The organism is Flavobacterium sp., assembly GCF_025352015.1.
In the GTDB taxonomy this organism is placed as follows: Bacteria; Bacteroidota; Bacteroidia; order Flavobacteriales; family Flavobacteriaceae; genus Flavobacterium.
Window position 1 is genome coordinate 1 of record NZ_JANXUG010000003.1, and the last position, 44,043, is coordinate 44,043.

Consider the following 44,043-nt stretch of genomic DNA (forward strand, 5'->3'; position numbering starts at 1 on the left):
TTGTACAGAGCTCCTCTCTGCGTCTGCCAGTTAAAACACTTAAAATGAAGGCGTGTTTTAGCCATCTTGCGTGTTCTATAATAAAGCCTTCCCCTTTGGGAGCGTTGATATATGTTTTCGGGTCTTCTATCATTTCCAACAACATTAAAAATGTTTTTAGCATTAAAGATTTAGAGAATCTCTCAGGTATTAAAGCTCATACTATCAGAATTTGGGAGAAAAGATATAGTGTTCTTGAACCAATGAGAACAGGGACTAATATTCGATTGTATGATTTGGAGAGTCTTCAAAAATTATTAAACATCACTTTGCTCCACAATCATGGTTACAAGATCTCTAGTATCTCAAAACTCTCCAATGAAAGAATTCCTGAACTAGTCAATGAGATTATATCAGATAAAAGCGTTAAACATCATGCTATAAGTTCATTCAAAATGGCTATGATGAATTTTGATCATACCTTGTTTTTTAACACTTACAATAAGCTACTCGCTGAAAAATCGTTTAGAGATGTATTTTACGAAGTATTCATCCCTCTAATCGAAGAAATTGGGTTATTGTGGCAAGCTGGGACAGTTTCTCCCGCGCATGAACATTTTATTTCATACCTTATTAAACAAAAGCTTTTGAACAATACTGAAATTGTTCAAACAAAAGAACCAATTTATAAAGAAAAAATCTTTGTTTTATACCTTCCAATGAATGAAATTCATGAATTAGGGTTAATGTATCTTAATTATGAAATTTTAAATCATGGTTATAAAAGTATTTATCTTGGTGAAAGCCTTCCAATTGACAGTTTGAAGGATATGAAGAAATATTTTAACAATATTACTTACATTTGTTATACAACCGTTGAGCCTGACAAAGAGAATATTAATAAATATATAAAAGAAATTAGTGAGGAAATATTAGATGAAACAGCCAGTTTATGGCTCATTGGAAGAATGACTGAAAATATTGATGCTAGGCTACTTTCGGAAAAAATCACAACATTTAAAAACATAAAAGAATTAGTTGACAGCATAATAACATAACTGTTAGTTACTGTTTCGCTTTTTGTACTTTTATTGCACATTATGAACAAAGAAATTAAAATAATTGGTTCCGGTTTTTCATCACTAGCAGCTGCATGCTATCTTGCTAAAGAAGGACACAACGTTACTGTTTACGAGAAAAATTCTTCCATTGGTGGACGAGCACGTCAACTAAAAAAAGAAGGTTTTATATTTGATATTGGTCCAACTTGGTATTGGATGCCTGATGTTTTTGAACGATTCTTTGCTGATTTTAACAAAAAACCTTCGGATTATTATGATCTGATAAAACTTGCTCCTGCCTATCAGGTTTATTTTGGTGTAAACGATTTTGTTACTATTGCAGACAATTTACCTCAAATAATCGAAACTTTTGAAAACATTGAAAAAGGTAGCGGTAAAAAGTTAGCGGCATTTATGAAAGAAGCACAAAGTAATTATGATATTGCTATAAAAGATTTGGTTTATCGTCCTGGTATATCTCCTTTAGAACTAATTACGCTTGAAACTGCTAAAAAAGTTGATCAGTTTTTTGGAAACATTTCGAAAAATATTCGAAAAAAATTTAATAACCCTAAATTAATCCAAATACTCGAATTTCCCGTACTTTTTCTTGGTGCAAAACCTTCGGACACACCATCATTTTATAGTTTTATGAATTTTGCTGATTTTGGTTTGGGAACTTGGCATCCAAAAAATGGAATGTACAGCGTTATCTTGGCTATGGAAAAATTAGCTGTAGAACTCGGCGTTAAAATACATACCAATTCAAACATAGAAAAAATAACAGTTGAAAACGGTAACGCTAATGCTATAATAGTAAATGGTGAAAGTATAAAAGGAGATGTTATTTTAAGTGGCGCCGATTATCATCACAGTGAGAGTTTATTAAATCAAGAGTATCGTGGCTATTCAGAAAAGTATTGGGAGAATAGAACTTTCGCACCTTCTTCTCTATTATTTTATGTAGGTTTTGATAAAAAAATTAAAAATGTAGAGCATCATTCTTTATTTTTTGATGTAGATTTTGATGTTCATGCGCGGGACATTTATGACAGTCCAAAATGGCCTGACGAACCTCTTTTTTATGCTAGTTTCCCATCTAAAACAGATAGCAATGCAGCACCTGAAGGTAAGGAAGCTGGAATATTTTTGATACCTTTAGCTCCAGGATTGGAAGATACTCCACAAATAAGAGAAGAATTTTTTGAAAAAATAATATCTCGTTTTGAAAAACTGACACAACAATCAGTGAAAGATTTCATAATTTTTAAAGAATCTTTTTGTGTAAACGATTTTATAAAAGATTACAATTCCTATAAAGGAAACGCTTATGGCTTGGCAAATACATTATTACAAACAGCTTTTTTAAGACCTAAATTGAAAAGTAAAAAAGTCGACAATTTATATTTTACAGGGCAATTAACTGTTCCTGGTCCGGGAGTTCCTCCTGCTTTAATTTCAGGAAAATTAGTTGCTGAACTTATCCAAAAAAATTATTAATTTTACAAAACATTATGAAATCTATTTTTGATACCATATCCTTTGATTGTAGCAGAAATGTTACCAAATCCTATAGCACATCGTTTTCTGCTGCTGTAAAAATGCTTGCTCCAAGCATACGTCAGGATATTTATAATATTTATGGATTTGTTCGTTTTGCAGATGAAATTGTAGATACTTTTCATGACTACAACAAAACATTACTTTTTGACATGTTTGAAAACGATTTAACAGCTGCTTTAGAAAATAAAATCAGTTTGAACCCGATTTTAAATTCTTTTCAGCATACGGTTCATAAATATACAATTCCACAAACCATGATTGACGCTTTTATGAAAAGCATGAAATTAGATTTGTATAAAACAGATTATAAATCATTTGAAGAATATAACGAATATATTTATGGCTCTGCCGATGTAGTAGGACTTATGTGCTTGAAAGTTTTTGTGAATGGCGATGACCAAAAATTCCAAGAGTTAGAACATTCAGCAATGAGACTTGGTTCAGCATTTCAAAAAGTAAATTTCCTTCGCGATTTAAAAGCTGATTACGAAGATTTGAATAGAACTTATTTCCCAAATACAGATTTATCAAGACTGGATGAATATTCTAAAAACGAGATTATTAAAGAAATTGAAGCCGATTTTAGAGTTGGTTTTGAAGGTATTTTACAACTTCCTATTGAAGCTAAATTTGGCGTTTATACAGCCTTTGTTTATTACAAAAAGTTGTTGTCAAAATTAAAAAAGACACCTTCATTAGAAATCAAAAATACTAGAATTCGTGTTCCTGATTATCAAAAATTTGTACTTTTGGCGAAGTGTTATGTTAATTATAGATTGAATTTATTATAAATATTATGTACCTACAAATTATTGTTTTTGTTATTACTTTTTTCATCATGGAATTTATGGCATGGTTTAGTCATAAATACATTATGCATGGCTTTTTGTGGAACCTTCATGCGGACCATCACAAGAAAGATCACGATTCTTGGTTTGAACGTAATGATGCTTTTTTTATTTTTTATGCCGTGGTAAGTATTGGCTGCTTTCTACTTTGGCAAAAAGGTATTTTCGATTTAGGCATTGCCGTTGGACTGGGAATTTTTACCTATGGTTTGGCATATTTCATGGTGCACGATATTTTTATTCATCAACGATTTAAGATATTCAGAAATGCAGATAATCGTTATGCGAAAGCGGTTCGGCGAGCACATAAGATTCATCACAAACACATTGGTAAAGAAAAAGGTGAATGTTTTGGGATGCTCGTAGTTCCATTAAAATATTTTAAAAAATAAGAAAAGTACCGAAATATCTTCGGGACTTTTCTTATTAAATTAACTAACCTCTCCTCCAATATTATTGTTTTATCAGATCTTGCAATGGTTTTAATTGTTCCAAATTGATATTAGAACTTTTTAATAAGGAAATCATGTTCATAATATTATTAGGATTCATGTCTTTCCCAAGAATTCTAACCACTGCAAATCCGGTTTCTTTCTTTTTTGCAAAAAGCACGAACTCATTGATGTGATTTTCATCTCCTACAAAACTTACTGAAGCGTCATCTTTTCCTGAACCTATTTTCATCAGTTCTTGATACTTTTTATTCTTTAAAATTGCGGTTACTTTTTGACTTTCAACATCGTAGTTTACTTTATTATTTTTATCTAATTTGAATGCCAAAATATTCATTTTGCTAAATGATTCCAATGCTGTTTTTTGGTCTGCTGTAAGTTGCATTTTATCAGTATTAATGAATGTTGACGCAAGATCTAGCTCAATAAAATCCTTCTTATTTGAGTTGTCAACAAAATACTTTTGAAGTGTAGGTTCACCGGTGCAACTCATCATTAATAGTGAAGCAAAAATAGTGGTTAGAAAAAATACTATTCACATATTTTTATTTTTTGCCTTTTGAGGCTTTTTTCAACTCATCACCTCCAGGTAATTTCATTTTGTCCGTTAAAATGGAGAGTTCATTCAAATCAAAATCGCCAATCAATGACATCAAAACTGTTTCTTCATTTCCTGAACCTTGCACAAACATCATTAATTCCTTGATTTGCGAATCTGTGCTTCCAGATTTTACAAATATTTTGACACTTTTTCCTTTTTCGTTGACTTTCATTAACTCCTCAAGCGATGCAGATTTAATATATTTATCTGAAACCGCCTTCATTTCATCTGCTTTCTTGTCGCTTTTTGTAACAAAAACGCGCAAATTATCAAGCTTTTTAATCAAGTTTACATATTGCTGTGTCGCTTTATCTTCTACTTTCATTTTACTCAAAAGCAAAAACATTTTTTTGTTGACCACCACTGAAGTTATGCCGTCTTGATCTTCAAATTTATCGAAGATTGTTTGTGCAAAAAAGGTATTTGCATTTAATACTACTACTAAACATAAAATTAATTTTCTCATGATTTCTGATTTTTATTATTTAAAAATTTTGTTTTTGGATTGTTCATATTCGTTTATATAATTCATACTTCCGATGCCTTTATTTACATGTTCAGAAATCATAGCCAACGCTTTTTGTGTTTCTCTGAAAGCTATTTCGGGATCATTAATAGTTCCAGTATCAACTGATTTTTGATGCTGATAATTATTGAAAGTAAACACACTCACGCCAAGTAAAACTGTAACAGATGCAACAGATGATAACCAAATTAGGCGTTTACTTTTGTTAGCTTTCAAAGGTAAAGTTGACAAAAACCTCTCTTTTTTTGCTTGAACAACATACTTAAATATTGGTTTGTATTCTTCTAGTTGAGGAGCAACATTTGAAGAAGCAAAATAATCTTTCAATTCCTTTTCTTCAGCAATACTGGTGGCTGCCTCAAAGTATTTTTCTACTAATTTTTCTATTCTATCCAATGCCATGATGATGTGTTTTTATCATTTTTTCTCTAATTACTTTTCTTGCTCTTGATAATGCAGTTCGAATGGCCTGCTCTTTCATCTCTAAAATTTTACTAATCTCTTCAAACTCCATTTCTTCAATATCTCGCATTTGAACTATTAGCTTTTGGAGTTCGGGCAAATCATTTATTATTTTTTCAACCCAATTCCAAGTGTCGTTATCTTCTACTTTTTGTTGTAAACTAGCTTCTCTATCGGTGAAATTATTATGAACAATGGTCATGTTACTGGCGCGTTTCGATTTTAACTGATCTAAACAATAATTTTTAGTCATCGTAATCGCCATAGCTTCTATACTCTTATATTCGTACAAATTTTCATTTCTATTCCACAATTTTAATAGTACCTCTTGAGTTGCATCTTCGGCTTCTTCAGTGCTTACAAGCAATCGTTTTGCCATTCGAAAAAGTCTATCCTTAAACGGATTTACCAGATGCATAAACTCATTTTGGTTCATCAAAAACGTATTTGATTGGTTGGTATAGGGTCAAGACGAATGCTAATTTTATTTGTTACAAACAAAACTACATTATCACTGTAAACTTCGTAAATTTACATTTATTAAAATAAAAAGCTGTTATGAAAAAAATTGCTATCTCCTTGTCATTACTATTATTGTTTGTAGTTCCTATTGGTTGCACCGATATAAATGACAATGCCGTTCCGAGTAGTGTTGAAATTAAAGATTTTGTTTGGAAAGGAATGAATTTATACTATTTATGGCAAGCAGATGTTCCGGATTTAGCCGATACTCGATTTGCAAATCAAACGGAGCTTAACACTTTTCTGGAGACATTTGTAACACCAATAGATTTGTTCAATCATCTTCGTGTATCTATAACAATAGACAGGTTTAGTGTTATTTTTAGCGATTATTCTTTACTAGAAGGAATTCTATCTGGAAATACACTCAATAATGGTATGGATTATGGATTAAAATTTAAAGATGCTACGCAAACATCCGTTTATGGATGGGTACGCTATATAATTCCCAATTCAGATGCAGCAACTAAATCTATTCAGCGTGGAAATATTTTTTATGCCATTAATGGAACGCCACTAACTAAAGACAATTATAGAACCCTTTTGGCTAATACTACATACACCATTAACCTTGCCGATTATGATAATGGAAATATTACTCCAAATGGACAATCAATAACGCTTACTAAAACGAATATTTCTGAAAACCCAATATTTATTAATACTGTAATCCATCAAGGAACGCACAATATTGGCTATTTGATGTACAACGGTTTTTATCCCAGCTATGACGACCAATTAAATACTGTGTTTGGAAATTTTGTTGCACAAAATGTAACTGATTTGGTATTAGATTTACGTTATGATTCGGGCGGTTCAATCAATTCGGCAACCAAATTGGCTAGCATGATTACAGGACAGTTTCCCGGACAATTATTTGCTAAACAACAATGGAATGCAAAAGCTCAAGCTTATTTTCTATCAAACAATCCAGGATCTCTAGAAAATAAATTTATTGCGAGTTTGAACGGATTACATCTCAACAAAGTATATATTTTAACTACAAAGGCAACTGCATCTGCAAGCGAATTGGTCGTAAACTGTTTAAAACCATACATACAAGTTGTTCAAATTGGCGATTTAACGACTGGCAAAAATGTTGGATCCATAACTTTGTATGATTCGCCAACTTTTTCCAAAACCAACGTGAATCCCAATCATAAATACGCCATGCAACCCATTGTACTTAAAATTGTAAACAAAGATAATTTTGGCGATTATGCAGCCGGGATTTCACCGACTATCTCATTGCCCGAAAATTTGAACAGTCTAGGTATTTTGGGTAATACCGATGAACCTTTACTAAATGCCGCCATTAATCGCATCATTTCCAGCGGCAAAATGACACCTCAAGTACCAAGTGTTTTTGAACGGGATTTTACCGATGCTAAATCGTTAAATCCTTTACAAAGTGAAATGTATCTTGATAATAAATAGGTTTAACTTTTTGGAATGTTTTATATATTTGTGTAATGTTCGCAAATCAAGCATTACACGTAACAATCCTAAACATAAACGCAACAAAATCGTAATAAAATAACTGCCTTGAATATAGGAAGTTGCCAGTTTTTGAAAGCGTGCGCATTGCCTTTTGGTGCTTTTCCTGAACCGTTTGTAGCACCATTAGTTCCTGTTCTGTCACTAGGAGTGCCTGAATTTGCATATTGACCTAATGAGCACACTACAACTACCAAAGCTATGAATAGTAATAAGCCTGTACGAATGTTGAATAAAGTTTTCATAATGAGTTATTTAAATTATTATAAATGTACCTCCTTATAAACTCAAAATTATTATAACCTAATGAGTTAATGTTGTACATTTCTAACCAAATAAGCGGCGGCGAAAAAATATCGTTTAAAAACAACTAACAAAACAATGGATGAAAAAATAGTGTTTTCTGAAAAACAACACTTTAAACAATGGTGGCTTTGGTTGCTACTGCTCGTATTAAATGGAATATTTGTTTACGGGATTTATCAACAAATTATTTTAAAAAAACCATTTGGTACCAATCCAGCAAGTGACACTGCATTGTATATTGGATTTTTGATACTGTTTTTCTTGACCATTTTGTTTAGATTTTTTAAACTTCAAACTACGATTAAAAATGATGGCATCTATGTTCGGTTTTTTCCAATACAAATAACGTATCGAAAATATACTTGGGACAAGCTATACAAAATTTATGTCCGTCAATACAGCCCAATAACAGAATATGGCGGTTGGGGAATCCGATATGGTTTATTTGGAAATGGAAAAGCTTTAAATGTTTCTGGAAACCAAGGACTGCAACTAACAACTACCGATAATTCAAAAATATTGATAGGTACTAATAAACCAGCATTACTGAAAGAAGTTTTAACTAAAATAGAACAATACAAACCTTGAAATTTAAAAGGCTAACTTTTCAGCTAGCCTTTTTTTTATTGCTTATAAAACAATATTCAACCCCACTTTAAAATTCCTTCCTCTGGTAGAATAACCAATATTTTCGACAAATTCTTCATTAAAAATATTTGTTGCTGCTCCAAAAACAGTCAATCGGTTTTTGATTAATTCATACTTCAACGTGGCATTAAACAATCTGTACGCATCAAGTTTTACAAACTGCGCTGGATAACCAAAAGCATCTATTCTAGAACTTAAATATTGATAATTAATTCCTGCAAAAAAACGATTAGTAAACTGATAATTCATCGCCGCATTCACTTTATGTTTTGGATTTAACCTTTGCAACGGTTCATCTAACTCATTAAAAGTATAATTGGCGTTCATAGATAATCTTGAGGTAACCGCCAGTAAAATTGATGTTTCAATCCCTTTCGCTTTGTTTTTCCCTTCAATATTGAAATACACAAAATTGGCATCAACATCAATAGCATTTTTTTCATTTCTTAAAAAAGCAACTGTATTTAAAGTAACTTTTTTAGACCAAAGTTGTATTTCAAAACCAGCTTCGACGGTGCTATTTTCTTCTGGTTCTAAATGAATATTTCCCGAATAAGCATCATACAATTGATACAAACTTGGCGTGATATAAGCAGTAGAATAAGAGGCTAATAATCTAATTGGATTTTTTTTACCAAACGTATAAGACGGATTAAAATTATATACCGCGTGACTGTTATAAACACTATGATTGTTTATTCGCACGCCCACATTTAAGTTAAAACCAAAAGCAGAATTGTAGACCACCGTTGTGTAGGGATCAACTATAGCAAACTTGGCATTTTTATGGTCTATAGTGCTAAATTCAGAATCAAAATTCATTTCACTAAACTGGTATTGTGTTCCCAACAATGCAAAAAATTGTTTCGAGAAATTGAATTTATTAAATGCATCTACATTTATATTTTTGGATTTATATTCAAATTCAGAATTAAAAACAAATAAATTGCGTTTACTGCTGGAAGCACCCGAATTGATTACAAATTCTCCTTTACTGTATTTGTATTTTGATGAAAATCCTGCTCTAAATTGCTCTGTTTTTCCTTGATTAAACAAATTATCAGAAGATGAAACTCCGTTATAAGAATCATCGAAAGCATTTTTTAATCGGTCATAATTTCCAAAAAAATCAACACGCAACTTTGAAGTTAACGCAACGCCAATTTTTTGATTGACAGCAATTCTTGAAAAACGGTCGTTTTCATAATTTTCACCTTTTGCTTCGGACATTCCATTGGTTTCAGTACTGTTCAAACTGGTCAAATAATCTACTTTTAAATATTTTCCATTAAATGACAAACCTTGATTAAAATCTTGACCGTTGTATTTGTGATTATCGGCGGTATTATTCGACCCAATATTTACATACGCATTTCCTCGAAGAACTTTGTTGGAAGCTTTTTTCAAGGTAATTGTAATCACTCCAGTTGCCGCTCCAGTTCCGTAGAGTGTGCTGGAGGCACCTTTCATAATTTCAATACTTTCCACCTGGTCGACGGGTAATAATCTTAAATCATATTCCATCGAAATTCCTGATGCATCGGTCACAGGAATTCCATCTATTACAATTAAAACCTGTCGATTTCTTCCTCCTCGAATGTAGTAGCCCAGGTTTTTCCCATTAGCCGATTGGTTTCCGTTGATTTCAACTCCTGCGACCTGAGATAAAACTGTAGCTAAGCTTTGCCCTGATTTTTTGGCTAAATCTACAGAAGTGATTACTTCGATAACTTTTCCTGATTTTTCCTTGCTTTGTGCAAATTTGGTGTCGGAAATTACCAATTCATCCAATGGATTCACTCTCGTAGAATCCTTAACTTGAGCATACGCACAAGTGTTTAACAGTGCCAAAATAGCAACTGCTTTTACTGTTTTTTTCATTTTAAAAATTTAAAATACAATCAATAAACTTAAAATCTTTGTAATTCTCCATTTTAGCTCTGTGAGGCTCTTTGAAACAAAAAATCACAGAAATACACGAAGGAGCTCAAAGATGCACAGAGAGATAAATACGTTAATTTTAAACAAATTGATTAATTACAATTGTGGGAGAAAAGCATAGAATTTACCCATACCCAAACCTTTTTTCCCGAAAGTTTGTTACTCTGATGAATGAGGCAGGTCTCCTGGCTTGCGTCTTGTTGTTGACCTTCTCATCCCGAAATTGGGACAATGGTTTTTGTAGATAACAACAAGCTTAATAGCTTACAGTTGCGGGAACAGCTTTGGTATTTATCCAAATTCCCTTTTAATGCGATTTTGAAAAACTAAAATCGCAACCTTAATTCGGGTGCAAATGTAACATAGAAAATTGATTTAAAATGAAAATATTTTCTTAGCTTTACATAAGTTTCTAAATTCATGATTATGAAAAAGTTATTGCTGATTTTATTAGTTTCAAATTTTATGTTTGCCCAACAACCAGATATTGAGATTCGTCTGGTAAATGAAAACATTGGGCATCCAAATTATATAAACACCTCCCAGGCAAGCAATTCAAATGATGCTGGATTGAATGCGATTTTGCAAGCTTACAATGTTACTAGTTATCTTAACAAATATGCACATCCCTATTATCCTTACATGAATAGAATGATTAGTGTATACGGTACCTATCCACCACAATTTATTGCAGATTTATTAGCCTATTCAAGTGTTATAGAGTCTGTGCATATTTCTGATTGGGGTTCTTTTAGTGATGCAGTAAGACTTCAGTTAATAGATTCAAATATTGGCGCTCCTGCTGGTTTTAATGGAAATATTGTTACTACTAACGATGCTGATTTAAGTCTTATTTTTCAGAATTTTAGTGTGTTTTATTATGCGCAAACTTATCCTTCATCAACAGTAAATAACACGTTGCGATATTATGATGTTGTTTGCAACTGCGATAAGAATCTTTTGAAAATTGCTTTGAATAATTACACTTCGGTAATTGAAACTACAGAAAATGTAACTGCTGGTTTTCTACTTTCCAATCATCAATTTACAAAACCAAAAACTATTATTTCACCTAATCCATTTTCATACAATTTTGATATTCAAACAGAGCAAACCATTTCTGATTATTCGATAATTGATATCACAGGAAAAACCATAGTTTCAACTTCATCAAAATCGGATTTAGACAATCAATCTTCACAGTTGAGTGCCGGAATTTACATCCTTAATCTCAATTTTGACAGTGGGCAGATAGCCAATTATAAATTGGTAAAAAAATAAAAATTATTTTTTAGGGGTTTACCTATAACTTTGCAACACTTGCAAACAAGCTATATGAAATCTATCAAACCAAAAATTTTATTGCCGTTTATTCTGCTTTTTATTTTAAGCTGCAAAAACGAAAGCAAATCAGAAACAGCCATCATTTCCGAGAACAGCGTTCATTATGCCAAAGGTTTTTCGATTCAAAACTACGATGGATATTCGGTGGTAACCGTTAAAAATCCGTGGCCAAAAGCAACCAAAACCTATACTTACATTCTTAAAGAAAAGGATGGAATTGTGCCTGACAATCTGAAACAAAACCTGATTATACCAATTCCTATAGAAACAATAGTCGTTACCTCAACAACACATATTCCATCATTGGAAATGCTTGATGAAGTCACTACTTTGGTTGGTTTTCCGCATGCCGATTATATTTCTTCAGAAAAAGTAAGAGCGCGAATTGACGCCGGCAATGTAAAAGAACTGGGGAACAATCATGATTTAAATACCGAAATCATTCTCAGTTTGCAACCTAATGTTATTATTGGCTATGGCATTGACAACAAAAATCCAACGTTGGATAATCTGCAGAAAAGCGGATTAAAAGTAATGCTCAATGGCGACTGGAACGAGGAAACTGCGTTGGGAAAAGCCGAATGGATCAAGTTTTTCGGAGCACTTTATGGCAAACAAAAAGAAGCTGACGAAATCTTTACCACAATTGAAAAAGACTATTTAAATACTATTGAAGTTGCAAAAAGAGCCATTGCTACGCCCACAATTCTGGCGGGTGATATGTATGAAGACCGATGGTATTTACCAAAAGGAACAAGTTGGGGAAGTCTGCTTCTCAAACAGGCAAATGGTAATTATTTATGGCAGGAAACCAGTGGAACAGGCAGTTTGTCCTTGTCGTTTGAAACCGTTTTTGAAAAAGCAAAAACCGCAGATATCTGGATTACTTCCGGTCAGTTTTCGACTTTAAAAGAAATGACGGATATGAATCCACATTACGCTGAATTTGACGCTTTCAGAAACAAAAATGTATATTCTTTCAGCAGAAAAAAAGGAAAAACAGGTGGTATTCTTTATTATGAATTAGCGCCAAACCGTCCAGATATTGTGTTAAAGGATATCGTCAAGATTTTGCATCCCGAATTGTTACCGGGTTATGAACCTTTTTTCTTTGAGAAGTTAAAATAGTGAAGAACAGAAATACCATATTGTTTTCGGGTTTATCAATGCTTTTACTAGTGACCTTACTGATGAACATTTCAATGGGTCAGGTTGCCATTCCGATGAAGGATGTTTTCAGAAGTTTATTTGGCAGTCATGCTTCAAAAGAAACGTGGGAGTATATTATCATTAATTTTCGCTTACCGAAAGCTATCACGGCGATTCTCGTTGGCATCGGGCTTTCCATTTCGGGCTTGTTGATGCAAACCTTATTCAGGAATCCATTAGCCGGGCCTTATGTGCTTGGATTGAGTTCGGGTTCAAGTTTAGGCGTTGCTTTTGTTATACTTGGGGCTGGGTTTTTACCGGCTATTTTTTCGCAGTTTTTATTGTCGTCTTACGGAATAATTTTGGCTTCTTGCATTGGGAGTTTGATGGTGTTGCTGATGATTTTAATAGTCTCACAACGCTTGCGCGACACGATGTCAATATTAATCGTGGGATTGATGTTTAGTAGTTTTACCAGTGCTATCGTTAGTGTGTTTACGTACTTTAGTTCGGCGGAGCAATTGCAGAAATATACGTTTTGGTCTATGGGAAGCATCGGAAATTTATCGTGGCAGAATATTTCCATTTTAAGCATTTGTATACTACTTGGATTAGTGTTCAGCCTGCTTTCCTTAAAATCTTTGGATGCGTTACTACTTGGCGAAAACTATGCAAAAAGCATGGGATTGAATATCAAAAAAGCGCGATATTGTATCATATTCGCTACCAGTATTTTGGCGGGAAGCATAACTGCATTTGCTGGACCAATTGCCTTTGTTGGGTTAGCGGTTCCGCATTTGGGAAAGTTGTTATTTCAAACGAGTAATCATAAAATTTTGTTTTTTGCAACACTGCTTATTGGTTCGATTATAATGTTACTTTGTGATACGATTTCACAAATGCCTGGTTTTGATTTTACCTTACCCATCAATGCCATAACATCAATTATTGGTGCTCCAATAGTGATTTGGTTAATTGTCAGAAAGAAAAGTATCCAGTAATGAATTCAAATAAAATCATACTTTCCACTTCAGATTTATCCATTGGATACCAATCCAAAAAGGAAAAACATATCATTGCTAAAAACCTCAACCTGACTTTTGTGGAAGGAAAATTAATTTCATTAGTTGGTGGAAATGGTATTGGAAAATCAACTTTATTACGAACTGTAACTGGAATTCAAAAACCGCTAGCCGGAACTGTTACGCTGAACGAAAAAGATATTCATCAATACGAAGCTTTAGTTTTGGCACAAAATTTAAGTTTGGTTTTAACCGAAAAATTGCCACCAAGCAATTTGACGGTTTTTGAACTAATAGCTTTAGGAAGACAACCTTACACTAATTGGCTGGGGAAACTTTCGGACGATGATTTTCAGAAAATTAATCAGGCAGTTGCACTGACGCGCACTGAACATTTACTTGACAAAAAACATTATGAAATTAGTGACGGACAATTACAAATTGTTTTAATCGCCAGAGCATTGGCTCAAAACACGCCATTAATCATACTGGATGAACCAACAACACATTTAGATTTACAACATAAAGTATCAGTTTTTAAACTGTTGAAAAAGCTATCACAGGAAACCAATAAATGCATACTATTTTCAACCCACGATATTGATTTAGCAATCCAACTTTCGGATGAAATGATAGTGATGACCGAAAATAATGTGTTTCAGGATCAGCCTTGTAATTTGATTTCTAAAAGTGTTTTTAATACGCTGTTCAACGATGATTCTATAACTTTTGATGGCTTAAAAGGGAAGTTTGTGCTTTTTAATTCTGAAATCAAAAATCGTTAATCTTTCACCCTAATCTGTCTTTTAGCTTCACCAACTACAAACGCAACCGAATTGGCAATATTATAACTTCGAATCAAATTAGACATCGGAATCGTTATGTGATTGTCAAATTGTGCTAAAAATTCCTGACTTAAACCAACACTTTCTTTTCCAAAAACCAACCAATCTCCATCCTTAAAATTGGTTTCATATATTGATTTTGTGGCATGCGAACTCATCAAGAAAACTCTTGATTTATCTTTAATTTCAGTCATCCATTCCGCAACATTTTGATATTGATGCCAATCGAGATGCACCCAATAATCTAAACCGGAACGTTTTAAATTAGCGTCGGTAATTTTGAAACCAAACGGATGAATTAAATGCAAACGGCTTTCGGTGCCAACACAAAGACGACCAATATTTCCAGTGTTGTTTGGGATTTCGGGTTCTACTAAAACAATGTTGAGCATGTTAGTTAATTCGGTTATTTGGTTATTTGGTTATTTGTAAAAAAGCTGGAAACTTCGAGAACTTCACCAGCTTTCAGGTTTTGCAAATGTATGTCGCCTACTCGAATTCTTACTAATCGCAAAGTGGGAAATCCTACTGCAGCTGTCATTTTTCTGACTTGTCTAAATTTACCTTCGGTTACCGTTATCGAAACCCAAGAAGTTAGTCCATGACGTTCTTCTCTAATTTTTTTACCTTTTGCTATGCATTCTGGAAGTGCTACAATAAGTTTGGCTTCACATTTTTTGGTAGTATAACGAATACCTTTGAAACCAATTTCGACACCATTTTTTAAGTACATCACAGCCTCTTGGTTAATAATCCCGTCCACTTGAGCGTAATATTCCTTTTCGACCGATTTGCTTCTTATCATTTCACTCATCTTTCCGTCAGTGGTAAGCAAAAGCAATCCTTCGGAATCTTCATCTAATCGACCAATTGCCATAGTGCCTTCGGGAAAATTGTATAACGCGCCGAGTAATTTTTTAGGTCGTTTTTTTTCGTAAATAAATTGGCTTAAATAACCGTGTGGCTTGTGTAAAAGAAAGTGATGCTGCATGAATTATATTTGATACAAAAATACATTTTTAGAATAGTGAATTTCAATTTATTGCTTATTTTTACCAAAATCATCTACAATTTATGGCAAATTTTTTATACATCATTCTAGCCTTTACCATTGCTTTGACCATCGGAATATTTATTGGAAAAATACTTTTTGTAGCGAATTCGAAATCAGAAAAAGCTTCGTTGGAAGAAAAAATAAACGGTTTGTTACAACAAATTGACCAACTGAAAAATCAAATCCATCAAACGGCACAAGAACGAGAAAACATTCGAGCCGAGAAAGAATCGTTGGCAATTCAATTATCTAAAAAGGAAACTGATTTTGAAAATCTTTGGGAACGCAATCAAGAACAAAAAAACGAAGTTGAAAAATTACAAGAAAAATTTACCAAAGAATTTGAAAATTTGGCCAACAAAATTCTTGAAGAAAAAACCAATAAATTTACCGAACAAAACAAAGAAAATCTTAAGAACATTCTAACTCCGTTACAAGATAAAATTCAATTATTTGAAAAGAAAGTCGAAGACACTCATAAAGAAAGTATCGATTATCACGCAGCATTACGCCAGCAAATTTTAGGATTACGCGAAATGAATGAACAAATGAGCAAGGAAACGCTGAACCTAACAAAAGCATTGAAAGGTGACAGTAAAATGCAAGGCAATTGGGGCGAATTGATATTGGAAAGAGTTTTAGAGAAATCAGGATTAGAAAAAGGTCGCGAATACGAAGTACAGCAAAGTTTTATAACCGAAGAAGGTAACCGCGTTTTTCCAGATGTAGTGATTAATTTACCTGACGGAAAGAAAATGATAGTCGATTCTAAAGTTACTTTGACCGCGTACGAACGTTATATAAATGCAGAAGACGACACCGAAAAAGCACAACATTTAAAAGAACATGTTATGGCGTTGAAGCGCCATGTAGACCAATTGAGCGCAAAGAATTATCAGGATTTGTATCACATGGAAAGTCCCGATTTTGTGCTGCTGTTTATACCGATTGAATCTGCCTTTGCCTTGGCGTTGAACGAAGATAATTCGTTATACAACAAAGCCTTTGAAAAAAATATTGTGATTGTTACCCCCTCCACTTTACTAGCTACATTAAGAACTATTGACAGTATGTGGACGAATCAAAAACAGCAAGAAAACGCTTTAGAAATTGCGCGACAAGCGGGAGCTTTGTATGATAAATTTGAGGGCTTTGTGGGTGATTTGGTGAAAATCGGTAAAAAAATGGACGAAGCCAAAGTAGAATATCAAGGTGCTATGAACAAGCTAGTGGACGGTAAAGGAAATTTGGTAAACAGCGTCGAAAAACTTAAAAAAATGGGAGCTAAAGCCAAGAAATCTTTACCCGAAAATATTTTAATAAGATCAGAAAAAGATGAGTGAGTTCTTCAAAACCGTAAAATCATCAAAAATCACAATATCCGAATTGATGTTGCCGTCGCATACAAACTTTAGCGGCAAAATTCATGGTGGTTATATCTTATCTTTGCTTGATCAAATTGCCTTTGCCTGCGCTTCTAAATTCTCGGGGCATTATTGCGTAACGGCTTCCGTTGATACTGTATATTTTTTAAATCCGATTGAAGTTGGAGAACTCGTAACCATGAAAGCCAGTGTGAATTATGTAGGTAAAAGTTCGATGATTATTGGCATTCGAGTAGAGTCCGAAAATATTCAGAATGGGAAAGTAAAACATTGTAATTCGAGTTATTTTACCATGGTTGCTAAAGACGAAAACGAAAAAAGTGTCTTGGTTCCGGGTTTAATACTTTCCAATGACCAGGAAATAAAACGATTTTGTAATTGTATTAAACAAATAAGTTTAAAAAAAGAGCGCAATCAACACGAAGAAATTTTTGATTATAAATCGGAAACTTCATTGGAAAATCTAAAGTCCTATCGGATTAAACTAGAAAATTTTTAGACTTTGATTACAATATTCTTATTAAAATTAAATATTTTTTAGACTAATCTCATAAATGCTACGAGTTTAGGATTTTTTTGTTATTTTTGAAAGACATTTTAAAAATTATATGAAAAAACATTACTTCGCAATCCTTTGCATAATGCTCATCACCATTATTATTATTTCTTGTTCTAAAGAAGATAAATATGTCGCAGTTTCGCCTGTTACGGTAGATATGACCCAAGTTCCTTATCCAAAATTATCGGATTATAAGTTTTTTGAAGGCGATATAAAATTACTCAAGCCATCATTAAATGTTATTCCTTATGAGCCGGCAAGTAGTCTTTTTACAGACTATGCTTTGAAAAAAAGATTTATTTGGATGCCAAGTGGTGTAAAAGCAACGCTTTCTGCAGACAATAAAGTTCTCATTTTCCCTGTTGGCACTGTGTTAATAAAAACTTTTTATTACAATACTATTCAGCCGAACAACACCACAAAGATTATCGAAACTAGGTTGATGATTCGCCAAGCAGACCGTTGGTATTTTTATGAATATATTTGGAACGATGCTCAAACCGATGCTGATTTATTTTCGGGAAGTGATTTTGAAAATGGAAGCTCTCAATCTTTTTCATTCAAAAAACCTAATAACGAAGTTATTGCTGAAAACTACAGAATTCCATCAGAACCCGAGTGTTATGCCTGTCATAAAATAAATGAAGTGCGGACACCTATTGGTCTTAAACCTCAAAATTTGAACTGGAATTATACGTACACCGAAGGAAGTAAAAATCAGTTGCAAAAATTGGTTGAGCAAGGTTATCTAGAAAGTTATCCTACCTCAATTGTTTCTACCGTTGATTATCATGATACTACCAAATCGTTGGATTTAAGAGTTCGATCCTATGTTGACGCCAATTGTTCGCATTGCCACCAAAATCAAGGTCGGTGTGATTATCGTGCATTGCGATTTGCTTTTAGCGAAACTGTTAATCCCGCTAATTTAGGTATTTGTGTAGCCGCTGATGAACCTATAAATTCTACCTTAATAAAATTAGTAAGTCCGGGAAATTTTACCAAATCAATTTTGCATTATCGAGTAAACTCTACTGATGAAAGTGAAAGAATGCCTTTATTAGGTAGAACCGTCATTCATGATGAAGGCGTCGCACTAATAGAAGAATGGATAAACTCTTTAACACAAACTTGCAACTAAAAAACTAAATTAAACACTAATGAAAAAAACTTTAACCATCTTATCTTTTTTTACAATATCAATGGCATTTTCGCAATCTAATTGTATTACCGCTGTGACTGTTGCCTTAAATTCTACAACCACAGCGCCAGCATATACCACCGAAACGGGAACTACTCCAACGCAACTATGTAATTTATCTGGTGGTGTGGGAACCAAAGGAAAATGGTATAAATTCACGGCTACTCAAAACATTAATGTAACTGTTACTACCCTCCTAGCTCAAAATAATAATACAGACACCAGACTTATTATTTATTCTGGTGACTGCGGTGCACTGGTTTGCATTGGTTCAAATGATGATTACAATTCAACATATTCTTCTCAAATTACTTTTCCTGCTACAACAGGTACAACCTACACCATTGCTTTTGACAACAGATACAGTTCTAATGGATTTGATTTCAAAGTAATGGAAGCTGTACCGCCAGCGCCAGATCGATTATCCTTTACTTCTACTCCTGTAGCAGGAATAACTGGAGGATACAACAATTGTATTGTAGATATGAATGGCGATTATAAAGATGATATTGTTTCAGCCATTGATGCAACACATTTAGCCATTTCTTATCAGCAAGCTGGAGGCACTTTTTTGACCACTACTTTTACAGTTCCAAACACCACTGTTTTACCCTCATGGAGTATTGCTGCTGGTGATTATGACAATAATGGTTTTAACGATTTAATCTACGGTTCAGGAAGTGGTGTTGTTTTTCTAAAAGCAAATAGTGATGGAACTGGCTATACAACTGACAGAAAAACTCAAAGTTATTTGGTACAACGTACCAATTTTGTAGATATTAATAATGATGGAAAATTAGATGCATTTGCTTGCGATGATAATGCTCCCAACAGGTATTATATGAATGATGGTACTAATATGAATCATACACAAGGCGGTATCGGTGACTTTCCAACTGGAGGAAATTATGCTGGAAACTGGACTGATTATGATAATGATGGCGATGTAGATATGGTTCTTGCAAAATGTGGTCAAGGAGGTTCTGGAGTTGGAGGAAACATTGACCAATTGTTAAGAAATAATGGTAACGGCACCTTTACAGATGTAGCTGCTGCAGCAAATATGGCTGCTCCTGAACAAAGTTGGTCCTGTGCAGTTGGTGATTTTAATAATGACGGTTGGATGGATGTTATTGAAGGTATCAATTCTTCCTCTGATGGTCGAACCAATGTTAAAAGAAATAATGGTGACGGAACCTTTACAAGTGTAAGTGTTGGTTCTGGATATGATACCGACCTAACCATGGGTAGAGAATATGTAGCAGAAGATTTTGATAATGATGGTTTTTTAGATGTATTAAGTTCAGGCAACAACATTATGTTCGGTGATGGTCAATTTCATTTTACACCCAATCCAAATGTATATCCTATATCAAACGTTGATAGACCCATTGGTGATTTGAATAATGATGGGTTTTTAGACATTCAAAATGGTACTAACATATTGTTTAATAACGGGAATTCTAATCATTGGATAAATGTAAATCTTCATGGCATTCAAAGCAATCGAAATGGTATTGGAGCCCGAATAGAATTATATGGCGCTTGGGGAAAACAAATTAGAGATGTACAAAGTGGCACAGGATTTCAAAACATGAGTTCGATTACTGCTCATTTTGGAATTGGACAACAAACAGCCATTACTCAAGTAATTATCAAATGGCCATCAGGTGTTGTGGATACCATTGCTAATCCCGCAAGCAATCAGTCATTGCTAGTTGTTGAAGGTTCTACTCTGGGCATAAACAGTTTTGTCAATAGCAACTTTAGTCTGTATCCTGTACCCGCAAAAAAAATCCTTAGTATTGCATCAGAAAATCTTACTTTCAAGAGTGCAACTGTTTTTGATTTGACTGGCAAAATGGTTTTATCACCAAGTATTGAATCGTCTTCTATTACCGTTGAACCCCTTTTAAAAGGGATTTATCTCTTGTTATTGGTTGACCAAAACAATAAAAATTATACCCAAAAATTCATCAAAGAATAAGCTGAAACTACATTGTAAACGAGTTCCATTTTTTTATAAAATAGAGCTCTTTTTGTTTATTGCATTTGCAAAACCTACCACACATAAAATAAAGTTAAATGCTGTATAGTAAAAAAATACTATTCCTACAATAAAGTTAAATGCTATATACTATAAAAATACTATGCCATAAATAAAGTTAAATGCTATGTAGTAAAAAAATACTATATATAAAAAAACTACAATCTTAAAAAGGTTGTAGTTTTTTTGCTTAACAGAAAAAAAAAATTACTTGAGTAAATACGAGCAGTAAACTCGCAGTAGCCTAGTTACAGTTACTACTTTCACCAGCTGGGGTAATTATTATTTTAGATTTGTTTTGATAACAATATACTCACGTACACATCGCTACGGTCTTTTTCTTAAAAAACTCTCAACAGATTAAATCCAAAAAATACATTTCCTGTTCTCCAATCACCAGTAGTATTGCCAAGAAATCCTGCTTCATGAATACCTTGAGAACTGCTGAAATGCATTTGAAATACATGTCCACCCGTTTCTAAATCAACACCTATAGAAAGTGGATTTTTGTAGGGCGAAGTGCTTGATCTATTCAAATGGGCTGCATAATCAATATTTACTGACCAGCGTTTAGCAAACTTGTATCGTCCTCCCATACCGATGGCGTACTGACTGTTGGCTTGGTTATCATCAATTACAAAATTTTCATGAAAAAAAGTGGGTGCCAGTTCTAATGACAAATTCTTATTTACTTTTCTGGAAACTAGTATTTGAGCAACATAAATTAATCGATCAACAAATTTCAGTTGTGGATAATTGCTTTCTTTCAAAGTATTGTTGATTGCCAAACTTGTAAATCCTGCTATTGCAACTGGAAAACCGTTTTTAATTTGAGGCTGTAGCAAGTATTTACCAGCAAAATCGTAGGCCAATTCGCTTCTGGCTGCACTTACTGAAAACCAATCTGCCACTCCGTACAAAAATTTTAATTGTGAAACGGCATTATCAAGCCCGTAACCGCCTTCAAATCCGTCTTTAATAGAACTAAATCTGTGGGCAACTATAAAATAAAAATCTCCTTTGGATGCCAACTTGGTAGACTCGATATTTACAATTTTCAATCCTTTGAATGCCGATTCTACAATACTTTTTTTGGCTGATGCCGTATCTATCTCTTTGAGCAAATCTTCTTGGGCAAAAAGTGACATTGGAATTAACAATAACAAAATAATTTTTTTCATGGTTTAGTGTTTTAATTTTTATTGTTTTACAGTGCATTGATCCATTTGAATTTCCTCGAGTAAATCGTCATATCCTACTAATCTTCCTTTTAAAGCTATGAAACTTTTTAGTTTTAAATTATTAGGCACATCTTTTGTAAACCTAGCAATTAATTTTTCGTCAACGGTAATTATTTTACTAGGCAAATCTATGTTGGTAATTTTACCGTATATTTCGATAGTTTTGTCTAAATACTTTTTGTTTGCCAAACTATCGTTTTGTTTGAAAGAAGTATAAACGTTTTGAACAGAAACAGAATAGGAAACATTTTCGGTTGCAATGTCACGATGACTTTTGTACATGTAGTTATAAACAATGACAACCAAAGTAAAGAGAATAACGGCAGCAATGAGTACTTTATTTTTCATATAGTTAATTTTTTTGATTACAAATTTAATTATTTATTGATAAGTCGAAACGTGTACAAACTATATTATATATTTTTGAAAAAAAAAGTAAAATGAAAAAAGTAAAATTAACCATGTTTTTAATGCCTCTTCTAATCTTTCAATACGGATGTACAAATAACTCTTCATCAGACTTACTTGGTGCTTCAGGAAACGGTCCTATTACTTACACACAAACTACAAAAGCAATAATTGATAATAATTGTGTATCATGCCATGCAACGGTTCCCGTAAATGGTGCGCCAATGTCTTTGACAACATACGTGTTAGTAAAGGATGCGGTTTTAAACAGAGGATTATTAGATAGAATATCGAGACCACAAGGCGCGCAAGGTATGATGCCTAATGGCGGCACAAGATTACCACAACCTACAATAAATAAAGTTTTTCAATGGGCTCAAAATAACTTGCCCGAATAAATAATAAATTATGAAAAAGAAATTAGTAAGTCTGTTCATCGTCATTAGTTTAGGTGGTTTTGCCCAAACCAAAATGATTACCAAAACCGGAAAATTAACCTTTGAAGCATCGGTTCCTACTTTTGAAGAAGTAAAAGCTAAAAACGAATCGGTGACGTGTATTCTAAACGCAACTACTGGCGAGATTGCAAGTTTGGCGTTACTAAAAGCGTTCAAGTTTAAAGTTGCCTTAATGGAAGAGCATTTCAACGAAAATTATGTAGAAAGTGATGCCTATCCAAAAGCAACTTTCAAAGGTAAAATTGATAATTTTGATATTTCTAAATTAAGCGCAACTGCCAAAGAATACACCATCAGAGGAAAGATGGAAATGCACGGAAAAACGAAAGATATTACCCTAATTGCAAGCATCAAAAAATCGGCAGAAGGTGTTGAAATTGATTCTAACTTTAACCTAAACACTGACGATTATGGAATTGCTATTCCCAGTATTGTCAGCAAAAAACTCTCTAAAAAGGTAGCCGTAAAATTAGAAGTGAAGTTAAAATAAGTTTTAAAACTCAATTTTTATAGCTTTACTTTTTCAAACAAATTTAATTTGTCTAGGTGAAGCACCGTCTTGTTTTGAGTACCATTTCGTGAGAACATGGGTAAAAATTTGGCTCCAAAAACTATTTCGTCAAACGAATAAGAAGCTCGTTTAACTACTGTCGTACTAAACATGTCATCAAAAACCTTGAGAAACACTAGGAATTCACCTTGAATAGTTTCATAATCTTCTTGGGTTAAATTATATAACGGGCTATTTTCCATGATGGGATGCACTAATGTCCAACTCAAATTGAGTGCATTTATTTTTGATAATTCCAAATCTAGTGTATAAAATTTGTTTACCAAAATACCATTTTCCTCTAATTTCATTCCAAGAGTTATTTTGGCTTCAGCATCAGTCAAATTGGTGTTTTTAAAAGGCGAAAGTCGCAACATTAATGCCGTTCCATTTTGAAAAGGAGCAATCAAAGCATTGTTTGAAAATTTAATATGCGCTTTGGGTTTGCTAAATCTTCCATAAAATAACCCTGTTGCAATAGCAAAACTCAACAATCCAAATAAAGCTTCTACAGCGGCTACAAAACTGGTGGCAAATCCAGTGGGGCTGATATGACCATACCCGACCGTCGTAAAAGTTTGAATGCTAAAGAAAAAGGCTTCGCCAAATTTATCTAGTCCCGTAACGGCTGTCAATCCGTTTAAATGCTCAACGCCAACAGCATAATATAAACTTGCAAAAATAAAATTGACCAAAAAATAAAATAAAACGATAATTACTAAAAATTTCCAACGCGGAATATTAAGCATGGTATGATACCAACTGATGCTTTCAAAAAATCCTATCCCAGTTTTTTTTACATTCGCATTCCCATTTTTCGTGATAAATCGACCACCATAACTAGAGGCATTTGTCCCAAAACCTGTGTTAGCATCAGATTTTGCTTTACTGTTTATTTTTTTAAGTAACTTCATTAGTTGTTTTTTAAATTGATTTTTCCATCACATAATCGTCCATTACATAACCATTTCCAATATCGATAACTTCTTCAAAGCTAATATCAAAACCAATTCTTTCGTAAAAACGAATGGCTATATTTTTTTTATTTACATTCAAAATCAATGCTTTTTGATGACGTTGTTTGGCTTCATTGGCAATAAAATCTATTAGTTCTTTTCCGATGCCTTTACCTTGTTGATTGGGCAAAATATAAATATTATGAATTTTTGTTTTAGGCTTTTTACTGTGATTGAATTCATAAGAAGCAAAACCCAAAATCGTTTCGTCTTCTTTTGCCAAAATAAAACGATGCTTTTTAGTGTTAGCCTTCAGTTGTAAAGACGAGATGCTATACATCATTTCCATCATATAATCCAACTGTTCCTTACTCAAAATCGCACCATAAGCAATGGGCCAAACTTCTTTAGCAATAGCTCTGATACTGGTGAAATTTTCGTCGGTGTTGTTTTGTATTGCAATCATTTAGTTCTGGATTTCCAGTTATGTTCATAAATAGAAATCCAATCTTCTACTGAAATTTTGGTTGCCAATTCACCAATAAATTCAAACGGAATATCATCCATCTTTTTAAATCGAATACAACCTTTTCCAATATCAATTTTGGTTTTAACATGTTTTGGATATTCGGCAACAAACCAATCTGTCAAATTTTTATCGCCATAAATTCCCATATGATACAAGGCAACAAAGTTCTTTTGAGAAGCAAGATTAATAAACGGCAACGGCAATTTTGTGTTACAATGATATCCAGTTGGATAAATTGAATGTGGCACAATATAACCCAACATTCCGTAACCTATGACTTCTTCAAAGCCTTTGGGCAAATTATCTTTAATGGCATTTCGAAGTTTTAGGAAGGCTTCTTTTCTATCTTCTGGTAATTCGGCTAAATATTGTTCTGGAGTTGTGGCTTTTGATTGCATCGTTTTATGTTTTGTATTCAAAAATAGAAATAATTTTAATAGATTTACATATTGATTTTATAACAATTTCTTATGTCCAGAAGTCCTTTAAGAAAAGACAAAACTTGTCTGAATTGTAATTACGTTGTAGAAAACAGATTTTGTCCCAATTGTGGACAAGAAAACACCGATACCCGAAAGACTTTTCATCATTTATTTATCCATTTTTTTGAAGATTTAACACATTACGAAAATGCCTTTTGGAAAACTATAAAAAATTTATTTCTTAAACCTGCTTCGCTCACTAAAGAATACCTTTCGGGCAAACGCCTTTCTTATTTGGCACCGGTAAGATTGTATATTTTCATCAGCTTTGTGACTTTTTTTATCATTGCTATTTTCCCGACTAATGAAGATGAATTGCTTAAACTAAACCAAACCACAATTAAGACAGATGACAATGGAAAAGTCATAGAAAGTGCTACAACACCCAAAAAGAAAATAAAATTATCTGAATATATAAAAGCCGATGAGGAAGCACAAAAAAAGAGGCATCTTACCAATGAACAACAAAATGAAGGTTTTTTGAATTTTGGTTATAAAAATGTGAAAGAGTTGGATTCATTACAAAAGTATGGTCCAGCAAAGGATAAACTAAATGATTTTGAATATACAATAGTCAAAAAAACCTTAATTGTAAAAGCCAAAAACTCCAAAGAAGAAATGATTGAGAAATTTTTGGAAGAAGCACAGCACAATTTTCCTAAAGTATTATTTATCTATATGCCGCTGTTTGCTTTAACACTATGGCTTTTTCATAATAAAAAACGGTGGTATTATTTTGATCATGGTATTTTCACACTGCATTATTTTTCTTTTCTGCTGATTTCCGTATTGATGATTTTCTTTTTCAAAAAAATAATGGGTTGTTTTACCGAAAATTCTTTTACTGATTTCATTACCAGTGCTGGTAAAACTATTGGCTATATTTGGATGTTCTATTATTTTTTTCCTGCACATCATCGTTTTTATGGTGAAACCCGAACCATTTCGTTCCTCAAAAGCATCACTATGTTTTTCATCAATGTTATTTTAATGGGCATCTTACTTTCATTATTTATCATTTACACCTTTATCGATATCCATTAAAAAATCATGAATAAAAAAACAATCCCCTTATTACTGTTTACTTTTTTATTTTTAAGCTGCTCAACTCAAAGAGTAATTGTACAAAAAAATGAATCTCTATCAGAAGATTTAAAAAATATATCAATCGAAAGTTTGAAAACTAATTTAACTGCTATAGCTTCCGACGAAATGGAAGGTAGAGATACTGGATCCGAAGGTCAAAAAAAAGCTGGACGTTATATTATCGATTTCTACAAAAAACATGGCGTTGGTTTCCCAAAAGGAGCTACAAATTATTACCAAAATATTCCTGCGACCTACTTAAATGCCAATTACAATGAAAACTTGAAAGATTCAGAGAACATTTGGGCTTTTATAGAAGGTTCAGAAAAGCCAGAAGAAATTGTGGTTATTTCAGCTCATTATGATCATGTTGGAATAAAAAATGGAAAAATTTATAATGGTGCCGATGATGACGGTTCAGGCACGGTAGCTATTATGGAAATTGCCGCCGCTTTTCAAAAAGCAAAAGAAGATGGTCATGGTCCTAAACGCTCCATTTTAATTCTCCACATGACCGGCGAAGAACACGGTTTGCATGGCTCGCGATATTATTCTGAAAATCCTTTGTTTCCCTTGGCAAATACGGTTGCCGATGTAAATATTGATATGATTGGTCGTCGCGATGATTTTCACAAAGAAAATAACAACTATGTGTATTTGATTGGTTCCGATTATTTGTCAACAGACTTACATACTGTATGCGAGGAGGTCAATAAAAAATATAATTTTTTAACCATAGATTATAAATACAATGACAAAAGTGATCCAAACCATTTTTATTATCGTTCTGACCATTACAATTTTGCTAAAAATGGTATTCCTGTAGTTTTTATTTTCAACGGGACCCATGCTGATTATCATCAACCTAGCGATAAAGTTGGTAAAATAGAATTTGATGCGCTAACGCAAAGAGCCAAATATGCTTTTGCAATTGCTTGGGAAATTGCCAACAGAAAAGATAAATTGGTGGTAGATAAAACAGATGGTAAATAGTTTCTAAAACAAAAAAAGTCCTGATGTTTCAGGACTTTTTAATTAAGGGTGGATGACCGGGTTCGAACCGGCGACTTCCGGCACCACAAACCAGCGCTCTAACCAGCTGAGCTACAACCACCATTTTTAACGATTGCAAATATATTATATTTCTTTTCGTTTGCCAAGAAAAAAATTAAAAACTTAAAGCAAATCACTCAAACTATTGACCGCCAAATATCTTTCGACTGTGAAACCTTCTGCATGGTCTACACCTACTAATCGTCCAAAATCTTGCGAACGATAATGAATGCTTTCCAAAAAGTTTTTAGTAGCAATTGGCGTACTTGGCTCATTGGAATTTTCAGAATAAAATTGCGAACTGTAGGCGAAGATTGCAGCTGTTTTTTGGTCTAAAAAACCAGTAATATCTACAACAAAATCGGGTTCAATGTTTTCCCACTGAATATAATGATACACCACTTTTGGCCGCCATACTTCTTGCTGCTTTTCATCTAAAACGGTTTCAATTTTTCGCAAACCTGATAAAAAACAAGCGTCAGAAACCAGTTTGCTGCCTTTTTCGTGATCAATATGTCTGTCATGAATGGCATTGCAGAGCACAATTTCGGGCTGGTATTTTCGAATCATTTGAATAATTCTCAACTGATGTGCTTCATCGTTTACAAAAAATCCATCGCGCATATTTAGATTTTCACGCATAGATATTCCGAGTATTTGAGCCGCTAATCTGGATTCAGAATCTCGAATTTCAACTGATCCACGCGTTCCCAGTTCGCCGCGAGTCAAATCGATGATACCAACTTTTTTTCCTAACGAAATTTCTTTGGCAATCGTACCGCTACAACCTAATTCTACATCATCCGGATGCGCGCCAAACGCAACTATGTCTAATTTCATATACTTTTTTATTTGTTATTAAATACCAAAAATATCTGTTTATAAAATCTTTTTCATCGTCATCGATTTGTTGACAGTTTCCTTGTACTCATCTTCAGCAATACTATCTTTAGTTATACCGCAACCCATGAAAAGCTGCGCTTTGTCTTTTATGATTTTCATACAGCGCAAATTAACAAACAAATCAATCTGCATAGTTTTAAAAGTAACTAAATCAATATTAAATTCACCTAAAAATCCTGAATAATATTCTCTGTTATACCGTTCATTCTTCAAAATAAATTCTTTTGCAGTTTCTTTTGGCAATCCACAAACTGCGGCTGTGGGATGCAAAGCGGTAATGACTTTTTTTAACGTTTTCCTCGATTTTAATGTAGCCGAAATATCTGTTTTAATATGTAACAAATTACCTGCTTGAACAGCATAAGGACTAGAAATTGTAATTTCTTTGACCAAATCTTTTAAACTTTCTACTATAAAATCGGTAACCAACTGTTGCTCCTCTGCTTCTTTATCTCGCCAAACAACTGGAATGGCATTGTTTGCCAATTGGGTTCCTGCTAGGGCAACCGTTTTAATTGTGTTACCCTGAACTTTCAAAAATTGTTCTGGTGTGGCACCAATCCAAGTGCCAATTTTTGGATGAAAAAAACAATAGTTAAAAGCATTGGAATACAGCGCAATCATTTTTTTTATCGATGTTTCAATATCAAAATCCAAAATGGGAATTTCTTCTTTTCTTGATAAAACTACTTTTTGAAACTGATTGTCCTTAATGACTTCGACTGCTTTGGCGACTAATTCTTCAAAGGAGTCTTTTCCTGTTGAAATTATATGTTTTGATATATGCTTTTCAAAAAAGTACTCTTTCGTAACAAACTTTTCAACATACACGTCGCAATGCTCTAAAGGAATAAATGGAATTTTATCGGTATCAAAAGAAGCAAAAACAAAACCTTTTTCTTCAAAATTTTCTAAAAAATAAAGATGGTCATTTTTTTGAAAAAGCCCAACAATGTTTTCAGAATTTGGTTTGCAGAACAACACAAAAGGCGATTTCTGTTCCTGCTGGATTTTAACTTTAAGAAATAAATCGGTCATTTGCGTCGGGATAAAATCATATTTGTCAGCTTGCAGACCGATATTAGTCTATCGTCTTCATCTACGATTTTTATTTCCCAAAGATGAATACTTGCGCCTTTATGAATAATTTTGGCGGTGCAAAAAACAGTTCCTTCGCGTGTACTTCGTACATGATTGGCTGAAATTTCTATACCGCGAACTTCTTGTTTTTCGGCATTGATGAATAAGAAAGAAGCAGCACTCCCTACACTTTCTGCCAAAGCAACTGTTGCGCCGCCGTGAAGCAAACCTACTGGTTGATGTACTCTGGAATTAACAGGCATTTTTGCTGTTAAAAAATCATCGCCGGCATCTATATATTCAATTTCTAGGGTTTCCATTAAGGTATTTTTGCACCAATCGTTGCACAATTGTAGCATTTTTTCTTTATCAAATGACATCGCTTTTTTGTGTAAAAATAGTATTTATTTGGCATTAGAAAAACAAAACAAGGCTACGTTTTATCCATCAATTACAATAAAACCATTTTTTTTACGTTTATGATATTGATTTATTCAATGTACTAATTATACAATTAACACATTTTCTAATTTTCAAATTAATACTTACATTTACCAAAATTCATACACTAAATGCGTAAACTTATTATTCTGTTTTTTGTTGGTTTAGCCATTACCGTTAGTTCGTGTCGCCAAGACTTTGTATTTCAAGCTAGCAAAGGTGCTTTAACATTTTCAAGAGATACCATTTATTTAGATACCGTTTTTACCAATATTGGTTCAAGCACTTACACTTTGAAAGTTTATAATAAAAGTAATACTGACATTAAAATCCCAACGATAAAACTAGGCAAAGGCGCTACATCAAAGTATAGAATGACGGTTGACGGAATGACGGGCGAAAACAACAAAATTTTTCACGATGTAGAACTTCTGGCTAAAGATAGTATGTATATTTTTATAGAAACTACAGCGGGAATAACTGATGCCAACCCTTCAAATTTTTTATATACCGACCAAATTCAGTTTGATAGCGGTGCTAATTTCCAAAAAGTAGAACTCGTGACTTTAATTCAGGATGCTTATTTTGTATTCCCCAATAAAACAAATGGTGTTGTCGAATCCATTCCGATAGGTTTTAACACCGATGGAACAGTTTTACAAACCAATGGTCGAAACTTGAGCGATAATCATCCAGACAATGGCAATGAATATTTGTTTAAAACAGACAAACCCTATGTCATTTATGGTTATGCGAGCGTTCCTAATACAAAAACATTGACAATTTCAAAAGGGGCACGAGTTCATTTTCATGCAGATTCTGGTTTAGTAATCCAACAAGGCGGAACGTTGCACATCGAGGGAGAAACATCAACCACACCAGCATTAGAAAACGAAGTCATCTTTGAAGGTGACCGATTAGAACCCGATTTTGAGGACATTCCAGGACAATGGGGAACCGTTTATTTAAGACAAGGAAGTGGAACAAATAATCATAAAATTAAGAATTTAACCCTTAAAAATGCTGTCATTGGTTTATTAGTCGAAAATAATGTTGGAAGCGCCATGACGATTGAAAATACGCAAATTTATAATTGTTCAAATTATGGGCTTTTTTCTGTTAACGGCAGCATCGTGGGGAAAAATACAGTTATAAATAGTTGTGGTCAATTTTGTTTAGCAGCAGTCCTTGGTGGTAATTATAATTTTAAGCATTGCACCTTTAATAACAATTGGAGCAGTTCAAAACAATTGGCGGTTTATGTTTCAGATTATCTCAAAGATGCTTTGCCAGTTGATAATTTACCTTTAATTCAAGCCAATTTCACAAATTGTATTATCTATGGTTCTAATAGCAACGAAATTATTTTAGAAAAAAAAGGAACATTATTTAACAGTACGTTCCAAAATTGTTTAGTTAAAATTAATGTTTCACCAAGTTCAGTAAGCGTTGCAAATCCTTTGCTATATGATGCCATTAGATTAGAGCAAAATGGTAATAAAATTAATCAAAATCCAGATTTTTTAAATGTCAATAAAAACAAACTCATTATTGGAGCTGTTTCCGCTGCAAATGGGTTCGGAATTGACGCTGGCGTTCCTCTCGATATTTTAGGAATACAGCGAACATTGCCAAATATAGATTTAGGAGCTTATCAACACATTACTTTTCCGTCAAATTAATTTTAAAAAGCCGTTTTTAGGTTTCATATTTTTACCCTAAATTTGTCGCAACTACTAACGGGCGAGTTGCGACTTGTCTATAACATCACAACACAATGATTCATTTCTTCGGCAACGAAAGTTCGACCGTTTTTGCTGTACAAACACAAAACGAGATGTCGGCAGAAACTATCTCAAAACTAAATTGGTTATTTAATGCTGAACTTGTTTCAGAAACTCATCAACTAAAATCTCATTCTCAAACAAACAAACCCAAATCCGTCCTGACGGATTTTTTTATTGGACCTCGTGCCGCTATGATAACGCCATGGAGCACCAATGCTTTAGAAATCACCTATAATATGGGCATTGAAGGCATCATCAGAATTGAAATATTCCAAAAAGTTACAGCTGATTTTACCGATTTTGACCCAATGCTTTCGCAAAAATATAACGAGTTACATCAGGATATTTTCACGATTAACATCAAACCCGAACCCATTCTAGAAATCAGTGATATTGCAGCTTATAACAAACAGGAAGGTTTGGCATTAAGCGAGGAAGAAGTTGTTTATTTAGAAAATCTTTCCAAAAAACTAAATAGAAAACTCACCGATTCAGAAGTTTTTGGTTTCTCACAAGTAAATTCAGAACACTGTCGTCATAAAATCTTCAACGGAACATTTGTAATCGATGGCATTGAAAAAAAAATGTCTTTATTCAAAATGATAAAGCAAACTTCAGAACGCAATCCGAATGATATTGTTTCTGCTTATAAAGACAATGTGGCTTTTATCAAAGGCCCAAAAGTGACACAATTCGCCCCAAAAACGGGTGACAAAGCTGATTTTTATCAGGAAAAGGAATTCAATTCTGTAATTTCGATAAAAGCCGAAACGCATAATTTTCCAACTACAGTTGAACCTTTTAACGGCGCTGCAACAGGTTCGGGTGGTGAAATTCGTGACCGTCTCGCTGGAGGTCAAGGTTCGTTACCATTGGCCGGAACAGCGGTTTATATGACATCCTATTCGAGATTAACAGAAAATAGACCATGGGAAAAAGGAATGACCGAAAGAAAATGGTTATACCAAACACCGATGGATATTTTGATAAAAGCCTCGAATGGCGCTTCCGATTTTGGAAATAAATTCGGCCAACCTTTAATTACGGGTTCAGTTCTAACCTTCGAACATGAAGAAAATAACAGAAAGTTAGGTTTTGATAAAGTGATTATGCTGGCAGGTGGAATTGGTTACGGAAAAGAGGAACAAGCCAAAAAAAATATCCCAAAAAAAGGCGATAAAATCGTAGTTCTTGGTGGTGAAAATTACAGAATCGGAATGGGCGGTGCGGCAGTTTCGTCAGCTGATACAGGAGTTTTTGGTTCTGGAATTGAGCTCAATTCGATTCAACGTTCTAATCCCGAAATGCAAAAACGAGTTGCCAATGCCATTAGAGTGATGGTTGAAAGTGCTGTAAATCCGATTGTTTCCATTCACGATCATGGTGCGGGTGGACATTTGAATTGCCTTTCGGAATTGGTGGAAGAAACGGGTGGTTTAATCGATTTGGATAAATTGCCTGTTGGCGACCCAACTTTATCTGCCAAAGAAATTATCGGTAATGAATCACAAGAACGAATGGGATTGATTATTGGAAAAGACGATATCGAAATGTTGCGTAAAATTGCGAATCGCGAGCGTGTGCCGATGTATGAAGTTGGCGAAGTAACGGATAACCATCGTTTTACTTTTGAAAGCAAATCAACTGGCGCCAAACCTATGGATTTTGCTTTGGAAGACATGTTTGGAAGTTCTCCAAAAGTAATCATGACCGATACCAATTCGCAAATAAAGTATTCAGAATTAAATTACAATCAGGATAAAATTGAACACTATTTAGAACAAGTGTTGCAGCTTGAAGCGGTGGCTTGTAAAGATTGGTTGACCAATAAAGTGGATCGTTGTGTAGGAGGAAAAGTAGCCAAACAGCAATGCGTTGGTCCCTTACAATTGCCTTTGAACAATGTTGGCGTCATGGCTTTAGATTTTCAGGGAAAAGAAGGCATTGCAACCTCTATCGGACATGCGCCAATTTCTGGTTTACTAAATCCATCTTCAGGTTCGAGGAATGCTATCGGTGAAGCACTATCAAATATTATTTTTGCACCGCTAAAAGACGGATTAAAAAGCGTTTCGCTTTCTGCCAACTGGATGTGGGCATGCAAAAACGAAGGTGAAGATGCAAGATTATACGAGGCGGTCAAAGCCTGTTCTGATTTCGCTATCGAACTGGGAATCAATATTCCAACTGGGAAAGATTCCTTATCAATGAAACAAAAATATCCAAATAACGAAGTAATCGCACCGGGAACGGTTATTATTTCAGCAGCTGGAAATTGTTCTAATATTACGAAAGTTGTTGAGCCCGTTTTGCAGAAAAACGGTGGTTCCATTTATTATATCAATTTGTCGCAGGACGAATTTAAATTGGGAGGAAGTTCGTTTGCCCAAGTTCAAAGTAAAGTTGGAAATGAAACGCCAACGATTAAAAATGCTGCTTTCTTTGCAAGAGCATTCAATGCAGTTCAGGATTTAATCAAAGAAAGACAAATTGTTGCAGGGCATGACATTGGAAGTGGCGGTTTGATTACAACGCTTTTAGAAATGTGTTTTGCCGATGTAAATCTGGGATCTAAAATCGATTTCGCGCCATTTGTTGAAAAAGACTTAATAAAAATTTTATTTTCTGAAAATATTGGTGTGGTACTTCAAGCAAAAGACGATGCTATATTTGAAAAAGGATTAAACGGAATTGAATTCTTCAAAATCGGAAACGTTGTCGAATCAGATAAATTAACCATTAACAATTCACCATTCACCATTCACCATTACAGAAACCTTTGGTTCAAAACCTCTTTCCTACTCGACCAAAAACAAACCAAAAATAATAAAGCCCAAGAACGTTTTGACAACTATTCGAATCAAAAATTGGAATATAATTTCCCGGAAAACTTTAACGGAAAAAGACCTGAAATTGACAACTCATTCCCAAAGCCAAAAGCTGCCATCATTCGTGAAAAGGGGAGTAACTCCGAGCGCGAAATGGCCAATGCAATGTTTTTAGCTGGTTTTGATGTGAAGGATATTCACATGACCGATTTGATTTCGGGAAGAGAAAATTTAGAAGATATTCAGTTTATTGGCGCCGTTGGTGGTTTTTCCAATTCAGATGTTTTAGGTTCCGCCAAAGGTTGGGCAGGAGCTTTTAAATACAACGAAAAAGCCAACACCGCTTTGAAGAACTTTTTCAAAAGAAAAGACACACTTTCTGTTGGAATTTGTAACGGATGTCAATTGTTCATGGAATTAGAATTAATAAATCCAGAACATAAAGTCCACGGAAAAATGCTTCATAACGACAGCCTAAAACACGAAAGCATTTTCACGTCGGTAAAAGTGCAAGAAAACAATTCGGTTATGCTAAAAAAATTAGCAGGAACAATACTTGGTGTATGGGTTTCACATGGAGAAGGTAAATTTAATTTACCCGAAACTGAAAATCAATACAATATTGTAGCAAAATATGGCTATGAAAGTTATCCTGCCAACCCAAATGGTTCCGATTATAATACGGCGATGCTGTGTGATACAACTGGCAGGCATTTAGTCATGATGCCTCACATTGAGCGTTCCACATTTCCATGGAATTGGGCATACTATCCAACCCATAAAAAAGATGAAGTTTCCCCTTGGATTGATGCGTTTGTCAATGCGAGGTTATGGGTAGAAAATTTTAAAAATTAAAAAAATGAAATCAAAAAATGTACTCTTTGTAGTTTTACTACTTTTTGCAATAAATAGTTTCGCACAAACTAAAATCGAAGCCAAAGACGGTATTCATTACCTCACCAATACAATTGGCTATCCTATAACGGGCACGTATTTATTTGAAAATGCTGAACCAATTGTTGTATTAAATGCTAACGGTACTGGTTTTTATCAGTTACATGAACAGCAAAAAAAAGCCGTGATTTGGGGAATAGAATGTAATGCATTGGGAGAACCAAAATTCAAAAAAGGTTTTGACTATGCGGCGTACTCGCTCTGGTATCAATATTCAAATTCAGAGGTCGATACTGATAAAAAATGGAATACGGTAGAATTTAGCATTCATTTCAATACTTTAAAAATGTATATTCAGGGAGAACGAATAAAAGATTATACCGAGACTCTAGAAAAATAGCATTTGCATTATCGCTTAAATACTTTTATCCTGGTTTTAATTGGATTAACTGCTTTAATTTACTAATAATAAAAAATTATTTTTTCAAATAGGTGGTGATGCATGATAGTAATGCAAGGACACAAAAACGCTTTGCTATCAACTATAATATCCAAGATTTAAACATAAATTGTCGGAGAAAGAATGTTTTATTATGAATCTTTTATACACCGCGATAATTCGCGATACTTGACAGTTAACAAATTCGTAAATAAAAACGGCTCACAAATGTGAGCCGTTTTTTAAATTTAAATAGGAAAGAATTAGTTACTTTATTGCATTGATTTTATCGGAAACCTCTTTTTCTGTTCCCTCAAATACTTGAACACTTTCCAATGAACTTTTTGTAACTGTGTAAGTCCCTCTTACTTTCCCATTGGGCAAATCTTCTATTTTTGCTTTTTTTGAATAAGTGGTTCTACTATCATTTTTTTCGCAACAGTCCATTTTGCTGTCGGCTATAAATTTACCATCAGCACCATAATGAGAAAGACAAGCTTGTTTTTCTTCTGGATTACATTTAAGGCGATCGCACATTTTAGCGCACTCATCTTTAGTCATTGTAGCACATTTACTTAAGTCGCATTTACCCATCATATCACTTTCACATGAATCGTATCCTTTTTTGAAATCTTTTACGAATTTATCTTGTCCACCTTCGTGACCAGCACCCAAGATTGGAGCGATTACCAATCCAATCAAACATGTTAATTTAATTAAAATATTCATTGAGGGTCCAGAAGTATCTTTGAAAGGATCTCCAACAGTATCCCCAGTTACAGCTGCCTTATGAGCATCAGAACCTTTGTATGTCATTTCACCATTAATCAAAACTCCAGCTTCGAAAGATTTTTTAGCATTATCCCAAGCACCACCAGCATTGTTTTGGAAAACAGCCCAAAGCACTCCTGAAACAGTAACTCCAGCCATATAACCACCTAACATTTCGGCAATTAATTGGTTGTTATCGCCATAAACTAATTTCCCTAAAAGCACAATAGCTATTGGGAAACCTATAGTCATAATACCAGGCAACATCATTTCCCGTAACGCTGCTTTTGTAGAAATATCAACACATTTTGCATATTCTGGTTTTCCGGTTCCTTCCATAATTCCTGGAATTTCTTTGAACTGACGACGTACTTCGTATACCATATCCATTGCTGCTTTTCCAACAGAGTTCATTGCTAATGCAGAAAATACAACTGGAATCATTCCACCCACAAACAACATTGCTAGAACTGGTGCTTTGAAAATATTTATTCCATCAATTCCTGTAAAGGTTACATAAGCGGCAAATAATGCTAACGATGTTAATGCTGCAGAAGCAATTGCAAAACCTTTTCCTGTTGCAGCAGTAGTATTACCCACAGAATCTAAGATGTCAGTACGTGTACGAACTTCTTTTGGTAATTCACTCATTTCGGCAATTCCACCTGCGTTGTCCGAGATTGGTCCGAACGCGTCGATGGCTAGTTGCATTGCAGTAGTTGCCATCATTGCTGAAGCTGCTAATGCCACACCATAAAATCCTGCAAAAGCATACGATGCCCAAATAGCACCAGCAAATAATAAAACCGTTGGGAAGGTAGAAATCATTCCGGTGGCTAAACCAGCGATTACATTGGTTCCTGCACCCGTAGAAGATTTTTGTACAATTGCTAAAACTGGTTTAGTACCCAAACCTGTGTAATATTCAGTAACTGATGAGATGGTTGCTCCAACAACTAATCCTACGATTGTAGCGTAAAATACTCTCATCGAAGAAATATCTTTTAATCCTTCGCCAAAGAAACTCATCTTCATAGTTTCAGGTAACATGAATTTCACTAAAACGTAACAAGCAATTGCTGTTAATGCAATAGAAATCCAGTTTCCAATGTTTAATGCTTTTTGAACTTGAGCTTCTTTATCATTATCATCGGATATTTTTACAACCATTGTACCAATAATAGAGAATAAAATTCCGAAACCAGCGATTGCCATTGGTAATAAAATAGGGCCAATTCCGCCAAATGCATCAGCAATTTTTCCACCCATATCTTTAATAACATAGTTTCCAAGAACCATCGCAGCAAGAACTGTTGCCACATAAGAACCGAATAAATCGGCACCCATTCCTGCAACGTCACCTACATTATCTCCAACGTTATCTGCAATTGTAGCCGGATTACGAGGGTCATCTTCAGGGATTCCAGCTTCTACTTTACCCACTAAATCAGCACCAACATCGGCAGCTTTTGTGTAAATTCCACCACCAACACGAGCAAACAAAGCTATAGATTCGGCTCCAAGAGAAAAACCAGCCAAGGTTTCTAAAACTACGGTCATGTCTTTTGTAGTAGTCCAAACACCGCCCATAAATTTTTGAAATAATATAATGAAGAATCCTGTCAAACCTAGAACTGCTAAACCAGCAACTCCTAATCCCATTACGGTTCCTCCGCCAAAGGACACTTTCAGTGCTTGTGGCAAACTAGTACGTGCGGCTTGTGTGGTTCTTACATTGGTTTTAGTGGCGATTTTCATCCCCATATTTCCGGCTAAAGCAGAAAAGAAAGCACCAAAAATAAAGGCAACCACAATTAATAAATGTGTTTTTACACCCGGTAAAAAGGTAATCCCTGCTAACACCACACTTGCAATAACAACAAACACGGCTAACAATCTGTATTCTGCTTTTAGGAAAGCCAAAGCACCCTCGTAAATGTAATCTGAAATCTCTTTCATCTTACCGTCGCCAGCGTCTTGTTTTAAAACCCAACTTCTTTTGATTGCCATAAAAGCCAATCCTATTAATGCCATAATTATTGGCACATAAATCATGTATGATTCCATAAATATAATTTTGTTATAAATTTTATCGGTCGCAAAAGTAACAAAACTTTAACAAATAAAAACAATATAAGTTACGAATGTTTGAATCGGTGTTAAACCGATGGATTTCGGTTTCTTTTCTCTAAATAATGATGCCAAAACATAAAAGTAGCCATTGTTCTGTAGGGTTTCCAGTTTTCAGAAAGTGCCACCATTTCTTCTTTGGTATGAACATCAAAAAGCTCCTTAATAGTATTTACAATAGCAATATCGCCAAGCGGAATAATATCGGGCGATTGCAAGGAAAACATCAAATACACATCGTTGGTCCAATTGCCAATTCCTTTGATTTTTATGAGTTCGCTCCTAACCTCGTCAGCAGATTTTTCAACTAAACTTTCCAAATTCACTTCTTTTGAAACTGCATTAGCCAAAGTTTTTAGGTAACTCATTTTTTGTCGGCTCACGCCGCAACTTTTCAAATCTTCGTCAGGACATTGGATAATATTTTTGGGAGAAATGGTTCCAAGAAGTGTTTTTATTTTTAAAAAACAGGCTTGCGCCGAATGGATAGAAACTTGTTGCTCGAGAATTAATATACACAAAGTTTCAAATCCTTGTGGTCGTGATGGAATAAAAGGATTACCATAGATTTCATGCAAATTTTTGAAAACTTCTTCTCTTTTTGTCAGGCATAAAATAGCTTCTTTCATAGATTTATAATTAAGAAACTGAAATGAATTCTATTAAAAGTAAAATCCAAATGATCCTTTGATTGTAAAGTCATTTGTTCCTGGAATATCTCGATAATTTCCGCGCCACGCTGCATCAAGCCTGAAGACTTTGAAAATATTACCAATTCCTGCAGTGTATTCCCAATAAGGTTTTTCTGGAGCTTTGTACAATAATCCAGAAGCATTTATTAATTTATTTTGGTCTGAAACGGTTCCGTAAACACTTTTTACACCAACTATTTCTCTCAAGTTTAATTTTCTTAAAAACGGAATTCGAGCTAGTATTTTTCCATTAAAATTATGTTCCCATTGAAAAGTCGCATATTGATCGGTTACGAACTCATAAAAATTAAGATTATTAAACGTATTATTAATTATAAAGAGCGTTTGATTTCCTGGCACGACACTTAACAAACCTAACGGAATTTGACCGTATGTTTTTCCTAGTTCGATAGTGAAATCAGAACGTCCAAGAGCGCCAATGATAACTGGCTGTTTATAATAAAATTGAATTTTATGGTAATTAAAATCACTATTGATAAATCCCTTGAAACCTTGACTATAATTTACATAAAAACGACTAAACGGCGCATCTATATTCCGTCTTTCGACACCAAAACCAACGGTTTTTCTTTTGGGAGTATATTCTACTTGTAAATTTAGTTCAGATTGCGTCACCTTACTTTTTGTATTGGTAAGTGTGGCATCTGTAAAATAATCGAGTTTGAAGGTTTTTGAGGCCGATTCTAAAGTTCTATAGGAAAAACCTAGCTGGAACATCAAGTTTTTGAATGGTTCAACTTCTACAGCCAGAGTACTCAAATTGATGTTGGTGAGTTTGCCATTTGAACCTGTAGAAAAAAGTCCAGACGATGCAAAACTTCTGCCCAAAACATCGTTGGTAGTGGTTAAACTTGCGCCAATTTGTTCTACATCTCTACGATTTCCTCCAGATATGATGATTCTGTTTTTTTTGTCAATCATCCATTTCCCCGAAACACCATATTTAACTTTATTGTCTTTGAATCCATAAGCGGTATATCCTTGCAATCGCCACAGGTCATTAGGCCCAAAATAAGTTCTTCCGCCAGCTCGAAGACGCAAACCTTCTACCACGTTGCTTCCGATGGTAGAAAATATTGGCCCGTAATCAAAATGTCCAAATTGATAATAACCGCTTCCTAATAGCGATACTAAACTATACACTTGTTTAAAACGCTTAACGGTTTTAAGCGTGTCAATCATTTTATATATTTTCTTTTCGTCTTTATTTAGTTTTTCAAATCGGTTTTCTTCCCAATATTCATCTGTTCTATTATACACCTCATTGTCGATAAAATTTACTTCATTCTTAAAAAATTTATCTGGTTTTTTTTCATCAAACTTGAAATTTCTATACAGCGTAGTTCGTTTTCCGTATACTCCTTTTGACTCTTCTTTTTTTCTCAATGCAAAATCAGACATTATATAATCTCGGGTAGGTAAAAATACCGAATCGTTTAAAACATCAAATTCTTGTTCTAGGTAAATATCTTTCACCCAGTTGATATTGGCGCTTTTTGTAATGGCCATATTAATTTTTTTGATGGCAAATGTGGTATCATTTACCCAAAAATCACCTTTGAAGGTAAGCTCATTTTTTCGTCTTGGATAAAACACAATATTGTAACATACTTTTTTGTCAATAATAGCCGTATCTGCCAAAACATAATTGTAAACATCGATTCCTGTTCGTGATAACGGACTAGTGAAACTCTTGTCAAAAAAGTATAAGTAGTTGTCATATATATCAAAATCATTGTATAAATCTTTGATAAACATGTTCACACCATCGCCGTTTCCTAAACCTGAATTTTTATTTGCTTTTAGAATTTCTTTGGTTTTTTTTGTTTGATTATCTCCATAAACATCTGACAAAGATTCGTTTATAAAAATAGGCAAATAGGTTTTCCCAGTAACTTTAGACGTATCGATGTTCTTGAAAACAAACTCCATTCCTTTGAAAATTTTATTTTTCATAAAAGCACTATCAATAGTGTTCATATCAAATTCTACTTTTTCGTATTTTTCAAATTGGTATTGTTTGAACATTTTTAAGCCGTTCTTTCTTCGCCGTTCCCAAATTTTTCTCAATATATCGAGCGCTGGATTATTCTTTTTAGATGTTTTGCCCGCATAAATTTTAATTTCTTTTAAAGTGTTTCCCTCCGTTAGTATAATTTTGAAATCATAATTTACCAGTTTCGGTAACTTCACAACTTTATCGGGAAAACCAACAAAAGACACCACCAACTCGGTGTAATTATCAGGCGATTCAATGTAAAATCTGCCATCTTCATTAGAAACCACACCTGTGCTTGAACCCTTAAAAACAATATTTGCAAAAGGGATGGGTTGCTTGGAATTATCTAAAACAATACCACTAACTTTGGTTTGAGCAAAGCAGTTGTTAGATAAAAAAACAAGCAGAATACTTAACGTTAAAATCTTTTTCATAGCAAAAAAAACTTCATCGAATTTTGTAGGATGAAGTTTCAAATATAGTTGTTTTAGTTATAATGTCAAATGTCTTAAAGGATGTGTATTTCGCTTTACTTTTTAAATTTTGATCTTTATACTTATTTGTATGTTACTTTTTTAACTGCTTTTATAACATCTTCTGCATTGGGCAACCACTCTTTCAAAAGTGTTGGAGAGTATGGCGCAGGTGTGTCAGCGGTGGTAATTCTTTGAACTGGCGCATCAAGATAATCAAAGGCTTTTTCTTGAACCATATAGGTAATTTCAGAAGCCACACTAGCGAATGGCCAAGCTTCTTCAAGTACTACAAGTCTGTTTGTTTTTTTTACGGAATTGATTATTGTTTCGTAATCCATTGGTCTAACGGTTCTCAGGTCAATGATTTCGCAGGAGATTCCTTCTTTGGATAATGCCTCGGCAGCGATAAATGCTTCTTTAATAATTTTTCCAAAAGATACAATTGTTACGTCTGTTCCTTCTCTTTTAATATCAGCAACACCAAGTGGAATAGTGTATTCTTCCTCTGGAACTTCGCCCTTGTCCCCATACATTTGCTCCGACTCCATGAAAATAACTGGATCGTTATCGCGAATAGCAGCTTTTAATAAACCTTTCGCATCATAAACTGTTGATGGAACTACTACTTTTAAACCAGGCGTATTGGCAAACCAATTTTCAAAAGCTTGAGAATGTGTGGCTCCAAGTTGTCCTGCTGAAGCTGTTGGTCCCCGAAAAACCATTGGCATTGGGAACTGTCCAGCCGACATTTGACGCATTTTAGCAGCGTTATTTATAATTTGGTCAATTCCAACTAATGAGAAATTAAAAGTCATGTATTCTACAATAGGACGGCAGCCATTCATAGCTGAACCTACTGCAATTCCGGCAAAACCAAGCTCTGCAATTGGTGTATCAATTACCCTTTTTGGTCCAAATTCGTCAAGCATTCCTTTTGAAGCTTTGTAAGCACCATTATATTCGGCTACTTCTTCTCCCATTAAATACACCGTTTCATCTCGACGCATTTCTTCACTCATCGCTTCACAAATGGCTTCTCTAAATTGTATTGTTCTCATATAATTTACTTTGTATCAATTTTGGATAGCAAAAGTAAAAAAAGAAAATAGAATATAGACTATAGAGAATAGTAAATAGTTATTAAGAAAGGTATGTTATTAAAATCTTAAATACTGCTGCATTTTTTTTTGGTTTTTCATTGACTTTTATCGTTGTCTAGTAAATGTGTTTGTAATTTTAGATTTTGAATTGTTTATCCATTATCTTCTCCTAAATCATTGTGATTGTCACCACTAATGCTGTAGCCATTATTCTCTTCATCTTCACTTCCTATATCATATTGATTGTCATCTAATTCAGAAACTGGAATGTCTAAATCTGCACCCGATTTATCCTGATTAAAGTTTTTCTCATTAAACTTTCAATCATTGCTATTGGAGGTTTTTGTTTTGTAAATGTCTTCAGGATCAATTTCGGTTTCTTCCTTTTCTTTGTTATAAATAGCTTCGCTTGCTGGATAAATTTGGTAATCCGGATAAGTTTTATCGGAATTATCTACAAGTTTGTTCTTTGGCATGTTGTTTTTGTCGCCCATGATTTTTTTTTAATTAGTTTTTTGAGGCGTTCATTTATTTACTTATTATAATATCTTGATATAAAACTCTTTGAGTATTCATCATTCTGTTAATTAGTAGGTCAAAAATATTTTCCTTGTAAATTGACCGATTAATTCGATAACTAAATTCATCTAAATACTTTTGAATATGTTCTTTATGAACCCAAGAAAATGTACTTCTTAACCAAGATT

General features: G+C 34.0%; 42 protein-coding genes, 1 tRNA gene, 1 pseudogene and 1 riboswitch. Of the genes and pseudogenes, 21 read left to right on the forward strand and 23 right to left on the reverse strand.

Annotated features, from left to right (window positions below; genetic code table 11):
- The first annotated feature begins 44 nt into the window (after positions 1-44).
- From Q0Q96_RS00185 to Q0Q96_RS00200, 4 genes are read left to right on the forward strand one after another with little or no spacing between them, the layout of a single operon-like run.
- A complete protein-coding gene (locus tag Q0Q96_RS00185) occupies positions 45-1,037 on the forward strand; it encodes a MerR family transcriptional regulator (RefSeq protein ID WP_366068680.1) in 993 nt (330 codons plus the stop codon).
- Positions 1,038-1,079: 42 nt separating this feature from the next.
- The gene (locus Q0Q96_RS00190; protein WP_293870084.1) at positions 1,080-2,540 is read left to right on the forward strand and encodes an oleate hydratase; all 1,461 of its coding nucleotides are present in this window, start codon (positions 1,080-1,082) and stop codon (positions 2,538-2,540) included.
- Positions 2,541-2,554: 14 nt separating this feature from the next.
- Positions 2,555-3,394, forward strand: a complete 840-nt coding sequence (locus Q0Q96_RS00195; RefSeq protein ID WP_293870086.1) for a phytoene/squalene synthase family protein — start codon at positions 2,555-2,557, stop codon at positions 3,392-3,394.
- Between the two features lie 5 nt (positions 3,395-3,399).
- Positions 3,400-3,843: a sterol desaturase family protein gene (locus Q0Q96_RS00200; RefSeq protein ID WP_293870088.1), complete on the forward strand. Its 444-nt coding sequence runs from the start codon at positions 3,400-3,402 to the stop codon at positions 3,841-3,843.
- Between the two features lie 61 nt (positions 3,844-3,904).
- On the opposite strand, the gene Q0Q96_RS00205 is transcribed toward Q0Q96_RS00200, so the two are convergent.
- Genes Q0Q96_RS00205 through Q0Q96_RS00220 form a run of 4 tightly spaced genes read right to left on the reverse strand, consistent with a single transcriptional unit; the run spans position 3,905 to position 5,928 of the window.
- The gene (locus tag Q0Q96_RS00205) at positions 3,905-4,399 is read right to left on the reverse strand and encodes a DUF4252 domain-containing protein (RefSeq protein ID WP_293870090.1); all 495 of its coding nucleotides are present in this window, start codon (positions 4,397-4,399) and stop codon (positions 3,905-3,907) included.
- Positions 4,400-4,448: 49 nt separating this feature from the next.
- Positions 4,449-4,970 carry a DUF4252 domain-containing protein gene (locus Q0Q96_RS00210; RefSeq protein ID WP_293870092.1) on the reverse strand — a complete coding sequence of 174 codons (522 nt, stop codon included), beginning with the start codon at positions 4,968-4,970 and terminating at the stop codon, positions 4,449-4,451.
- Between the two features lie 15 nt (positions 4,971-4,985).
- A complete protein-coding gene (locus Q0Q96_RS00215; protein WP_293870094.1) occupies positions 4,986-5,432 on the reverse strand; it encodes a hypothetical protein in 447 nt (148 codons plus the stop codon).
- Positions 5,419-5,928, reverse strand: a complete 510-nt coding sequence (locus tag Q0Q96_RS00220) for a sigma-70 family RNA polymerase sigma factor (protein WP_293870096.1) — start codon at positions 5,926-5,928, stop codon at positions 5,419-5,421. The genes Q0Q96_RS00215 and Q0Q96_RS00220 overlap by 14 nt, the downstream gene beginning before the upstream one ends.
- A gap of 122 nt (positions 5,929-6,050) precedes the next feature.
- Here Q0Q96_RS00220 and Q0Q96_RS00225 point away from each other — a divergent pair, with 122 nt between their 5' ends.
- Positions 6,051-7,451: a S41 family peptidase gene (locus tag Q0Q96_RS00225; protein WP_293870098.1), complete on the forward strand. Its 1,401-nt coding sequence runs from the start codon at positions 6,051-6,053 to the stop codon at positions 7,449-7,451.
- A gap of 68 nt (positions 7,452-7,519) precedes the next feature.
- On the opposite strand, the gene Q0Q96_RS00230 is transcribed toward Q0Q96_RS00225, so the two are convergent.
- The gene (locus Q0Q96_RS00230) at positions 7,520-7,756 is read right to left on the reverse strand and encodes a hypothetical protein (RefSeq protein WP_293870100.1); all 237 of its coding nucleotides are present in this window, start codon (positions 7,754-7,756) and stop codon (positions 7,520-7,522) included.
- 136 nt (positions 7,757-7,892) lie between these two features.
- Between Q0Q96_RS00230 and Q0Q96_RS00235 the strand changes: the two genes are divergently transcribed.
- Positions 7,893-8,405 carry a hypothetical protein gene (locus Q0Q96_RS00235; RefSeq protein ID WP_293870102.1) on the forward strand — a complete coding sequence of 171 codons (513 nt, stop codon included), beginning with the start codon at positions 7,893-7,895 and terminating at the stop codon, positions 8,403-8,405.
- Between the two features lie 42 nt (positions 8,406-8,447).
- On the opposite strand, the gene Q0Q96_RS00240 is transcribed toward Q0Q96_RS00235, so the two are convergent.
- Positions 8,448-10,346: a TonB-dependent receptor plug domain-containing protein gene (locus Q0Q96_RS00240; RefSeq protein WP_293870104.1), complete on the reverse strand. Its 1,899-nt coding sequence runs from the start codon at positions 10,344-10,346 to the stop codon at positions 8,448-8,450.
- A gap of 217 nt (positions 10,347-10,563) precedes the next feature.
- Positions 10,564-10,764, reverse strand: a riboswitch (cobalamin riboswitch).
- A gap of 68 nt (positions 10,765-10,832) precedes the next feature.
- Between Q0Q96_RS00240 and Q0Q96_RS00245 the strand changes: the two genes are divergently transcribed.
- Genes Q0Q96_RS00245 through Q0Q96_RS00260 form a run of 4 tightly spaced genes read left to right on the forward strand, consistent with a single transcriptional unit; the run spans position 10,833 to position 14,706 of the window.
- Positions 10,833-11,687, forward strand: coding sequence for a T9SS type A sorting domain-containing protein (locus Q0Q96_RS00245; protein WP_293870106.1), 855 nt, complete (start codon positions 10,833-10,835; stop codon positions 11,685-11,687).
- Positions 11,688-11,741: 54 nt separating this feature from the next.
- Complete coding sequence (locus Q0Q96_RS00250; protein WP_293870108.1) at positions 11,742-12,878, forward strand: ABC transporter substrate-binding protein; 1,137 nt, start codon at positions 11,742-11,744, stop codon at positions 12,876-12,878.
- A gap of 38 nt (positions 12,879-12,916) precedes the next feature.
- Entirely contained in the window at positions 12,917-13,900 is a 984-nt protein-coding gene (locus tag Q0Q96_RS00255) for an iron ABC transporter permease (protein WP_293870165.1), read from the forward strand.
- The gene (locus tag Q0Q96_RS00260; protein WP_293870110.1) at positions 13,900-14,706 is read left to right on the forward strand and encodes an ABC transporter ATP-binding protein; all 807 of its coding nucleotides are present in this window, start codon (positions 13,900-13,902) and stop codon (positions 14,704-14,706) included. Before Q0Q96_RS00255 ends, Q0Q96_RS00260 begins: the two co-directional genes overlap by 1 nt.
- On the opposite strand, the gene Q0Q96_RS00265 is transcribed toward Q0Q96_RS00260, so the two are convergent.
- Entirely contained in the window at positions 14,703-15,158 is a 456-nt protein-coding gene (locus Q0Q96_RS00265) for a tRNA (cytidine(34)-2'-O)-methyltransferase (protein ID WP_293870112.1), read from the reverse strand. The two genes, Q0Q96_RS00260 and Q0Q96_RS00265, sit on opposite strands and share 4 nt — an antisense overlap.
- 14 nt (positions 15,159-15,172) lie before the next feature.
- Positions 15,173-15,757 (reverse strand): pseudouridine synthase, encoded by a 585-nt coding sequence (locus tag Q0Q96_RS00270; RefSeq protein ID WP_293870114.1) that lies wholly within the window; start codon positions 15,755-15,757, stop codon positions 15,173-15,175.
- An 83-nt stretch (positions 15,758-15,840) separates the two neighbouring features.
- Between Q0Q96_RS00270 and rmuC the strand changes: the two genes are divergently transcribed.
- The 4 genes from rmuC to Q0Q96_RS00290 all read left to right on the forward strand — a co-directional run bounded on the left by rmuC (position 15,841) and on the right by Q0Q96_RS00290 (position 20,952).
- Positions 15,841-17,163: a DNA recombination protein RmuC gene (rmuC, locus tag Q0Q96_RS00275; RefSeq protein ID WP_293870116.1), complete on the forward strand. Its 1,323-nt coding sequence runs from the start codon at positions 15,841-15,843 to the stop codon at positions 17,161-17,163.
- Entirely contained in the window at positions 17,156-17,704 is a 549-nt protein-coding gene (locus Q0Q96_RS00280) for an acyl-CoA thioesterase (protein WP_293870118.1), read from the forward strand. Before rmuC ends, Q0Q96_RS00280 begins: the two co-directional genes overlap by 8 nt.
- 109 nt (positions 17,705-17,813) lie before the next feature.
- A complete protein-coding gene (locus Q0Q96_RS00285; protein WP_293870120.1) occupies positions 17,814-18,905 on the forward strand; it encodes a hypothetical protein in 1,092 nt (363 codons plus the stop codon).
- Between the two features lie 19 nt (positions 18,906-18,924).
- Positions 18,925-20,952, forward strand: a complete 2,028-nt coding sequence (locus Q0Q96_RS00290) for a CRTAC1 family protein (RefSeq protein WP_293870122.1) — start codon at positions 18,925-18,927, stop codon at positions 20,950-20,952.
- A gap of 401 nt (positions 20,953-21,353) precedes the next feature.
- Here Q0Q96_RS00290 and Q0Q96_RS00295 read toward each other — a convergent pair whose 3' ends face one another.
- The gene (locus Q0Q96_RS00295) at positions 21,354-22,193 is read right to left on the reverse strand and encodes a DUF5777 family beta-barrel protein (RefSeq protein WP_293870124.1); all 840 of its coding nucleotides are present in this window, start codon (positions 22,191-22,193) and stop codon (positions 21,354-21,356) included.
- 18 nt (positions 22,194-22,211) lie between these two features.
- Entirely contained in the window at positions 22,212-22,601 is a 390-nt protein-coding gene (locus Q0Q96_RS00300; protein ID WP_293870126.1) for a hypothetical protein, read from the reverse strand.
- A 92-nt stretch (positions 22,602-22,693) separates the two neighbouring features.
- On the opposite strand from Q0Q96_RS00300, the gene Q0Q96_RS00305 reads away from it, so the two are divergent.
- Complete coding sequence (locus Q0Q96_RS00305; protein WP_293870127.1) at positions 22,694-23,059, forward strand: hypothetical protein; 366 nt, start codon at positions 22,694-22,696, stop codon at positions 23,057-23,059.
- Between the two features lie 10 nt (positions 23,060-23,069).
- Positions 23,070-23,609, forward strand: a complete 540-nt coding sequence (locus tag Q0Q96_RS00310) for a YceI family protein (protein WP_293870129.1) — start codon at positions 23,070-23,072, stop codon at positions 23,607-23,609.
- Between the two features lie 17 nt (positions 23,610-23,626).
- On the opposite strand, the gene Q0Q96_RS00315 is transcribed toward Q0Q96_RS00310, so the two are convergent.
- The 3 genes from Q0Q96_RS00315 to Q0Q96_RS00325 are packed head-to-tail and all read right to left on the reverse strand — an operon-like array spanning position 23,627 to position 25,552.
- Positions 23,627-24,583 (reverse strand): ion channel, encoded by a 957-nt coding sequence (locus Q0Q96_RS00315; RefSeq protein ID WP_293870131.1) that lies wholly within the window; start codon positions 24,581-24,583, stop codon positions 23,627-23,629.
- A 10-nt stretch (positions 24,584-24,593) separates the two neighbouring features.
- Positions 24,594-25,091 carry a GNAT family N-acetyltransferase gene (locus Q0Q96_RS00320; protein ID WP_293870133.1) on the reverse strand — a complete coding sequence of 166 codons (498 nt, stop codon included), beginning with the start codon at positions 25,089-25,091 and terminating at the stop codon, positions 24,594-24,596.
- Positions 25,088-25,552 (reverse strand): DUF1801 domain-containing protein, encoded by a 465-nt coding sequence (locus Q0Q96_RS00325; protein WP_293870135.1) that lies wholly within the window; start codon positions 25,550-25,552, stop codon positions 25,088-25,090. The genes Q0Q96_RS00320 and Q0Q96_RS00325 overlap by 4 nt, the downstream gene beginning before the upstream one ends.
- Before the next feature lie 72 nt (positions 25,553-25,624).
- On the opposite strand from Q0Q96_RS00325, the gene Q0Q96_RS00330 reads away from it, so the two are divergent.
- Together Q0Q96_RS00330 and Q0Q96_RS00335 are read left to right on the forward strand one after the other, a co-directional pair.
- Positions 25,625-26,680, forward strand: coding sequence for a DUF3667 domain-containing protein (locus Q0Q96_RS00330; protein ID WP_293870137.1), 1,056 nt, complete (start codon positions 25,625-25,627; stop codon positions 26,678-26,680).
- Between the two features lie 6 nt (positions 26,681-26,686).
- Complete coding sequence (locus Q0Q96_RS00335; RefSeq protein WP_293870139.1) at positions 26,687-27,715, forward strand: M28 family metallopeptidase; 1,029 nt, start codon at positions 26,687-26,689, stop codon at positions 27,713-27,715.
- Positions 27,716-27,762: 47 nt separating this feature from the next.
- Here Q0Q96_RS00335 and Q0Q96_RS00340 read toward each other — a convergent pair.
- The 4 genes from Q0Q96_RS00340 to Q0Q96_RS00355 all read right to left on the reverse strand — a co-directional run bounded on the left by Q0Q96_RS00340 (position 27,763) and on the right by Q0Q96_RS00355 (position 30,138).
- Positions 27,763-27,836 (reverse strand) — tRNA-His (locus tag Q0Q96_RS00340).
- A 62-nt stretch (positions 27,837-27,898) separates the two neighbouring features.
- A complete protein-coding gene (bshB1, locus tag Q0Q96_RS00345) occupies positions 27,899-28,615 on the reverse strand; it encodes a bacillithiol biosynthesis deacetylase BshB1 (RefSeq protein ID WP_293870141.1) in 717 nt (238 codons plus the stop codon).
- A gap of 39 nt (positions 28,616-28,654) precedes the next feature.
- Complete coding sequence (locus Q0Q96_RS00350) at positions 28,655-29,716, reverse strand: chorismate-binding protein (RefSeq protein ID WP_293870143.1); 1,062 nt, start codon at positions 29,714-29,716, stop codon at positions 28,655-28,657.
- Complete coding sequence (locus Q0Q96_RS00355; protein ID WP_293870145.1) at positions 29,713-30,138, reverse strand: hotdog fold thioesterase; 426 nt, start codon at positions 30,136-30,138, stop codon at positions 29,713-29,715. Before Q0Q96_RS00355 ends, Q0Q96_RS00350 begins: the two co-directional genes overlap by 4 nt.
- A gap of 192 nt (positions 30,139-30,330) precedes the next feature.
- Here Q0Q96_RS00355 and Q0Q96_RS00360 point away from each other — a divergent pair, with 192 nt between their 5' ends.
- The 3 genes from Q0Q96_RS00360 (at position 30,331) to Q0Q96_RS00370 (ending at position 36,108) form a co-directional block, all read left to right on the forward strand.
- The gene (locus Q0Q96_RS00360; protein WP_293870147.1) at positions 30,331-31,881 is read left to right on the forward strand and encodes a hypothetical protein; all 1,551 of its coding nucleotides are present in this window, start codon (positions 30,331-30,333) and stop codon (positions 31,879-31,881) included.
- Between the two features lie 95 nt (positions 31,882-31,976).
- Positions 31,977-35,669 carry a phosphoribosylformylglycinamidine synthase gene (gene purL / locus Q0Q96_RS00365; RefSeq protein ID WP_293870149.1) on the forward strand — a complete coding sequence of 1,231 codons (3,693 nt, stop codon included), beginning with the start codon at positions 31,977-31,979 and terminating at the stop codon, positions 35,667-35,669.
- Positions 35,670-35,673: 4 nt separating this feature from the next.
- The gene (locus Q0Q96_RS00370; RefSeq protein ID WP_293870151.1) at positions 35,674-36,108 is read left to right on the forward strand and encodes a hypothetical protein; all 435 of its coding nucleotides are present in this window, start codon (positions 35,674-35,676) and stop codon (positions 36,106-36,108) included.
- Positions 36,109-36,414: 306 nt separating this feature from the next.
- Here Q0Q96_RS00370 and Q0Q96_RS00375 read toward each other — a convergent pair whose 3' ends face one another.
- The 6 genes and pseudogenes from Q0Q96_RS00375 to Q0Q96_RS00400 form a co-directional block, all read right to left on the reverse strand.
- A complete protein-coding gene (locus Q0Q96_RS00375; RefSeq protein ID WP_293870153.1) occupies positions 36,415-38,985 on the reverse strand; it encodes a sodium-translocating pyrophosphatase in 2,571 nt (856 codons plus the stop codon).
- 92 nt (positions 38,986-39,077) lie between these two features.
- Complete coding sequence (locus Q0Q96_RS00380) at positions 39,078-39,677, reverse strand: DNA-3-methyladenine glycosylase 2 family protein (RefSeq protein ID WP_293870155.1); 600 nt, start codon at positions 39,675-39,677, stop codon at positions 39,078-39,080.
- Positions 39,678-39,710: 33 nt separating this feature from the next.
- Positions 39,711-42,194: a DUF5686 and carboxypeptidase-like regulatory domain-containing protein gene (locus Q0Q96_RS00385; RefSeq protein WP_293870157.1), complete on the reverse strand. Its 2,484-nt coding sequence runs from the start codon at positions 42,192-42,194 to the stop codon at positions 39,711-39,713.
- Between the two features lie 122 nt (positions 42,195-42,316).
- The gene (locus Q0Q96_RS00390; RefSeq protein WP_293870159.1) at positions 42,317-43,294 is read right to left on the reverse strand and encodes a pyruvate dehydrogenase complex E1 component subunit beta; all 978 of its coding nucleotides are present in this window, start codon (positions 43,292-43,294) and stop codon (positions 42,317-42,319) included.
- A gap of 362 nt (positions 43,295-43,656) precedes the next feature.
- Positions 43,657-43,830, reverse strand: coding sequence for a hypothetical protein (locus tag Q0Q96_RS00395; RefSeq protein WP_293870161.1), 174 nt, complete (start codon positions 43,828-43,830; stop codon positions 43,657-43,659).
- Between the two features lie 34 nt (positions 43,831-43,864).
- Positions 43,865-44,043 (reverse strand): annotated as a pseudogene (locus Q0Q96_RS00400) (IS1595 family transposase); the annotation flags it as partial.

What these genes read in the sequence shown, in the direction of transcription:
- Q0Q96_RS00220 (WP_293870096.1), bottom strand. Translation starts at nt 5,928, where the DNA reads ATGAACCAAAATGAGTTTATGCATCTGGTAAATCCGTTTAAGGATAGA.
- Q0Q96_RS00360 (WP_293870147.1), top strand. Translation starts at nt 30,331, where the DNA reads ATGCGTAAACTTATTATTCTGTTTTTTGTTGGTTTAGCCATTACCGTT.
- bshB1 (WP_293870141.1), bottom strand. Translation starts at nt 28,615, where the DNA reads ATGAAATTAGACATAGTTGCGTTTGGCGCGCATCCGGATGATGTAGAA.
- Q0Q96_RS00335 (WP_293870139.1), top strand. Translation starts at nt 26,687, where the DNA reads ATGAATAAAAAAACAATCCCCTTATTACTGTTTACTTTTTTATTTTTA.
- Q0Q96_RS00255 (WP_293870165.1), top strand. Translation starts at nt 12,917, where the DNA reads ATGCTTTTACTAGTGACCTTACTGATGAACATTTCAATGGGTCAGGTT.
- Q0Q96_RS00315 (WP_293870131.1), bottom strand. Translation starts at nt 24,583, where the DNA reads ATGAAGTTACTTAAAAAAATAAACAGTAAAGCAAAATCTGATGCTAAC.
- Q0Q96_RS00310 (WP_293870129.1), top strand. Translation starts at nt 23,070, where the DNA reads ATGAAAAAGAAATTAGTAAGTCTGTTCATCGTCATTAGTTTAGGTGGT.
- Q0Q96_RS00245 (WP_293870106.1), top strand. Translation starts at nt 10,833, where the DNA reads ATGAAAAAGTTATTGCTGATTTTATTAGTTTCAAATTTTATGTTTGCC.
- Q0Q96_RS00295 (WP_293870124.1), bottom strand. Translation starts at nt 22,193, where the DNA reads ATGAAAAAAATTATTTTGTTATTGTTAATTCCAATGTCACTTTTTGCC.
- Q0Q96_RS00370 (WP_293870151.1), top strand. Translation starts at nt 35,674, where the DNA reads ATGAAATCAAAAAATGTACTCTTTGTAGTTTTACTACTTTTTGCAATA.
- Q0Q96_RS00350 (WP_293870143.1), bottom strand. Translation starts at nt 29,716, where the DNA reads ATGACCGATTTATTTCTTAAAGTTAAAATCCAGCAGGAACAGAAATCG.
- Q0Q96_RS00320 (WP_293870133.1), bottom strand. Translation starts at nt 25,091, where the DNA reads ATGATTGCAATACAAAACAACACCGACGAAAATTTCACCAGTATCAGA.
- Q0Q96_RS00200 (WP_293870088.1), top strand. Translation starts at nt 3,400, where the DNA reads ATGTACCTACAAATTATTGTTTTTGTTATTACTTTTTTCATCATGGAA.
- Q0Q96_RS00380 (WP_293870155.1), bottom strand. Translation starts at nt 39,677, where the DNA reads ATGAAAGAAGCTATTTTATGCCTGACAAAAAGAGAAGAAGTTTTCAAA.
- Q0Q96_RS00355 (WP_293870145.1), bottom strand. Translation starts at nt 30,138, where the DNA reads ATGTCATTTGATAAAGAAAAAATGCTACAATTGTGCAACGATTGGTGC.
- Q0Q96_RS00195 (WP_293870086.1), top strand. Translation starts at nt 2,555, where the DNA reads ATGAAATCTATTTTTGATACCATATCCTTTGATTGTAGCAGAAATGTT.
- Q0Q96_RS00390 (WP_293870159.1), bottom strand. Translation starts at nt 43,294, where the DNA reads ATGAGAACAATACAATTTAGAGAAGCCATTTGTGAAGCGATGAGTGAA.
- Q0Q96_RS00190 (WP_293870084.1), top strand. Translation starts at nt 1,080, where the DNA reads ATGAACAAAGAAATTAAAATAATTGGTTCCGGTTTTTCATCACTAGCA.
- Q0Q96_RS00385 (WP_293870157.1), bottom strand. Translation starts at nt 42,194, where the DNA reads ATGAAAAAGATTTTAACGTTAAGTATTCTGCTTGTTTTTTTATCTAAC.
- Q0Q96_RS00395 (WP_293870161.1), bottom strand. Translation starts at nt 43,830, where the DNA reads ATGGGCGACAAAAACAACATGCCAAAGAACAAACTTGTAGATAATTCC.
- Q0Q96_RS00230 (WP_293870100.1), bottom strand. Translation starts at nt 7,756, where the DNA reads ATGAAAACTTTATTCAACATTCGTACAGGCTTATTACTATTCATAGCT.
- Q0Q96_RS00325 (WP_293870135.1), bottom strand. Translation starts at nt 25,552, where the DNA reads ATGCAATCAAAAGCCACAACTCCAGAACAATATTTAGCCGAATTACCA.
- Q0Q96_RS00270 (WP_293870114.1), bottom strand. Translation starts at nt 15,757, where the DNA reads ATGCAGCATCACTTTCTTTTACACAAGCCACACGGTTATTTAAGCCAA.
- Q0Q96_RS00300 (WP_293870126.1), bottom strand. Translation starts at nt 22,601, where the DNA reads ATGAAAAATAAAGTACTCATTGCTGCCGTTATTCTCTTTACTTTGGTT.
- Q0Q96_RS00225 (WP_293870098.1), top strand. Translation starts at nt 6,051, where the DNA reads ATGAAAAAAATTGCTATCTCCTTGTCATTACTATTATTGTTTGTAGTT.
- purL (WP_293870149.1), top strand. Translation starts at nt 31,977, where the DNA reads ATGATTCATTTCTTCGGCAACGAAAGTTCGACCGTTTTTGCTGTACAA.
- Q0Q96_RS00210 (WP_293870092.1), bottom strand. Translation starts at nt 4,970, where the DNA reads ATGAGAAAATTAATTTTATGTTTAGTAGTAGTATTAAATGCAAATACC.
- Q0Q96_RS00375 (WP_293870153.1), bottom strand. Translation starts at nt 38,985, where the DNA reads ATGGAATCATACATGATTTATGTGCCAATAATTATGGCATTAATAGGA.
- Q0Q96_RS00205 (WP_293870090.1), bottom strand. Translation starts at nt 4,399, where the DNA reads ATGATGAGTTGCACCGGTGAACCTACACTTCAAAAGTATTTTGTTGAC.
- Q0Q96_RS00290 (WP_293870122.1), top strand. Translation starts at nt 18,925, where the DNA reads ATGAAAAAAACTTTAACCATCTTATCTTTTTTTACAATATCAATGGCA.
- Q0Q96_RS00240 (WP_293870104.1), bottom strand. Translation starts at nt 10,346, where the DNA reads ATGAAAAAAACAGTAAAAGCAGTTGCTATTTTGGCACTGTTAAACACT.
- rmuC (WP_293870116.1), top strand. Translation starts at nt 15,841, where the DNA reads ATGGCAAATTTTTTATACATCATTCTAGCCTTTACCATTGCTTTGACC.
- Q0Q96_RS00260 (WP_293870110.1), top strand. Translation starts at nt 13,900, where the DNA reads ATGAATTCAAATAAAATCATACTTTCCACTTCAGATTTATCCATTGGA.
- Q0Q96_RS00185 (WP_366068680.1), top strand. Translation starts at nt 45, where the DNA reads ATGAAGGCGTGTTTTAGCCATCTTGCGTGTTCTATAATAAAGCCTTCC.
- Q0Q96_RS00265 (WP_293870112.1), bottom strand. Translation starts at nt 15,158, where the DNA reads ATGCTCAACATTGTTTTAGTAGAACCCGAAATCCCAAACAACACTGGA.
- Q0Q96_RS00285 (WP_293870120.1), top strand. Translation starts at nt 17,814, where the DNA reads ATGAAAAAACATTACTTCGCAATCCTTTGCATAATGCTCATCACCATT.
- Q0Q96_RS00235 (WP_293870102.1), top strand. Translation starts at nt 7,893, where the DNA reads ATGGATGAAAAAATAGTGTTTTCTGAAAAACAACACTTTAAACAATGG.
- Q0Q96_RS00280 (WP_293870118.1), top strand. Translation starts at nt 17,156, where the DNA reads ATGAGTGAGTTCTTCAAAACCGTAAAATCATCAAAAATCACAATATCC.
- Q0Q96_RS00215 (WP_293870094.1), bottom strand. Translation starts at nt 5,432, where the DNA reads ATGGCATTGGATAGAATAGAAAAATTAGTAGAAAAATACTTTGAGGCA.
- Q0Q96_RS00250 (WP_293870108.1), top strand. Translation starts at nt 11,742, where the DNA reads ATGAAATCTATCAAACCAAAAATTTTATTGCCGTTTATTCTGCTTTTT.
- Q0Q96_RS00330 (WP_293870137.1), top strand. Translation starts at nt 25,625, where the DNA reads ATGTCCAGAAGTCCTTTAAGAAAAGACAAAACTTGTCTGAATTGTAAT.
- Q0Q96_RS00305 (WP_293870127.1), top strand. Translation starts at nt 22,694, where the DNA reads ATGAAAAAAGTAAAATTAACCATGTTTTTAATGCCTCTTCTAATCTTT.